Origin of the sequence: Curtobacterium sp. PhB128 (assembly GCF_004340725.1) — a bacterium.
GTDB lineage: Bacteria > Actinomycetota > Actinomycetes > Actinomycetales > Microbacteriaceae > Curtobacterium.
In genome coordinates this window covers 1-55,982 of record NZ_SLUR01000013.1, presented here as the reverse complement: position 1 = coordinate 55,982, position 55,982 = coordinate 1, and the positions used below count along the sequence as shown (strand labels likewise).

59 protein-coding genes and 1 tRNA gene (1 of these 60 running past the window's edge) are annotated in these 55,982 nt (G+C 69.4%); 34 read left to right on the top strand and 26 right to left on the bottom strand.

The features are described from left to right. The 3 genes from der to EDF23_RS17845 form a co-directional block, all read left to right on the top strand. On the top strand, positions 1–195 hold the 3' portion of the coding sequence (der, locus tag EDF23_RS17855) for a ribosome biogenesis GTPase Der (RefSeq protein ID WP_111084613.1). Its footprint begins 1,326 nt before the window's first position; the window shows 195 of its 1,521 coding nt (coding positions 1,327–1,521); its start codon lies beyond the left edge, outside the window; the stop codon is at positions 193–195. Between the two features lie 128 nt (positions 196–323). Then, positions 324–959 (top strand): hypothetical protein, encoded by a 636-nt coding sequence (locus tag EDF23_RS19380; RefSeq protein ID WP_165901193.1) that lies wholly within the window; start codon positions 324–326, stop codon positions 957–959. A 149-nt stretch (positions 960–1,108) separates the two neighbouring features. Further along, positions 1,109–1,630 (top strand): hypothetical protein, encoded by a 522-nt coding sequence (locus tag EDF23_RS17845; RefSeq protein ID WP_131878655.1) that lies wholly within the window; start codon positions 1,109–1,111, stop codon positions 1,628–1,630. A 102-nt stretch (positions 1,631–1,732) separates the two neighbouring features. On the opposite strand, the gene EDF23_RS17840 is transcribed toward EDF23_RS17845, so the two are convergent. Both EDF23_RS17840 and EDF23_RS17835 read right to left on the bottom strand, forming a co-directional pair. Beyond that, the gene (locus tag EDF23_RS17840; RefSeq protein WP_165901192.1) at positions 1,733–3,862 is read right to left on the bottom strand and encodes a RecQ family ATP-dependent DNA helicase; all 2,130 of its coding nucleotides are present in this window, start codon (positions 3,860–3,862) and stop codon (positions 1,733–1,735) included. 77 nt (positions 3,863–3,939) lie between these two features. Continuing rightward, positions 3,940–5,421: a hypothetical protein gene (locus EDF23_RS17835; RefSeq protein ID WP_131922644.1), complete on the bottom strand. Its 1,482-nt coding sequence runs from the start codon at positions 5,419–5,421 to the stop codon at positions 3,940–3,942. 70 nt (positions 5,422–5,491) lie between these two features. Here EDF23_RS17835 and EDF23_RS17830 point away from each other — a divergent pair, with 70 nt between their 5' ends. From EDF23_RS17830 to EDF23_RS17810, 5 genes are all read left to right on the top strand, one after another. Next, positions 5,492–6,322: an endonuclease/exonuclease/phosphatase family protein gene (locus EDF23_RS17830; protein ID WP_131922643.1), complete on the top strand. Its 831-nt coding sequence runs from the start codon at positions 5,492–5,494 to the stop codon at positions 6,320–6,322. Next, positions 6,319–6,915 carry a hypothetical protein gene (locus EDF23_RS17825; RefSeq protein ID WP_131922642.1) on the top strand — a complete coding sequence of 199 codons (597 nt, stop codon included), beginning with the start codon at positions 6,319–6,321 and terminating at the stop codon, positions 6,913–6,915. Before EDF23_RS17830 ends, EDF23_RS17825 begins: the two co-directional genes overlap by 4 nt. 153 nt (positions 6,916–7,068) lie before the next feature. After that, a tRNA-Pro gene (locus tag EDF23_RS17820) sits at positions 7,069–7,142 on the top strand. Between the two features lie 125 nt (positions 7,143–7,267). Then, positions 7,268–8,560 (top strand): serine/threonine-protein kinase, encoded by a 1,293-nt coding sequence (locus EDF23_RS17815; RefSeq protein ID WP_165901191.1) that lies wholly within the window; start codon positions 7,268–7,270, stop codon positions 8,558–8,560. A 91-nt stretch (positions 8,561–8,651) separates the two neighbouring features. Beyond that, the gene (locus tag EDF23_RS17810; RefSeq protein WP_131922640.1) at positions 8,652–9,491 is read left to right on the top strand and encodes a hypothetical protein; all 840 of its coding nucleotides are present in this window, start codon (positions 8,652–8,654) and stop codon (positions 9,489–9,491) included. Between the two features lie 318 nt (positions 9,492–9,809). On the opposite strand, the gene EDF23_RS19765 is transcribed toward EDF23_RS17810, so the two are convergent. Further along, entirely contained in the window at positions 9,810–10,067 is a 258-nt protein-coding gene (locus EDF23_RS19765; protein WP_279388216.1) for an integrase core domain-containing protein, read from the bottom strand. 39 nt (positions 10,068–10,106) lie between these two features. After that, positions 10,107–10,724, bottom strand: coding sequence for an IS3 family transposase (locus tag EDF23_RS17800; protein WP_131922638.1), 618 nt, complete (start codon positions 10,722–10,724; stop codon positions 10,107–10,109). A 397-nt stretch (positions 10,725–11,121) separates the two neighbouring features. On the opposite strand from EDF23_RS17800, the gene EDF23_RS17795 reads away from it, so the two are divergent. The 4 genes from EDF23_RS17795 (at position 11,122) to EDF23_RS17780 (ending at position 13,480) form a co-directional block, all read left to right on the top strand. Next, positions 11,122–11,325, top strand: a complete 204-nt coding sequence (locus EDF23_RS17795) for a hypothetical protein (protein WP_131922637.1) — start codon at positions 11,122–11,124, stop codon at positions 11,323–11,325. Between the two features lie 33 nt (positions 11,326–11,358). Then, complete coding sequence (locus EDF23_RS17790) at positions 11,359–12,090, top strand: DUF2511 domain-containing protein (RefSeq protein WP_243648977.1); 732 nt, start codon at positions 11,359–11,361, stop codon at positions 12,088–12,090. A 40-nt stretch (positions 12,091–12,130) separates the two neighbouring features. Then, positions 12,131–12,943, top strand: a complete 813-nt coding sequence (locus EDF23_RS17785; RefSeq protein WP_131922636.1) for a restriction endonuclease — start codon at positions 12,131–12,133, stop codon at positions 12,941–12,943. A 153-nt stretch (positions 12,944–13,096) separates the two neighbouring features. After that, positions 13,097–13,480, top strand: a complete 384-nt coding sequence (locus tag EDF23_RS17780) for a hypothetical protein (RefSeq protein ID WP_131922635.1) — start codon at positions 13,097–13,099, stop codon at positions 13,478–13,480. 147 nt (positions 13,481–13,627) lie between these two features. Here the strand turns inward: EDF23_RS17780 and EDF23_RS17775 are convergent, their stop codons facing one another. The 10 genes from EDF23_RS17775 to EDF23_RS17730 all read right to left on the bottom strand — a co-directional run bounded on the left by EDF23_RS17775 (position 13,628) and on the right by EDF23_RS17730 (position 22,738). Beyond that, positions 13,628–14,290 (bottom strand): ATP-binding cassette domain-containing protein, encoded by a 663-nt coding sequence (locus EDF23_RS17775; protein ID WP_131922634.1) that lies wholly within the window; start codon positions 14,288–14,290, stop codon positions 13,628–13,630. Next, positions 14,287–15,570, bottom strand: coding sequence for a hypothetical protein (locus tag EDF23_RS17770; RefSeq protein WP_131922633.1), 1,284 nt, complete (start codon positions 15,568–15,570; stop codon positions 14,287–14,289). Before EDF23_RS17770 ends, EDF23_RS17775 begins: the two co-directional genes overlap by 4 nt. Then, positions 15,567–16,472 carry a hypothetical protein gene (locus EDF23_RS17765; protein ID WP_131922632.1) on the bottom strand — a complete coding sequence of 302 codons (906 nt, stop codon included), beginning with the start codon at positions 16,470–16,472 and terminating at the stop codon, positions 15,567–15,569. The genes EDF23_RS17770 and EDF23_RS17765 overlap by 4 nt, the downstream gene beginning before the upstream one ends. A 57-nt stretch (positions 16,473–16,529) precedes the next feature. Further along, the gene (locus EDF23_RS17760; protein WP_131922631.1) at positions 16,530–16,973 is read right to left on the bottom strand and encodes a hypothetical protein; all 444 of its coding nucleotides are present in this window, start codon (positions 16,971–16,973) and stop codon (positions 16,530–16,532) included. 111 nt (positions 16,974–17,084) lie between these two features. Then, on the bottom strand, positions 17,085–17,711 hold the full coding sequence (locus EDF23_RS17755; RefSeq protein WP_123338447.1) for a response regulator transcription factor: 627 nt from the start codon (positions 17,709–17,711) through the stop codon (positions 17,085–17,087). Next, positions 17,708–18,925: a histidine kinase gene (locus EDF23_RS17750; protein WP_123338446.1), complete on the bottom strand. Its 1,218-nt coding sequence runs from the start codon at positions 18,923–18,925 to the stop codon at positions 17,708–17,710. Before EDF23_RS17750 ends, EDF23_RS17755 begins: the two co-directional genes overlap by 4 nt. Before the next feature lie 23 nt (positions 18,926–18,948). After that, positions 18,949–19,719, bottom strand: a complete 771-nt coding sequence (locus EDF23_RS17745) for an ABC transporter permease (RefSeq protein WP_207895548.1) — start codon at positions 19,717–19,719, stop codon at positions 18,949–18,951. Beyond that, positions 19,716–20,651, bottom strand: a complete 936-nt coding sequence (locus tag EDF23_RS17740) for an ABC transporter ATP-binding protein (RefSeq protein ID WP_131922630.1) — start codon at positions 20,649–20,651, stop codon at positions 19,716–19,718. Before EDF23_RS17740 ends, EDF23_RS17745 begins: the two co-directional genes overlap by 4 nt. A 94-nt stretch (positions 20,652–20,745) precedes the next feature. Then, positions 20,746–21,966, bottom strand: a complete 1,221-nt coding sequence (locus EDF23_RS17735; protein ID WP_131881795.1) for a DUF2254 domain-containing protein — start codon at positions 21,964–21,966, stop codon at positions 20,746–20,748. A 40-nt stretch (positions 21,967–22,006) separates the two neighbouring features. Continuing rightward, positions 22,007–22,738 (bottom strand): GAF and ANTAR domain-containing protein, encoded by a 732-nt coding sequence (locus EDF23_RS17730; RefSeq protein WP_131881793.1) that lies wholly within the window; start codon positions 22,736–22,738, stop codon positions 22,007–22,009. A gap of 163 nt (positions 22,739–22,901) precedes the next feature. Between EDF23_RS17730 and EDF23_RS17725 the strand changes: the two genes are divergently transcribed. Continuing rightward, positions 22,902–23,366, top strand: coding sequence for a hypothetical protein (locus EDF23_RS17725; protein WP_131922629.1), 465 nt, complete (start codon positions 22,902–22,904; stop codon positions 23,364–23,366). A gap of 124 nt (positions 23,367–23,490) precedes the next feature. Beyond that, on the top strand, positions 23,491–24,528 hold the full coding sequence (locus tag EDF23_RS17720) for an alpha/beta hydrolase (protein WP_131922628.1): 1,038 nt from the start codon (positions 23,491–23,493) through the stop codon (positions 24,526–24,528). Between the two features lie 99 nt (positions 24,529–24,627). On the opposite strand, the gene EDF23_RS17715 is transcribed toward EDF23_RS17720, so the two are convergent. Further along, positions 24,628–25,134, bottom strand: coding sequence for a hypothetical protein (locus EDF23_RS17715; RefSeq protein WP_131922627.1), 507 nt, complete (start codon positions 25,132–25,134; stop codon positions 24,628–24,630). A gap of 2 nt (positions 25,135–25,136) precedes the next feature. After that, entirely contained in the window at positions 25,137–27,095 is a 1,959-nt protein-coding gene (locus tag EDF23_RS17710; RefSeq protein ID WP_165901190.1) for an alpha/beta hydrolase, read from the bottom strand. A gap of 171 nt (positions 27,096–27,266) precedes the next feature. On the opposite strand from EDF23_RS17710, the gene EDF23_RS17705 reads away from it, so the two are divergent. Both EDF23_RS17705 and EDF23_RS17700 read left to right on the top strand, forming a co-directional pair. Then, positions 27,267–28,115, top strand: a complete 849-nt coding sequence (locus EDF23_RS17705; RefSeq protein WP_131922625.1) for an HAD-IIB family hydrolase — start codon at positions 27,267–27,269, stop codon at positions 28,113–28,115. Then, positions 28,112–29,326, top strand: coding sequence for a glycosyl transferase (locus EDF23_RS17700; RefSeq protein WP_123338439.1), 1,215 nt, complete (start codon positions 28,112–28,114; stop codon positions 29,324–29,326). Before EDF23_RS17705 ends, EDF23_RS17700 begins: the two co-directional genes overlap by 4 nt. A gap of 27 nt (positions 29,327–29,353) precedes the next feature. On the opposite strand, the gene EDF23_RS17695 is transcribed toward EDF23_RS17700, so the two are convergent. Further along, positions 29,354–29,971, bottom strand: coding sequence for a TetR family transcriptional regulator (locus tag EDF23_RS17695; protein WP_131922624.1), 618 nt, complete (start codon positions 29,969–29,971; stop codon positions 29,354–29,356). A 135-nt stretch (positions 29,972–30,106) separates the two neighbouring features. Between EDF23_RS17695 and EDF23_RS17690 the strand changes: the two genes are divergently transcribed. Then, positions 30,107–31,189, top strand: a complete 1,083-nt coding sequence (locus EDF23_RS17690; protein WP_131922623.1) for a hypothetical protein — start codon at positions 30,107–30,109, stop codon at positions 31,187–31,189. A 129-nt stretch (positions 31,190–31,318) separates the two neighbouring features. Here the strand turns inward: EDF23_RS17690 and EDF23_RS17685 are convergent, their stop codons facing one another. Further along, a complete protein-coding gene (locus EDF23_RS17685; RefSeq protein WP_131922622.1) occupies positions 31,319–32,362 on the bottom strand; it encodes an LLM class flavin-dependent oxidoreductase in 1,044 nt (347 codons plus the stop codon). 57 nt (positions 32,363–32,419) lie between these two features. Between EDF23_RS17685 and EDF23_RS17680 the strand changes: the two genes are divergently transcribed. Both EDF23_RS17680 and EDF23_RS17675 read left to right on the top strand, forming a co-directional pair. Beyond that, the gene (locus EDF23_RS17680) at positions 32,420–33,283 is read left to right on the top strand and encodes an SMP-30/gluconolactonase/LRE family protein (protein WP_165901189.1); all 864 of its coding nucleotides are present in this window, start codon (positions 32,420–32,422) and stop codon (positions 33,281–33,283) included. 164 nt (positions 33,284–33,447) lie between these two features. After that, positions 33,448–34,449, top strand: a complete 1,002-nt coding sequence (locus EDF23_RS17675; protein ID WP_165901188.1) for an SPFH domain-containing protein — start codon at positions 33,448–33,450, stop codon at positions 34,447–34,449. 22 nt (positions 34,450–34,471) lie between these two features. Here the strand turns inward: EDF23_RS17675 and EDF23_RS17670 are convergent, their stop codons facing one another. Beyond that, entirely contained in the window at positions 34,472–34,717 is a 246-nt protein-coding gene (locus EDF23_RS17670) for a hypothetical protein (protein WP_131922619.1), read from the bottom strand. Positions 34,718–34,824: 107 nt separating this feature from the next. Here EDF23_RS17670 and EDF23_RS17665 point away from each other — a divergent pair, with 107 nt between their 5' ends. The 4 genes from EDF23_RS17665 to EDF23_RS17650 are packed head-to-tail and all read left to right on the top strand — an operon-like array spanning position 34,825 to position 36,918. After that, on the top strand, positions 34,825–35,373 hold the full coding sequence (locus EDF23_RS17665) for a hypothetical protein (protein WP_131922618.1): 549 nt from the start codon (positions 34,825–34,827) through the stop codon (positions 35,371–35,373). 2 nt (positions 35,374–35,375) lie between these two features. Beyond that, a complete protein-coding gene (locus EDF23_RS17660) occupies positions 35,376–35,801 on the top strand; it encodes a VOC family protein (protein ID WP_131922617.1) in 426 nt (141 codons plus the stop codon). Positions 35,802–35,817: 16 nt separating this feature from the next. After that, on the top strand, positions 35,818–36,270 hold the full coding sequence (locus tag EDF23_RS17655; protein ID WP_131922616.1) for a GNAT family N-acetyltransferase: 453 nt from the start codon (positions 35,818–35,820) through the stop codon (positions 36,268–36,270). Positions 36,271–36,288: 18 nt separating this feature from the next. Continuing rightward, positions 36,289–36,918 carry a hypothetical protein gene (locus tag EDF23_RS17650; RefSeq protein WP_131922615.1) on the top strand — a complete coding sequence of 210 codons (630 nt, stop codon included), beginning with the start codon at positions 36,289–36,291 and terminating at the stop codon, positions 36,916–36,918. A 44-nt stretch (positions 36,919–36,962) separates the two neighbouring features. Here the strand turns inward: EDF23_RS17650 and EDF23_RS17645 are convergent, their stop codons facing one another. Then, positions 36,963–38,780 carry a BCCT family transporter gene (locus EDF23_RS17645; RefSeq protein ID WP_243648976.1) on the bottom strand — a complete coding sequence of 606 codons (1,818 nt, stop codon included), beginning with the start codon at positions 38,778–38,780 and terminating at the stop codon, positions 36,963–36,965. Between the two features lie 53 nt (positions 38,781–38,833). Continuing rightward, the gene (locus EDF23_RS17640) at positions 38,834–39,118 is read right to left on the bottom strand and encodes a YrhK family protein (RefSeq protein WP_131922614.1); all 285 of its coding nucleotides are present in this window, start codon (positions 39,116–39,118) and stop codon (positions 38,834–38,836) included. Between the two features lie 257 nt (positions 39,119–39,375). Here EDF23_RS17640 and EDF23_RS17635 point away from each other — a divergent pair, with 257 nt between their 5' ends. Genes EDF23_RS17635 through EDF23_RS17620 form a run of 4 tightly spaced genes read left to right on the top strand, consistent with a single transcriptional unit; the run spans position 39,376 to position 44,969 of the window. Beyond that, on the top strand, positions 39,376–40,647 hold the full coding sequence (locus tag EDF23_RS17635) for an extracellular solute-binding protein (protein ID WP_131922613.1): 1,272 nt from the start codon (positions 39,376–39,378) through the stop codon (positions 40,645–40,647). Between the two features lie 26 nt (positions 40,648–40,673). After that, entirely contained in the window at positions 40,674–41,645 is a 972-nt protein-coding gene (locus EDF23_RS17630) for a sugar ABC transporter permease (protein WP_131922612.1), read from the top strand. Then, a complete protein-coding gene (locus EDF23_RS17625; protein WP_131922611.1) occupies positions 41,642–42,553 on the top strand; it encodes a carbohydrate ABC transporter permease in 912 nt (303 codons plus the stop codon). The genes EDF23_RS17630 and EDF23_RS17625 overlap by 4 nt, the downstream gene beginning before the upstream one ends. A 16-nt stretch (positions 42,554–42,569) precedes the next feature. Then, positions 42,570–44,969 carry a TIM-barrel domain-containing protein gene (locus EDF23_RS17620; protein WP_131922610.1) on the top strand — a complete coding sequence of 800 codons (2,400 nt, stop codon included), beginning with the start codon at positions 42,570–42,572 and terminating at the stop codon, positions 44,967–44,969. Positions 44,970–45,030: 61 nt separating this feature from the next. Here EDF23_RS17620 and EDF23_RS17615 read toward each other — a convergent pair whose 3' ends face one another. Continuing rightward, positions 45,031–46,092 carry a LacI family DNA-binding transcriptional regulator gene (locus EDF23_RS17615; RefSeq protein ID WP_131922609.1) on the bottom strand — a complete coding sequence of 354 codons (1,062 nt, stop codon included), beginning with the start codon at positions 46,090–46,092 and terminating at the stop codon, positions 45,031–45,033. Between the two features lie 133 nt (positions 46,093–46,225). Here EDF23_RS17615 and EDF23_RS17610 point away from each other — a divergent pair, with 133 nt between their 5' ends. Beyond that, a complete protein-coding gene (locus EDF23_RS17610) occupies positions 46,226–47,335 on the top strand; it encodes an acyl-CoA desaturase (RefSeq protein ID WP_123293869.1) in 1,110 nt (369 codons plus the stop codon). A gap of 16 nt (positions 47,336–47,351) precedes the next feature. Next, positions 47,352–47,561 (top strand): cold-shock protein, encoded by a 210-nt coding sequence (locus EDF23_RS17605; protein ID WP_111086735.1) that lies wholly within the window; start codon positions 47,352–47,354, stop codon positions 47,559–47,561. Positions 47,562–47,734: 173 nt separating this feature from the next. On the opposite strand, the gene EDF23_RS17600 is transcribed toward EDF23_RS17605, so the two are convergent. The 4 genes from EDF23_RS17600 to melA form a co-directional block, all read right to left on the bottom strand. After that, positions 47,735–48,610 carry a carbohydrate ABC transporter permease gene (locus EDF23_RS17600; RefSeq protein WP_071252441.1) on the bottom strand — a complete coding sequence of 292 codons (876 nt, stop codon included), beginning with the start codon at positions 48,608–48,610 and terminating at the stop codon, positions 47,735–47,737. Next, positions 48,610–49,569 (bottom strand): sugar ABC transporter permease, encoded by a 960-nt coding sequence (locus EDF23_RS17595; protein WP_131922608.1) that lies wholly within the window; start codon positions 49,567–49,569, stop codon positions 48,610–48,612. The genes EDF23_RS17600 and EDF23_RS17595 overlap by 1 nt, the downstream gene beginning before the upstream one ends. Beyond that, positions 49,553–50,857: a sugar ABC transporter substrate-binding protein gene (locus EDF23_RS17590; RefSeq protein WP_243648975.1), complete on the bottom strand. Its 1,305-nt coding sequence runs from the start codon at positions 50,855–50,857 to the stop codon at positions 49,553–49,555. The genes EDF23_RS17595 and EDF23_RS17590 overlap by 17 nt, the downstream gene beginning before the upstream one ends. Positions 50,858–50,982: 125 nt before the next feature. Then, the gene (gene melA / locus EDF23_RS17585) at positions 50,983–52,407 is read right to left on the bottom strand and encodes an alpha-galactosidase (RefSeq protein WP_123293867.1); all 1,425 of its coding nucleotides are present in this window, start codon (positions 52,405–52,407) and stop codon (positions 50,983–50,985) included. Between the two features lie 119 nt (positions 52,408–52,526). On the opposite strand from melA, the gene EDF23_RS19375 reads away from it, so the two are divergent. From EDF23_RS19375 to EDF23_RS17565, 5 genes are read left to right on the top strand one after another with little or no spacing between them, the layout of a single operon-like run. Then, positions 52,527–52,805, top strand: coding sequence for a hypothetical protein (locus tag EDF23_RS19375; RefSeq protein ID WP_132100898.1), 279 nt, complete (start codon positions 52,527–52,529; stop codon positions 52,803–52,805). A 32-nt stretch (positions 52,806–52,837) separates the two neighbouring features. Continuing rightward, positions 52,838–53,884 carry a GrpB family protein gene (locus EDF23_RS17580; protein WP_165901187.1) on the top strand — a complete coding sequence of 349 codons (1,047 nt, stop codon included), beginning with the start codon at positions 52,838–52,840 and terminating at the stop codon, positions 53,882–53,884. 12 nt (positions 53,885–53,896) lie between these two features. After that, positions 53,897–54,559, top strand: a complete 663-nt coding sequence (locus EDF23_RS17575; RefSeq protein WP_132084029.1) for a hypothetical protein — start codon at positions 53,897–53,899, stop codon at positions 54,557–54,559. Between the two features lie 43 nt (positions 54,560–54,602). Next, on the top strand, positions 54,603–54,998 hold the full coding sequence (locus tag EDF23_RS17570) for a hypothetical protein (RefSeq protein ID WP_131922605.1): 396 nt from the start codon (positions 54,603–54,605) through the stop codon (positions 54,996–54,998). Between the two features lie 46 nt (positions 54,999–55,044). Then, positions 55,045–55,869 (top strand): helix-turn-helix domain-containing protein, encoded by an 825-nt coding sequence (locus tag EDF23_RS17565; RefSeq protein ID WP_131922604.1) that lies wholly within the window; start codon positions 55,045–55,047, stop codon positions 55,867–55,869. Positions 55,870–55,982: the final 113 nt, after the last annotated feature.

The window sequence follows — 55,982 nt, the reverse complement described above, 5'->3', positions numbered from 1 at the left end:
CGCGGCGGCAAGCAGCCCCGCATCCTGTTCGGGACCCAGGCGTCGAGCCAGCCGCCGACCTTCGTGCTCTTCACGTCGGCGTTCCTCGACCCGCAGTACCGACGGTTCATCACCCGTCGACTCCGCGAGGTCTGGGGCTTCTCCGGCACCCCGATCAACGTCAACATGCGCGTGCGCGAGCGCCGGAAGCGCTGAGTCGCAGCTCCGTCACACACAACGCGTCCCGTCTGCACGGGGCGCGTTGTGCGTTCGTCGCGCTGTCCGGCGCGTTCGGCCGGGAGGCCCGGAGCGCGTCCGCAGCGTCGGCGCGGCATCATGGGAGCGTGCGCATCGGGCGGTGGGGAACGGATCGACGTCGGCTCGCCCTGGTGGGTGCCCTCGTCGCCGTGGTCGTCGTCGGCTCGGTGTCACTCTGGGCGGTCTCGCACGCACCGTCCGGGGACGACGCAGTCACCCGCTCCGAACGCGCTGCGCCCGAACCAGCGCAGTCGCCGACGGAGGGGCTGCGACCCTCGAACGGCCTCGGCGTCCCCCTGCCCGAGGCGTCCCCGGCCGCGCAACCCGTCGATTCGTCGCCGATCGAGCCGTGGTGGCGCCGTGTCCCGCCGGTCTCCGGGGACATCGTCGGCATCGACGGCGCCGCCGCCTCTGGACACGTCCACATCGCAGGGAACACGGGTGACGCCACCCTCGCGGTGGACATCTCGCACCTGAAGACGGGCACGAGTGGCCCGGTCGACGTCGTGTTGTCCGGTGGGACCGTCACCGGTGGGAAGGACCCGGAGTGGACGCCGGCGGGGGAGTCCTTCGACGTGTTCCAGGCCGCCGGCGTCGAACAGGGGCTGACCGTCGTGCTGAGCGACCCGTGGACCCTGCCCGACGCGGTCCGCTCCCTCGTCCTGCTCGATGCGGCGACCGGCACCGTGCTGGGTGGCGCGGCGCTGGTGCCGAGCGACTGAGCCGGCTGGGGAGCCCTGCGCCGACCCGGAACGACCTCGTCGACGTCGTGCGACCTCGAGGACGTCGTTCGGGGTCGGGGTCGGGGTCGGGGTTGGGGTCGGCGACGGCGCGGTACGCCGGCGGTCGCTCGATGCGGCACGATGTACTGGTGACGCAGCGCAACGACGGACTCGGTGGCCTCGCCGACCGTCTGTGGTGCCGGCTGCGGCTCGACCGGCTGGCCGGAGGTCGCCAGGGCGGGTACGTCATCCGCCAGGACATGCTCGAGCACCCCGACACCGTGCGCTCCTTCCGGTGGATCCGGTGGCTGCTCGTCGCGGAGACGATCGTCGGACTCGCGGCCATCGTCGTGGCCGTGCTGCTGACGCGCGCGGGGGAGACCGTGCCGTGGGCGGTGTGGTTCCGGGCGACGGTCGTGCTGCTCATCACCCTGACGCTCTACGTGTTCGCGTGGCGGGCGCAGCTCGGGTACTACTGGGCGTACCAGCGGGTGCGGTTGTTCAGCCGGATCTTCCCGATCGTGACGCTCATCGTGGCGGCGATCCCCGGGCTGTACCCGTTCTGGATGGTGATCGAGCAGATCCTCTTCTCGCTGCTCATGATCGGCATCGGAGACGTGCTCACCACCGACCACATGCGCGCCACGTTCCCCAAGCCCGCCCGCCGCTAGCGCCCCCGCGCCGCGCCGCACCACTCTTGCGACAGGCCACGCGTCGATCGACTCGTGAACTGTCGCGGAACGGGTGCGGGTGCGGCGGCGGGCGGCGCAGCGCTACGCGACGGTGGCCAGCGCGAAGGGCAGCACGGCGGCGGCCCCGGCACGCCGGAGTTCGCGGCCCGCGACGGTCATCGTCCACCGGCTGTCGACCAGGTCGTCGACGAGCAGCACCGGGCCCTCGTGGGACTGCAGGGCAGCGGCGAGCGACGAATCCACCACGAAGGTGTCCCACACGCCGGACAACCGGTAGGCGCTGTTCGTCGCACCGTCGCCGCGGGGCGTGCCGCCGTTCCGGTCGAGCGTGCCGAGGAACTGCAGCCGCCCGATCGTGGACAGCGCCTGGGCGAGCGACCCCACGAGCTGCGGCCGCGACCGCGAGGACATCGCCACGACCCCGGTCGGCCGGGTCTCCCACGGCCAGTCCTTGAGCGCACGGACACAGCCGTCGACGAGCTCCCGGGAGATCGGAGCATCGGGCGTCGACGGCGAGAACAGTGCACGGAGCGGCCCGCCCCAGCCGAGGTCGGTCAGACGAGCCACCGCGCGGCCGGGCTGCACGAGCTCGTCGGCGCCGATCTTGCCCCGCACCGAGACGCCGAGCGACGACATGCCCGACGGCCACTGGGCCCGCGGGGCGATCTCGACGCCGACCTTGTCGAGCGCGGCAGCCGCACCGGACGAGTCCGAGTCGGAGACCGCGGTCGGGAACCACGCCCCGGCGCAGTTGTCGCACCGACCGCAGGGCTCCGCGGACGGGTCGTCGAGGTCCTGCTGCAACAGCTGCATGCGGCACGCCGAGGTGGACTCGTAGTCGAGCATCGAGGCGGCCTCGGCGGAACGTGCCGCGGCGACCCGCTCGTAGCGCGGGGCGTCGTACTGCCACGGCTGCCCGGTGGAGACCCAGCCGCCGGTGACGCGTCGGACCGCCCCGTCGACGTCGAGCACCTTGAGCAGGAGTTCGAGGGTGGAGCGCTTGATGTCGACCAGACCCTCGAGCGCGACCGTCGACATCGCGGCGTCGGTGGACAGGGCGCCGAGCACGGCGGAGGCCCGGGCCTCGGTCGGCATCGACGCGCTCGCGAAGTACTGCCAGATCTCACGGTCCTCACGACCGGGCAGCAGCAGCACGTCGGCGTTGTCGGTGGCACGACCCGCACGACCGATCTGCTGGTAGTAGGCGACGGGGGACGACGGAGCGCCCACGTGCACGACGAACCCGAGATCCGGCTTGTCGAACCCCATGCCGAGCGCGCTCGTGGCGACCAGGGCCTTCAGCTCGTTGCCCTTGAGCTGCTGCTCGAGCTGCTCCCGCTCGTCGGTGTCGGTGCGCCCCGTGTAGGCCCGGACGGCGTACCCGTTGTCGCGGAGCAGGCGGGCGATGTCCTCGGCAGCCGAGACCGTGAGCGTGTAGATGATGCCGCTGCCGGGCAGGTCGCCGAGGTGCGCGAGCAGCCAGCCGAGCCGCTGCCGGGCGTCAGGCAGCGTCAGCACCCCGAGCCGCAGCGATGCCCGGGCGAGCGACCCGCGGATCGTGAACACCGGGTCGGCCGGGCCGGCGGTCAGCTGTTCGGCGACGTCCTCGACCACGCGCTCGTTCGCCGTCGCGGTGGTCGCCAGGACGGGGACCCCGTGGGGGAGGGACCGGATGAGTTCGGCCAACCGCCGGTAGTCCGGTCGGAAGTCGTGGCCCCAGTCCGAGATGCAGTGCGCCTCGTCGACCACGAGCATGCCCATCCGGGCGATCAGGGTCGGCATCTGCTCGTCGCGGAACTTCGGGTTGTTCAGGCGCTCGGGGGAGACGAGGAGCACGTCGACCTCGTCACGGGCGAGCGCCGCCTGGGTCTCACCCCACTCGTGTGCGTTCGCCGAGTTGATCGACACCGCACGAACCCCCGCGCGGGCAGCCGCAGCCACCTGGTCACGCATCAGGGCGAGCAGCGGCGAGACCAGGACGGTCGGGCCACCACCACGGCGCCGGAGCAGCAGCGTCGCGAGGAAGTACACCGCGGACTTGCCCCACCCGGTGCGCTGCACGACGAGGGCGCGCTGCCGGTGCTCGACCAGGGCGGAGATCGCCTCGAGCTGTCCGGGGTGGAAGACCGCGTCGGGGCGCCCCGTGAGCGCAGCGAGCGCCTGCTGTGCCTCGGCGGCGATGTCTGCAGAAGGCGGGGCGGTGGTTTCCATACCCCCATGCTGTCAGGAGCATCCGACGAAACGGAGGCACCGCCTCCCGTCTGTGGACAACGCTGACAGGCGAGCCGCTACTGGTAGGTGACCAACGACGGCGTCGGGTGCACGTCCTGCATGGTCTGCGACGGCGTCAGCATGGGCGTGTCCTCGTCATAGAAGTTCTTCCAGCCCCAGTGCAGGCCCTCCGGAGCGCCCTGGTGCAGCGCCTTCCACGTCGCCTGCTTGTCCGGCTGCGACCCCTGCCCGTCGACGTGCACGAGCATGTCGAGCTCCGGATGGGTCGTCAGCGCCGACCGGTCCTGGATCATCGAGAGCCGGAACTGGTGCAGCACGAGCGCCTTCGGCGGCAGCCCTTCCTTCTTGACGAGCGATGCGAGCCACGAGGACACCTCGTTCACCTCGGACGCCGACACGCTGCCGATCTGCTCGAGCGGCACCTGGTCCTTCGTCAGCCGCCACTCCGGGTCGAGCGCGAGCCACACCCCGGGCTTCTTCAGCAGCGACTCGTACTGCTTCGCCTGCGACAGGAAGTCCGAGCGGCCCGGCTGCAGGTCGATGATCACGGGCATGTCGGCGTCGTGCGCGGCGTCGACGTAGGGTTCGAGCGTCGACACGGGCAGCTCGGTCGAGTAGTCGCCGTCCGCCCCGGCGTCCCCCGCGGCGACGGTCGCGATGACCTCCATCGCAGGCGTCACCAGCTCGTCGGACTCGGCCCGGTACGGCTTCGCGACCTGCTCGGCACGCTGAACGGTGGCCTCCGGCCCCTGCTCGCCGAGCACACCGAGCGCCGGCGCCCCGGGAGCCCCGTACAGCGCCACGTAGCGGTGCCCGTCGAACGGCCGCTGGCCGCCGTTCCGCAGCTGGAAGCCGCCCTCGGCCGCCCGCACCGTCCACTCCGGGTCCTGCAGCGCGTCGAACGCTGCACCGACCAGGACCGTCTGGTGCTGCTTCCGCTCGTGCAGCGCCGTCACCACGTCGGGCGCGGCAGCCGGGTCGGTCACGCCCTTCGGCATGGTCACCACCTTGGCACCGGCGGCCTTCGCGGTCGCCACGGCCGCAGCGTCCGCGCTCGCGTCCGCCACCACCACCGTGGCCTGCCGGGAGGCCCGGGTCGACTCCGGCGCGTCGCCATCCTCGGGCGCCTTCCGCTGTTCGACGTCCGTGTCGACCGACACGTCGCCCTCGGCCTGGTACCAATCGGCCCCGAGCCGATCGAGCTCGCCGGCGACGGCAGCGCTGCCCTTCGCACCCTTCGCGGTCAGCAGCACCGGGACGTGGGCGCTCGCCGCGGCCTTCGCTGCTTCGGAGATCGCGTCGGCATCACCGGCCGTCGCCACGATCGCGCCGGGAGCACTCGCGAACAGGGCCGAGCTCACCCGCACCGACCGAGCCGCAGCGTCGGAGGCGTCGGCGACCGTGACCGTCCCCGCCGTGGCCTTCGCGAGGGTCGGGCGGCTCGTGTCCGGTCCGCTCGACGTGCATCCGGCGGCTCCGAGCAGCAGTCCGGAGACGGCGATCGCGACGAGAACACGAGGGGTGGAACGAGAACGCATCGGGCCACCCTACGAGCCACGCGGAGAGGTCCCTGGGAATCCGACGGGTGTCGTCTCGTAGAAGGGAGGTATGCCCCACCACCCCGACGACCACCCGCTCATCGGAGCCGTCCGGTCGCCCGAGGTCCACTGCATGACCCTCAACGTGCGGCGCCGCGTGCCGCGGCCGGCGACGCACCCGGACGCCTGGGAGCGTCGCCGCGACGCCATCACCGCGCTCGTCACGTCCGAAGCGCCCACCGTCCTCGCCGTCCAGGAGGCCCTCCCCACGCAGGCAGACGACCTCACGGCCGGCCTCGGGCCGGATTGGGAGCCCGTCCTGGTCGGACGCGGCGCGCGCGGCGGTGGGGAGCAGGTCGGGCTGTTCCTGGACCGCTCCCGACTCGACGTCGTCGAGCACCGCACGTGGGCTCTTTCCCGCACGCCGAACCGTCCGGGATCCCGCTCGTGGGCCACGTCCTTCCCCCGGCACGCCGTCGGCGCCGTCGTCGACGACCGCGCCACCGGCGTCCGGTTCCTGGCCGTCGCCACCCACCTCGACGTCGCCTCGCCGTGGGCTCGGCTGCGGTCCGCCGAACTCCTCGGCCGGATCGTGCGACAACGCGGCCTGCCCGCCGTCGTGATGGCCGACTGGAACAGCCAGGCAGGGTCCGCACCATGGCGAGCACTGGCGGACGCTGGTGTCGTCGACAGCTGGGGGCGGGCCTCCAGGCAGACGGGCGAGCCGTACGGGACGTACCCGCACTACGGGAGCCCGCGTGTCGGTGGCCGGCGCATCGACGGCGTGCTGGTGACGCCGGACGCGACCGTCGACCGGGTGGCCGTGTCGAACCGGCGGCCGGGCGGCGTGTGGCCCTCCGACCACGCGGCCGTCCACGCAGTCGTGCGGTGGGCCTCGTGATCCGGACGCTCGGACCGACGTTCCTGCGCCCGAGGTTCCTGGTGGCCGACGTGGTGCGTGCCCTGACACTCGTGAGCCTGGTCGTCGCGAGCATCGGATGGGGCGGGACCGCGCTGCCGGTGATGGCACTGTCGCTGCTCGGGGTCGTGGTGCCGCGGATGCTCGGACTGCGGCCGGCGTTCGACCTGGCGGTGTGCGTGCTCGTGCTCCTCGCCGGGTGGTCGAGCGTGCTCGAGTGGTACACGAGTGTGTTCCTGTGGGACAAGTTCATGCACGTCGTGCTCACCGGGCTGCTCGCTGCGGTGCTGTACGTCATCGGCGCCGACCTGCGCGCGGTGCCGGCGCCGGACGGGGAGCGCCGGGTGGTCGTCGCGGTCCTCGGGCTGTGCGCGGGGCTCGCGATCGGGGCGGCGTGGGAGATGGGGGAGTGGCTCGGGCACAACTTCGTCGACTCGGCGATCTACGTCGGGTACGACGACACGATCGGGGACCTGGCGGCGGACGGGGCCGGTGGGTTGCTCGTCGGGCTCGGGTTGCCGTGGTTGGCGGCGCGGCGCGAGGTGGTGCGGCGCGAGGCGGTGCGGCCGGGGTGACCGTGCGTGCTCGTTCCGGTGGCTCTCGTTGCTGGTCGCTCCGACTCGCCGTGGCGCGGAGGGGGTCTGGCGTCCGCTATGCTGGACGGGTCGCTCGCGCTCCGGTCGGACGCGGGCGAGGGTCCTCAGGGATCCTGAGTTCTCCGGAACTCGCGGGCTGTGGCGCAGCTTGGTAGCGCACTTGACTGGGGGTCAAGGGGTCGCAGGTTCAAATCCTGTCAGCCCGACCGAAAAGCCCCGATAGAACGCGAGTTCTGTCGGGGCTTTCTTTGCGGGGCGCTTGTGAACCCCTCCGGAACCCCTCGGTTCTCGGTCGGAAGTGCTGACGCCTCAATCGCATCAAGGGGGATCTTTGTCGAGGTACACACGCGCGACGCGTATCGACGGCGGCGGCCAGGGTGAGGTTTGGCTCGGGCGCGACGAAGTTGGTAACCCAGTAGCCATCAAGTACCTGAACCTGGTCGGCAACGACTCCCAGCAGGCCGAAGAGCGTCGCCGCTTCCAGCGAGAAGTTACGTGTCAGGCGTCGCTGGATCACCCCCAGGTGCTCCCGATCCTGGGGTCCGAACTCGGAGGTGCGCAGCCCCACTTCGCGATGCCGCTTGCGGAGGGGTCGCTGCGAGGACGACTCGCGCCGGGAGCAGGCATCGGGATCCCGGAACCTGAGGCGTTGAGGATGTTCCAGCTGATTCTGGAGGGCGTCGAGCACGCCCACTTGGCGGGCGTCATCCACCGTGACTTGAAGCCCGAAAACATCTTGATCCTCGAGGGGCGGCCGGTCCTCTCGGACTTCGGGCTCGGCCGCCGCCTCTACTCCGACAGCACCACGCTCACGATGACCAATGTCGGCATGGGCACCTTCGCCTACTCGGCGCCGGAGCAGTTCAACAATGCGAAGGAAGCTGATCAGCGGTCTGACGTCTTCGCGCTCGGACGGATCTTCTACGAGATGCTGTCCGGGCAGATGTCGATAACGGGTCAAGACCTGGAGAGAGTACCCGGGCAGTACCGATTCATCATCAACAAAGCGACTCAGATTGATCCCGAACGACGCTTCGCGACGGTGGGAGAGATGCTGAGAGAGGTGGCACTCCTTGGCCGCGAGCCAGGCTCCCTGTTGTCCCCCGCGGAGCAGGCGATCTCGTTGGTCGAAGCAATCGCATCCGGCGACATTGAGTTGGTGGATGAGTTCGCGCGGCTCGTCTTGGAGAAGAGCGACGACCTCCAGCTATTCATTCAGGTAGTTCCGAAGGTCCCGGAGTCTGTGCTCGCTCAGCTCGCTACTCGTGACGCTGAGCTGTTCCACCAGGTGATGCTCGCGTTCGATGGCTTCGCAGATGGCAGCTTCGGATTCGACTTCACGGACAACATCGCCGTCTTCTTGCTGGCGGCTTACCGCGCGTCGGCGGACATGCGTGTCCACGGTCTTGTCATCAACCGACTCCTGGTGCTCGGGGCCAGCCACAATCGTTGGTTTGTCCGTGATCGCTTCATCGACGCTGTTCGCTTGGCCCTGCGCGACGCAGCCCACGCACCCGTGGTTGCTGCTGTACTGCGCGACAATGCCTGGGCTCTTGACTTCGTACGGGAGCCTCTACGTCAGCTCTCGCTTCCTCGAGTTGTGGAAGAGGTTCTCGCTGCCTAGGCGAGAACAGCTCCCCTTCCGCACGCATCGACCGGGCTTGGGCATCGATGATGCCGCCGTGTGTGTCGGTTCTGCTCGCTAGATTTTGACCATGATGGATGAGTGGCTGCCGTTGGGAACGCGACAATTGGATGTAGCGGACTTGCACGAGGGCGTACCGGCGTGGATGGCGACCCGCTTCTGGACCTGGCTCGACCGCTCGTTCGACTCTCTGTCCCGTGAAAAGGGGCACAAGGTAGTCATGGCCGAGTACGACGAGCGACGGCGAATGCGGGAGCCGCTAGCTCCAGAGTGCGGCGCCTACCACTTGAGTAACGTCCTACAACGGCGTGGGGATGACAACCTGACCTGGAGCGTGACTGACTTCGTCGTCGCTCGAGCGGGCGAGCTGGGCTATTCGCACTGGCTCGATGACCTCGAGGGTATCCTGGAACAGTCCGGGTCAGCTTGGCGGATTGGGACCAGAAGCGGCGCGGCCGGTGTGGAGCGGCGAGTGGCGTCTGGTGTCGGCGAAGCTGCAAACGTGGTGATGGGGAGGACCGGCTCGGCGGGCGAGCTGCTGTCGGCAGCCTGGCAGGCCACATTCGGTATCCATCCGGACCCGGAGAAGGCCTACTCCAAGGCGATCAAGGCTGTCGAGGAGGCTGCGAAGCCCCGCGTCTCGCCCAAGGACTCAGTCGCAACGCTCGGCAAGATGGTGTCGGCGATGCGGGACCAGAAAGACTGGGCGCTTCCACTGCAAGACGACGAGACAAATCCCTCCAGCGACACCGTCGTGAAGATGATGCGTTCCTTGCACTCGGGCCAGCAGCAGCGGCACGGCGGAAACGGTGATCGGGCCGCGACGCAAGAAGAAGCCGAAGCGGCACTGTTCCTTGCAGTGCCGCTAGTCCAGTTCTTCCACGGCGGACTGGTCGCTCGGCGAAGCTGACTGGGCGGGAGACAACGGACCATCTTCACCGTCAATCTGCCCGGTCATCACGCCGGTGAGCCGCTCCGTGTAGCGCTGGTGAGCGAGGTCTACTTCGTCGCGCTGGCCAACGGTTGGCCCTCCCTGAGGTCGGCGGGCGGTGTGCTGGCCCCGTGACGAACGCCGAGAACCGAGCCCGCTGCGTGGCATAGTCCTTCTTCCGCAGGTGAGCGTAGACCTTGTCGGTGATGGCGACGGACGCGTGGCCCATCAGCCGCGACAGCTCAAACATGTCGAATGCGCCGGAGGGACTGCTGCTGGTTCGGTTGACTCGTTGGTTTAGGCCGCGAGTGCTGCCTGTGGGTTGATGATTGCTTCGTACTCGATGGGCGTCAACTTCCCGAGACCGCGCTGTCGGCGTTTTCGGTGGTAGATGCCCTCGCTCCAGTGCACGATCGCGAGCCGCAGTTGCTCACGAGAAGTCCGTCGGTGCCGGTTGAGGACGTTCTTCTGCAGCAGCGCGAAGAACGACTCCATTGCCGCGTCGTCCGCGCGCTCCCCGACCTGCCCATCGACCCCAGCAGCCCGGCATCCCACAGCGCTCGAACGAACTTCTTGGACCGGAACTGGCCGTATTCAACCGGTCGTCGCAACACCTGATACCGGAGGTGTTCGATGCGGGTTGAATACGGCCTGGCTGCCGCGATCCGAATGAACCACGGTGTGGAGCGGGCCGCGGCGAGAGATTGCCATCTGCAGTGCCGCGACGGCGAGCGAGGATCGCATCCGAGAGCCGATGGAGTAGCCGACGATCGGGCGGGAGCACGCGTCCTTCACGGCGCAGAGGTAGAGCGTGCCCTCGCCCGTGTTGTGCTCGGTGATGTCGGTCAACCACAGCTTGTCCAGATCCGGCGCGGTGAACGCCCTCCGCACCAGATCGTCATGCACTGGTGGTCCGGCCTTCCGGGTCAGGCCCCGTTTCTTCGCGTGCAGTGACCAGAGCCGCTGCCGCGAGCACAGTCGCCAGACGCGCCGTTCCGAGACGAGCAGGCCGGCGCGGAGGTCGTCGGTGATGAACCGGTACCCGAATGTCGGGTCGTCGCGGTGCGCATCGACGGCGGCATTGGTCAGGTGCGCGTTCTCCCAATCGCGGCGGCTCACCGGGTTCTTCCGCCAGGCATAGAACGCCTGCTTCGTGAAGCCCAACACCCGGCAGGTCACCGCGACCGGGATCCGGTCGGCGGCGAGTCTCAATGTTGGTCATCGTTCCTTCTCCTCGTCGATTCGCGGACGCCCGGCCGGAGCGGTGGGGTGCAGCGCTTCCGCTACTTCCGGGAAGAGGACTCCTGCGTGCGTCAGCAGGTAGGTGATCGCGACACGCACGAGGTGCGCTCTCGAAATTCCTCCGACGGGCACGAGAACTTCGAGCGCCTCTTTGACCTCCCGCGGCACGCTGGTGCGTAGCTCTTCGGCGTAGTCGAGGGGCTCTTGGCCACGTTTTCCCATAATCGCCTCCGGTTTATTTCGGACGCCTATTACTTTACGCCCAAAGTTGCTTACGCCGCTGCTGACAGAACTCGGGATACGTTTGTGGGGACTGCATGAAGGCGGTGCGCTCGGGAGCGTGGAGTTTAATAGCATGAGTGAAGACATGAGTGAAGACATGAGTGAAGACATGAGTGAAGACATGAGTGAAGACATGAGTGAAGACATGAGTGAAGACACCGGATCTGACGAGGAGCGCGATCGGCGCCCGGTCAGAAGACAAGAGCGCGCGCGTCAGCTGCGTAAGCTAGGGATCCGCAACCAGGTCGGCGACCCGCCTCGGGCGATTGGTCGCCAGCGGCTCCGGTAGCGCCGACCCGCCTTCGCGGGGTAGCCCGCAGCCGTGAGTGAGAGATACTCTCCTACGGTGTGTAAGACTCTCATTCTCACCGTGACCGTCGGCCTCGCCGCGGCTGTGCTGACCGGCTGTTCGTCGTCTTCAGTAACACCCGAAGTCACGCTTTCGCCTTCGGTAAAGCAGTCAGCCAAGAGCGCGATGAGCGAAGGGGAACGCACCGCGAAAGCGGAGAAGCTCGTGCTCGCGGAGCTCCCGGATGTTCCAGCCTGGGACGGGGTTACTACAAAGGGGAGCGCCGTCGGTGCATCTGAGGTCTGCGTAGACCGAACGTACGGGCCAACGGGAGGCCTGAACGGAACGGGCGGCAACGCTGGGTACGTCGTGGTTACCTTCCCGTCGTTGGACCTTGGTGAGCCTCAGAGTGGCTCATGCGCCGACTACGCGCCAGCCAGTGACCCGACTCCGAGTGCGGTCGATGTGCCCGCGTCGGTGGCGGACGACCCGGGTTTGCTCGTGAGCACCGACTTCGGCGACGAGTGGCCCCTGACTGTGCCGTACGTGGTGGCTCACTGCGACAACATCGTTGCGGGCGGTCGTGCGCTGGAAGTACTGACTGTTGACGCACCCGATGGCGCCACGTACGCGGCGAACGGGACAGCGAAGGACCACACGACTGCCCCGGCTATCGACCCGATTTGGGCAGCTGACCCTGATGTCAGTGGACTGAAGATTGACATCTCGCCTGTTATCGATGCAGGGCTGGAGCTGTGCGGTTGATGATTAAGCAGGCCGTCGCCGGACCCTTCGGCGTGGCCATATGACGGACGATCGGAATCGACTGACACCCGCCGAGCTTGGCGACGGTCTGCCTTCGGCCGCATCGCTTGACGTCTCGTTCGCTAACCTTAATGACGCCGAATTTGAGGAGTTTGTCTACGACCTGTTGGTCACGTTGGGTTTCGTGAATGTGGATTGGCGAAAAGGTACTCCGAAGAACGCTAGCCCGTCCGACCGTGGCAGGGACATCGTCGCGCAATGGGTTGTGAAGGACGTCGACGGTCATACTCGATTCGAGACGTGGTTCGTGGACGCCAAGCACTACGCCAGGGGTGTTCCGCCTGAGGCACTGCAGGGGTTGATGACTTGGTCGGAGGTTGAGCGCCCCGATGTAGCGCTTGTGGCCGCTTCTGGTTTCTTGTCTAACCCCGCGAAGGACTGGGTTTCGGCCTACGTCAGCAATCGTTCTCCAGGGTTTCGGATCCGGTACTGGGAGAAGCCGGATCTAAGCCGCATGCTTTCCCGCTTTCCGGACCTGATGCATCGCCACGGGATCATCGAAGCGGAGTCGATGCGTACGGTTGCAGACATCCGTGCCGCCGAGCACGAGTTCTTCGACAAGGTCTGGTACGTGCGGAGCCTCATCCACGACGAGAACATCGCAGCGGGTGAGAGCGATGATCTTTCCGCCGACTTGCGTGAGCGAGTGCTCGCTGCGCGTACGGCGGTCGTCGAGCGTTACGGCGCGAGCGACGTGGGTCCCTGGGACGACTGGACGTGGGGCTTTGTGAACGGGAAGCTCTCCGCGCTGCGGTGGGTCCTCGGGGACGAGTGGGACTTTCTTGACACGTGACGAGTGTCATCGCGGCAGACTGCCCCCTCCGAGACCCCTCCAACCGCGCTCCGCTGCCGCAGCCCGATGCGGACCGAGTTGCGACGAGCGCCCTGGTCGGCTCCCGTGAGCTGGTCCTCTTGCGCACGCTCGGTTCGCAGCGAGAATGAGTTCGTGCAGATCGAAGAAGTGGACGAGCGGCTCTACGGCGCCGAAGGCGAGCGCGACACGTTCGTCGTGCACTTCTTCCATGCACCCAGCGGCGAGATGGTCGCGCCCGACTGGGACGCCACGAGTTGCTCGGTCAGTGTGATCCGCGTCACCGACGCGACGTACCGCGCGGCGTTCGCAGAAGCTCGGCGGATTGCTGCTGGCGAGACGTCGCCGACGCTGTTCTCGGTGTCCCTCGAGACCGTGGATCCGAATGGCTCGGGAATCCTGCGACTGTTCGGGACCGACCTCAACATGGAAGGACTGGAGCTCGACCTCGATTCGCACGCGGCGAAACGGGAGATGTTCGCTGAGCTCTTCAGTCGCGACCGCAATGCGCACGCGTGATCTGGGATCTAGAGCGCAACCGCTGGCGGGCTGGGAGCCCGGTGCCAGCTGGCTCCGTCCCTCCAGGCTCGGCCGTCACCCCGCTGGCACGGTGCGCCGGTACCGGCTAGTGGGGCCCACCTCCAGTCCCGTTCGGTACTGGGTCCGTCAACGACTCCACTCGATGAGCTGTTCGTGGTGCAGGTGGAGTCGCCGTCCACATCGCTGTGCAACGCGCTCACTGTGGGTGACGATCACGAACGTGGTCCCAGCCCGTTGCAGCTGATCGAAGAGGGCGAGCACGTCGTCTTCGGTCGTCTCGTCGAGTGCCCCGGTGGGCTCATCGGCGAGGACGACGGCGGGGCGCTTCGCGATGGCCCGAGCGATCGCGACGCGCTGCGCTTCTCCTCCCGACAGTCGTCGTGGGCGCTTGCCGGCAAGGTGACTGATCCCGACCGCCTCGAGGGCGTCGTGTGCTCGGTCGGCCGAGCCGTCACGAGCAGGAACTCCGAGCCGGACGTTGTCGAGCACGCTGCGGTCCCCGAGCAGGCTGTGGTCCTGGGTGACGATGCCGATGTGTCGGAGCCGGTGGGCCGCCATCCTGGACGCGGTGCGCTCGAGCACGTGCCCGTCGTGCTCGTAGGTCCCGCCGAAGTCGGTGTCGAGGCCGGCGAGGATCCGGAGCAGCGTGCTCTTGCCAGATCCGCTCCGACCGGTGATGGCTACTGACCGATCGTCGTCGCGAAGGTCGAAGTGCAGTCGGTCGAACAGTGCTCGGGTCGATCCGTCGGGCTCGGTGATGGTCTTCGAGACGTCGCGCAGCACGATCATCGTGGGGTACCTCTTCGGCTTTGGGTGGTCAGTTCGATGCGGACGGCTCGTCGACTGAGTGCGCCGTCCGCCACGCACCAGAGCAGGACGGCGGCACCCGCGCCGAGTCGAGCCAGCGCACTGTCGTTGGGGAGCACCGCGCTCGTCGCGAGGAACAGCCCGAACGCGGCGGCGTACTCGGTGAGGCGGCTTGCGCGGAACAGCCGGTTCGTGCGGTTCGGGCTCTTCCCGAGAAGATGGTGCACCCGCGCGACTGGCGCTCGACGGTGATTGAGAAGTCGGTCGAGGAACGCCGTGATGATGCCCACGCCCGCGGTGAGGACGACGAGCAGCGCGGTGACGAGCACCATGTTGTCCTGGATGAGCTGGCGGACGAGGGAGAGCTGCACGAGGTAGGTCGGCACTCCGAGCAACGTGTACGACCCGAAGCCGGTGTCGTCTCCGATCTCGTCGAGTCGCGCGACGACGCCACCGAAATCGAGGCCGCGATCGACGGCGAGGTCGGCGTTCAGTACCTGGAACACCAGGCGTCCGAACAGCTCGGGATCCAACCGGTCGAGTGATGCTCGGTCGAGTCCGGCGAGTGTCGGCGGGTAGGGCACGATCACGGTGTCATCGAGGTAGTGGTTGGCCTCACCGCGGAAGTACATGGCGCTGTCCGGTTCGAGGAAACCGACGACTTCGAGTTCCTGCTCCTGCAGGATGACCGCTCCGGTGAGGTGTTGTCCGAGTTCGTACACGCCGCGGTACTCGTTGCCGAGCAGTACCGGGATCCGGCCGGAACCCCAATCGACGGTGTCCCACTCGATCGGCTTGCCGTCCTGCACGGAGAGTCCTGCGAACTCGTACGCGGTTTCGTTGAGCTGGATGGACTTGATGTCCTGCACGCTCCGTCCGGACTCGTCCTGGTACTTCCCGTTGAGCGTGTACTCCGTGCCGTAGCCGACGTCGAAACGATCGTTGCCGCGGAAGTCCTGGACGGTGACGGGTTGGTCGTACGAGGAGATGAGCTTGAATCCGGGCTCGTCGTCGATGCGATCGACGAACGAGGCGACTCCATCGAGCGCGTGCTGGTCTCGTCGGATCGCTTCGAACGCGTCCGGGTCGAGATCGTCGATCACCGTGTAGAGGTCGACGTCGGCATCAGCGGACAAGCCTTGGGCCACGGCCTGCGACGTGGACTGGGTGAACGACGCCACGTTGTACCAGCAGAGTGCGAGCAGCACGAGCAGGACGATCTTGGCGATGAGGATCGTCCAGTTGGACCGGAGGTCGTTCACCAGTTCCATCGTCGGCTTCCGTGCCAGAAGGAAGTGGCGGAGACGGCAAGCGCGACCGTCCCGACCGCCGCGACTGCGGCGGTGACGTCGAGGTCGAGGTTGGTGGCGTGCCGTGCAGCTGCCGCGCCCACGAGTGCGGTTGCACAGGCGGCGGTACTGATCACACCGACTCTGATGGCAGCGCTGCGAAGGGTGGTCAGTGGTCGAACCCCCGTCATGAAGCGGACTGCGGCAGCGCGGAGTTCCCATCGTCCGGCTTGCAGACCACCGATCAGGGCGATGAGCGCGACGACGAGCGCGCCGAGCGTGACCAGAACCGGCGACACAGCGTCGACGTTCGTCCTGCGGTTGGTGCCGTCGTCGATGATCTCGACGCTCCGGCCGGGGAACTGTGCGTTGTAGTGGCGGACACTGCTCGGGCCGTCCAGGAGCAGCCGCTGTGGTGACGCCGAGAACTGCGACGGATCGGCGAGGACCACGTCATCGGACAGCAGACTGTCCGTCCTGACGCCGAGACGACCCACCACGGTGTACGTCGTGCCGTCGATGACGAGGTCGTCGCCGCGGACGGCGACGTCAGCGCCGACGAGAGCCTCGCCGGGACGCCCGGTCAGCGCGTGCCCGTCGTGCAATGGAACGTCTGTCCACCGTCCCGACAGGATCGCAACGGCGCGGACCCGATCCTCGAGGCCCACGAACACCTTCGTTCCCGGTTCGAACGCGCCCCGGGCGCGCCTGAGTTCGTCGAGTGTCGCGGTCACCCAGGCGCTCTGGCCGGTGCGGAGATCGTTGCCCTCCGCGGCGATGACACGTCGACGAGCGTCGAACACTCCGATCAGCACGGTCAGGAGCATGGCCAGCAGGAGCAGGCCGGCTGTCGCCGTGAGCTGTCGCTTCGTCACGTCTTCTCCTCACGCCGCAGCGGGCGCGAGCTACTGGCTCGCACCCGCTGCGATGTGTCACTTGCCGTAGTAGGTCTTCGCGGAGCCGACACCGCTGCCGGGCTGGTTCGGCCGGTACGGCTTCCACGCGGTCACTGCTTCAGTGCCGGACTTGCCCCACTTCCGGCCAGAGTCAGCGATGATGCTGCTGCCGTGCTCGAGCCGCGCTCGCGTGTAGTGCTGCACGCCTGCCCAGGTCGTCCAACCGTGCGAGCGCTTGTGTGTCGTCCCGCTGATCGTCTTCTTCTCGGCTGCACCACGGTGGTTCACCGCGAACACCGACATCCCGGTCCCTGCGCCATTGATGGTCCCGGCGCCCTCCGACCATCCGCCGACGACCCCCTGCTCCTCGGCATCGCCCTGCGCATGTGCAGGGACTGCGCCGAGGAACACCGTCCCGCCGACGGCTACTGCGGCGAAGCCGGCAGCAATCCGCCGAGCCTGCTGACCGATTCTGTTCATCACATGCTCCTCTCCTGAACGCTGAAATCCAGACGTTCAGTGGTTAACATGCCAGAAGCAGAACGTTTTGTCCACGGGTGCCGCCTCGGTCGAGGGGGTATCCCTCCGTGCCTAGCCCGCGCCGAGCAGCCATCCGTTGTCCGCCGCGATCCGCAGCGCCTCGGTCGCGTTGCGCGCCGCGGTCTTCCCGATCGCGGACGACAAATGGTTCCGCACGGTGCCCTCGGACAGGTGCAGTGTGCCGGCGACCCCGGCCACGGTCGGCGACGTCCGGAAGGCGATGAGCACGTCGGTCTCCCGCGGGCTGAGCGGGGACGGCCCCGCGGCGAGGGACTCGGCGGCGAGCACGGGGTCGACGACGCGGAAGCCCCCGGCCACCCGGCGGACGGCGTCGGCGAGCTGTTCAGCCGGGGTGTCCTTCACCACGAACCCGACGGCCCCGGCCTCGAGTGCTCGCCGGAGGTAGCCGGGGCGCCCGAACGTCGTGACGATGAGGGATCGGCACGCCGGCAGCTCGCGGGCCAGCGTCGCCGCCGCCGTCAGGCCGTCCGCGCCCGGCATCTCGACGTCGAGCAGGGCCACGGTGGCGCCTGACGTTCGCGCGGCGTCGAGCACCTCGTCGCCGCGGGCGACCTGGGCGACGACCTCGATGTCCCGTTCGAGCGAGAGCAGCGAGGCGAGTGCGCCACGGACGAGCGCCTGGTCGTCGGCGACGAGCACCCGGATCGGATCGGTCATCGTGGACTCCTCTCGACTCGGAGCAGGAACCCACCGAGGTCGCTCGTGCCGGTGGTGAGGGCCGCCCCGACGGCGTCCGCGCGCTCCCGGAGTCCGCGGAGGCCGTTCCCACCGAGCCCGGGCGCGGTCGACGGTGGAGCGAGCACCCCGGTGCCGTCGTCCTCGACGGTCAGCGCCGTCCGGGTCAGCGTCACCCGGACCCGACTCGCGGCAGCGTGCCGGAGGACGTTCGTGATGCCCTCGCGGAGCACCCAGGCGAACAGGCTGCGAACGTCGTCCCCGGCGGCGTCACCGTCCTCGGGGAGCGCCGCCGTGATCGAGGCAGCGGCCAGCGCGGCGCGGGCGGAGACCAGTTCGGCGTCGAGGTCGGCCTCGCGGTAGCCGCTGACCGCTCGCCGGAGCTCGTGCAGCGCCTCGCGCGAGAGCCGTTCGACGTCCTGCATCTCGGTCTTCGCGCGTGCCGGGTCGACGTCCACCAGCCGGACGGCGAGCTCGGACTTCATCGCGACGACGGTCAGGGAGTGGCCGAGCACGTCGTGCAGGTCGCGGGAGAACCGCGCGCGTTCCTCGACGACCGCGAGGCGGGTGATCTCGTCCTGCGCGGCCCCGAGCCGTTGCTCCGCCTCGCGTTGCCGGCCGAAGAACAGCATCGACGCCCCGACGGACACGGTGATGACCGGTGCGAACAGGATGCCGCTGTTCACCGCGGTGTCCCACCCCGTGCTCGCCGCGACGAGGAACTGTGCGCCGACGATGCCGAGCACCACCACCGCGGCCACCCAGAACCGCTCGGCGACGAATCCGGAGAGCGCAGCGACGAGCAGCCAGGTCCAGACCGCGAGGGGTCCGACCACGAAGAGCAGGAGCCCGGCGAGCAGTGCGACTCCGGCGAGCACGAGCACCCGGCCGCGCAGGCTCCGCCGCCACATCAGCTCCGGCGCGAACAGGTACGCCGCGTAGACGACGGCGAGGGCGATGGAGGAGACGACGTGTGCGCGCAGGCTCCGGCCGTCGGTCCACACGGCGATGATCTCGAGCACCTGCCAGAGGAGCGCGAAGACCGCGCCGGCGTACCAGCGGCGGCGTCCGACGCGGATGTCGTCGTCGCTCGCGCCCGGTGGGACGGCCCACGGGAACGAACGGGGTGACGGCCTGGAGGCGTGTGGTGCGTTCTCCGCGCCACGCGCCTCGGCCGTTCTGGTCGCCTCGGACATCGGTGCCAGCGTAGGTCCGTCGGTCACTGTCGTGCGGCGTCGCGTCGGTACCGCCACACGATCACTGCGGCCAGGACGATCGCCCAGCCCGCCAGGACGATGGCCGGCTCGGTCATGCCCGCGGACCCGGTCGCGCCGGCACCCATCTGTCCGATCCGGTTGAGCCAGTAGGAGGGCAGCAGATGTGCGACGGTGCCCATCCAGTCGGGCATCACGCTCAGCGGGACCCACAGCCCGCCGAGGATCGCCAGGCCCATGAACACCACCATGAAGAGCGGCTGCGCGAAGGACGGCTTCGCGAACTGCCCGATCAGGATCGCGATGAGCGCGAACGGGATCACTCCGCACCAGATGCCGAACCCGGCGGCGAACCAGTGCAGCGGGTCGAGCGAGGCGTGCAGGCCGACGGTCGCGACGAGCACCGTGATGACGATGGACACCGCGGCGAAGGCCATCGCGGCGATCGCCTTCGACACCATGAACCCCCACCCGGACAACGGCGTCACGCGGAGCTGCCGGTTCCAGCCGATCGACCGCTCGTTGACGATGGCGAACGCCTGGCTGAGCGCGGCCGTCATCGCGCCGTACGAGGCCATCTGCAGCGTCGTGACGACGAGGTACGGCAGACGCGTCGTCGGGTCGGTCTGGGATCCGAAGGCCGAACCGAACACGAGCAGCATGATCACCGGGACGGCGAAGGTGAACACCATCGCGCGGACGTTGCGGAGCTGCCGCTTCGTCTCGACGTACAGGTAGCGGATCGGCAGCCGGCCGGACGCGGTCACGGTGGTCATGTGAGGACTCCTTCGGGAGCGGTGTCGGTGGGGGCGGAGGCGGGGTCGGCGGTGAGCGCGAGGAAGGCGTCGTCCATGGTCGAGGCGACCACCTGGATGTCGTGCGCCTGCGGGAACGCGGTGAGGAGTGCCCTGAGCGTGTCGTCGCTGCGGTCGGAACGGAGCGTGACGGAGTCGTGCCGAGCCTCCAGGGAGACCACTGCCGGCAGACCGCGCAACGCGACGTGCGCGTCGGCACCCACCCCGGAGAACCGGACCGCACGCGTGGCGGTGATCGCCTTGATCTCGGCAGGTGTGCCGTCGGCCACGATCCGGCCGGCGCGCATGATGACGATGCGGTCGGCGAAGGTGTCGGCCTCGTCGAGGTAGTGGGTCGCGAACACGACCGTGCGCCCCGCGTCGGTGAACTCGCGCATCGACGACCAGAACGTGTGCCGGGCCTCGACGTCCATCGCCGCGGTCGGTTCGTCGAGGACCAGCAGGTCCGGGTCCGAGACCACGGCGACCGCGAACCGGGCCCGCTGCAGCTGCCCGCCGGAGAGCTTGTTCACCCGGCGTCCGGCGATCTCGCTGCAGCGCGCACGGCGGAGGGCCTCGTCGACCGGCATCGGCCGGCGGTGCGCGGCGGCGACGAGGGCGACCGCCTCCCGGACCGTCATGTCCGGCAGGAGTGCGCCGCCCTGCAGCATCGCGCCGACTCGACCGGTGACGACCGCGGCACGGGGCTCCTCGCCGAAGAGCAGGGCCTCGCCGGTCGTCGGCGTGGACAGCCCGAGCGCGAGGTCGACCGTCGTGGTCTTGCCCGCGCCGTTCGGGCCGAGGAGGGCGACGACCTCGCCCGGACGGATCGTCAGGTCGACGCCGTCGACCGCGGCCACGGCGCCGAAGCGCTTGCGGAGGTCGCGGAGCTGGATGACCGGTGTGTCGTTCATACAGCCCACCCTCGTGCACCTCGGCGTGGCACGCCTCGGCCGGACGTCACGATCCCGGCATGACATCTGTCACCCCGCGCACCGCGCACCGCGCTCACACGGCGCGGAGTGCCCGCACGGTCGACTCGAGGTGGCGCCGGCGACCTTCGGGAGCGCGCTCGTCCAGCCGCTCGGCCAGGCGGAGTGCGGCGGAGACCACGATCGGCTGGTCGGCACCGTACGTCCTGACGCCGTCGAACACCGAGTCGACGAGTGTCTCCGCGGTGGGCCAGTGCGGGATGACCCGGACCCGACCGTCGTCGTCGAGGTACCCGGTGATCGCCGACCGACCGCGCCACACGGGGACGAGTGGCGTCGCGGCGAGGTCGAGTGCGCTGACCGCGGTGTAGGGGTCGTTGGAGCCGCTGGCGAGTCCGCGGACGGCGATCTCGACCAGCTGCTGCAGTGCGAAGCCGACGTCCTGGTACGGGGTCCGTGACGAACCGAGGGTCACGAGCGTCAGGAGTCGGCGCCCAGCGCTGTCGAGATCGATCTCCGCGTCCATCGCGACGCCGACCCGGAGCAGGACGTCGCCCTCGATGACGTGGTCACCCGGCATCGCGACGGCCTCGATCACGCAGTCGTGTCCCGTTGCCCAGCCCACCAGCCGCTCCCACTGCACGGACTGCACGTAGCCGTCACCGGCTGCGGTGACGTCTGCCCAGCGAGCCGCACCCGCGTGCACCGGACCGACGGTGATCCCGTCGCCGTCCCCGTTGCGGAAGACCTGGCCCACCGCTGCGGCGAGGTCGGTCTGCACCTGCTTCTGCAGCGCGGTGATCTGCACGCTCGACGCGATGTGGTGGATGAAGAAGACCAGGACGGCGACGTCGAGGATGCCGAGGAGCACCGCGACGTGGACGGCGATGACCGGCACGAACGCGGTGCCGTCGTCGACGTCTGTGTGCACGGAGCGGAGCACGACGATCGAGTAGAGGAACGTCGACGTGAACGCGGCGAGGACGAACTGGTTGGCGCGGTCCGCCATGAAGTTGCGGACCAGACGGGGGCCGTACGTCGACGAGGTGGTGGCGAGGACGGAGATCGTGATGGAGAACGACGTGCCCGCCACCGTCAACATCGACGTGCCGATCGTGGTCAGGATGGATCGCCCGCCGCTCGCACTGAGGGCGTCGAGGAACCCGATCCGGGTGGCGCTGTGCACCAGGGCGTGGTCCAGCGTGACCAGGAGCTCCGCAACGACCATCGCGGCGATCCCGAGGAGGGCGGGAAGGAACCAGAACGACTCTCGGACACGGAGGGCGAGGGTGTGCATGATCCATCATCTCCCGCACAGAGCGGTGCCGGACGGTGGCTCAGCGGTCCGGTGTCGGGGAGCCGAGTGTGATCCGTCCGGCGGTGACGGCCAGCGCGACTTCGGCGAGGGGGAGGCCGTTGGCCCGTGCGTGGTCCCGGAGCAAGGCGAACGCGGCGTCGGCGTCGACTCGGTTCCGGCTCGCGATCCAGCCCTTGGCCTGCTCGACGGCCACACGGCTGTCGAGTGCGGCCTGGAGCTGCGCCTGCGTGGTGGCGGCATCGTCGAGCGTGCGCTGCCGGGTGATGGTGATCGTCGCGATGTCGGCCAACGCCCGTGCCGCTGCCACGTCGTCGAGGTCGAACGGGCCGGCGGCGCACCGGAACAGGTTGAGGGACCCGATGACGGACCGTTGTACCCGCAGCGGGATCGAGTGGACCGCGGAGTATCCGACGTCCACGGCGGCCCGAGCGAAGTGTGGCCATCTGGCCTCTGACAGCTCGATGTCGGGGACCGAGACGGCCGTGCCCGTGCGTGCTGCTTCGATGCAAGGGCCCTCGCCGGTCTCGAGTTGCAGGAGTTCGAGGAGGCCGCTGTGGTGACCAGCCGAGGCCGCGATCCGCAAGCGCGACGACGGATCGAACACCAACAGTCCGGCCGCATCGGCATCGAACAACGCCACCGACTCGTCAACGAGCACCTGCACGCCGGCCTCGTGATCCGGCGCGGTGGTGACGTTGCCGACGAGCGTGACGATGGCACGCAACAATCGACCTTCACGGTTCACGGCCATGTGGCGCACTCCTGAATCGATGATCCGAAGTGGCCAGTCGTGCCCTGCTCCAGCAGTCGACGACCGCTTGGCCCTCACTGTACGCGCTTGATCCGACCGGGCGTGGAGAGCCTTCCGCTCCGGTGCAGCCGGCGTCGAGAACGCTCCGGTAGCGTGCCACCACATGCACTCCGCGCAAGCCCCACTCCCGCGCCTGATCGTCGCGCTCGTGGCACTGGTCGCACTGTTGTTCGCAGTCGTCGCCGCTGCTGTGATCGCCCTCCAGACCTACGTCGGCCACACCGGACGGCTCGGCGACTGCATGCGCATCGGACTCTGCACGGGGACACCCTTGGCGACCGTCGAGAGCAGGACCGGCGTCACTCTGCCGGAGGGATCGACCCTGATCGAGTCCAAGGCTTCCTGCGACCGCGACTTCATGTCGGCACTGGTGCGCCTTCCCGACGGCACCGAGCCGCCGACCCTTCGGGAGAGCGACCCCGCTGAGCTCACCCAGCGTGCGTCCGCGGCGCTCACGAGCCAGGGGGCCGACACCCCCGGCGGGCAGATCAGCGGCAACGTCGCGCTGTTCACCGGAACCTCGAGCGGTCACACGATCGTCTACCTCAGGTACGACGCGCACGACTGAGCTGCGCCGTGCTCGGATGCACTACTGTCGTCCGCAGAGGGAAAAAATCCCGCGCTGCTCCGGCAGACGGGACCGCACACGCGTCTCACAGGAGTCGTCACTTCTTCATCGAAGGAGTGTGCCCGTGTCCGACACCATCGTCCGCCCGCCGTTCGACCCCGAACTCGCGACCTTTCTGACGGCGCTCGAGGCCCGCGGTCCGTTCACCCTCACCGCGGAGAGGCTGCCCCGTATGCGGCAGCTCGACGTGCCCGAGGACGTCCTCGACGAACGCCTGCGTTCCCGCGGATACCAACGGCGGAACGTCACCGTGCCGGGGCACCTCGGTGACCCCATCGACCTCGCGATCATCGACCGTGTCGAGCGCACCGGTGCGACCGGTGCGACTGCGGCCGTCTACTCGATCCACGGCGGGGGCATGATGTTCGGCCACCACCTCGGGAACCTCGACTCGTTCGACGACTGGCTGCTCGACCACGACGTGGTCCTCGTCAGCGTCGACTACCGCCTCGCACCCGAGTACCCCGATCCGTACCCGGTGGAGGACTGCTACGCCGGTCTCGTCTGGGTGGCGGCGCACGCGGACGAGCTCGGCATCGACCCGGCACGGATCGTCATCGCGGGCCAGAGCGCCGGCGGCGGACTCGCCGTGGGGACAGCCCTGCTCGCCCGTGACCGGCAGGGTCCCGACCTGATGGCAGAGATCCTCGTCTCACCCATGCTCGACGACCGTGACGACACCGTCTCGACCCGGCAGATCGACGGCGTCGGGGTCGCCGACCGCCAGATGAACCGATTCGCGTGGGACGCGTACCTCGGACCGCGCCGTGCCACGGCTGACGTCTCCGAGTACGCCGCTCCGGCTCGTGCTGCAGACCTGTCCGCGCTGCCGAAGACCTACATCGACTGCGGCAGTGCTGAGGTCTTCCGCGACGAGGACGTCGCCTTCGCGAGCCGCCTCTGGGCAGCGGGGGTCGACGCGGAGCTCCACGTCTGGCCCGGTGCCTTCCACGGGTTCACGAGCATGATGCCCGATGCCGCGATCTCGAGGACCGCGACCGCGGCTCTTGCGGACTGGACCCGCCGACTGCTCGGTGATCCTTCGCCGATCGAGCGCGCAGACGGGTGCCAGGACGGATCTCTGGACGGCGTGTCTCGGTAGACATCCCCACGAGCGGGACGGGAGGCCCGGTGCCAGCTGGCACCGGGCCTCCCGTCAGGGCGGGTGTCACGGCGCGATCAGCGGACCATGTCGCCCGCCTCACTCGGCGCTGCGCAGGTCCTTCACGTCGCCGTCCGAGCACTTCGAGACCCCGGTGATGCTGTACCGCTGCGGGTACGCGTTGAATCCGATGGAGGTGACGGGCCCGTCCGCGCCCCGGATGCCGGTGAGCGGGTCCGAACCGCCGCTCTCGAACCGCTCCGTCGTGATCCCCTTCGACTTCCAGAGCTCCTCGACCGTCCGGATGTCGGCGGCGGGGTCGGTGCCGTCGGTGTCGCTCCGCTCCAGGATGTACACGAAACGGGCGCCATCCCCACCGCCCGACTGGGTGCAGACCTCGGCAGCCGGGCCGCGGTACACGGTCCACTCGCCGCCGACTGCGTCGGTGGACTCCTTGAGGGCGTCGACGATCGACTTCTTCGCTTCGGACGGGTCCACTGTCTTGCCTCCGGGGGTGTTGCTGCAGCCGGCCACGGTCAGTGCCGCCGTCAGGATGAGGGCGACGCCGACGCTGGTGCGGGCGGTGCCACGGATTCGTTGGTTCACGTTCACAGTGTCCACTGCGGGTTCTCCAGGAGCGACTTCTGGAAGTCGGTCAGCCCCTTCGGCTGGGGATCGGTCATGAGCTCGGGGTGCCCGGTGGTGGCGAACCCGATGTTGGTGAGGGACTCGGTGTTGGGGTCGAGGTAGCCGCGTTCGTCCTCGGTGTGGGTCGCGTGGTCCTCGACGGGGTTGAGCGGGCCGGACCCGTCTGCGCCGAAGGCCGTGGCGCCGAAGTCGGGTGCCGTGGGGTCCTGTCCGTGTTCGGGGCTGAGGCGCCCGGTCCACGCCCACTGGTCGCCCTTCACCGGGTCGATCGCCCACACGTCCCGCGCCTGGCCGGCGTAGACGTGGTCGGCGTTGAGGTCACCGGCGTCGTCGACCGAGTTCGGGAGTCCGGCGGAGCCGATGGTCGTGAACGTGTCGACCTGGACGTCGTCCTGCGTCAGGGCGTAGGCCGAGGTCGTCGATCCGTACGAGTGGGCGACGATGTTCGTGGTGGGCGCATCGCCGTTGCGGACCGCGTCGAACCCGCGGATGGACGCGGCGAGGTTGTCCCCACCGGCTTCGGCGTAGTCGCTTCCGAGGACCCCGAAGTCCAGCTTGCCGGAGATGACGGGCTGCGGTGGCGTCTTGTAGCCCATCCAGGAGATCACCGCCCGGTCCTCGGGCCCGGTGTCCGCCTGCTGGTCGTAGATGTGCTGGGCGGAGTCGGTCCAGCCGATCATGCCGGTCGTGTCCGAGCCCATGCCGGGAACGGCCCAGGTGACGTTGTCGGCGGTGTCGAGGTCGCCGATGGACACCGCTGCCAGCGGCGGGACGTCGTCGGTCAACGAGAGGATGAACCGCTCGCCGGCCTTGCTGCCCTTCTCGAACTGGCTGGCGGTGTCGATCTGCTGCAGCGCTTCGAGGTTCTCCGAGGCACGCGCCCAACCCGCCCCGTTGTCGTAGGGGATGGTGGACTCCAGGTCTTCGACTTCCTGCTTCGCGGCCCGGATGCGGGCATCGAGGACGGTCCGGTTGGCGGTGTCCCGTGCCCAGTAGTCGACGCCCTCGAGGTTGCCGAGCACGCTGAGGACCGGCAACGGCAGTGCCTGCAGGTCGTTCGCGTCGGCCTTCGAGTAGCCGAGCGTTGCCCAGAGCGCGGCGACCTGGTCGGCGGAGAGGTCCGGGTTCAGCATCTCCCGGAACGTCGGCGGCAGTTCCGCGGCGGCGGACACGTCGAGCGTCGTGTTCGAGATCGCTCCGCCGCCGCCGCCGCCGGCGCGCTCGAAGGCGTCCGCGATGCGGTCCACCCAGGCTGCGTCCTCGCCGTTCTCCTCGAGCAGGCGGTCGAAGCCGTGCAGGAACGTCGAGCTGTCGATCGTCGCCCACCCGCAGCTGCTCGTGAAGCCGGACCAGGCGTTCTGCAGGGTCGTCCGGTCCGCCCCCGCCGAGCGGTCGAAGGCGCGAGCGGTGCTCGTGAAGGACCGGAGGTGCTCGGGATCGGCCGAGCTCTTCCCGCCCGACGTGCCGCCGCCGGTCCGGGTCCGGGTGCGTGCGGAGAACGCGGCGGAGATGCTCGGCGGCGCGATCGGGATCTCCGAGGGCTTGAAGTCGAAGGTCTGGACGCCCGGGAGTCGGAGGAAGTCGGTCGGAGCATCTGCGGCCGCCCGGTCGCGTTCGTCCTGGCGTACCTGCCACGCGGCGAGGGCGTCCTGTCGCGCCCGTTCGTCCGCGGCGGCGGCCGTCGTCGCGTTCACCTGCGTGCTGAGGTCGTCGAGCACGGTGGCGAGCTTCGGTCGGTCGTCCGCTTCGATCTGCGCCGATTCCTCGAACCGCTTCGCGTACGCGCCGTCGAAGCCGTCGAGCGCGCTCTCGGCGGCGGTGCGCCGTCCGGCTCCCTGGCCGCGCAGTGTCTCGGCAGCGTTGGACGCTGCCTGCGCGAGCAGATCGGCTGCCGCGTCGTCGTACTGGACTTCCCCCACGGTGTTCCCCCTTGCGCCTGGCCCCCGGCGCCCCACCACGACTGTAGCGACCGGGCGCGCAGTGCGCACCACGGAACCGAGCCGCCCCTGTTCACCAACCGGACTCCCACGCATGGCAGGGTGGTCCGGGGCACCGTCGCCCGCAGCCCACCCAGCCGCGAGCGGAGCACGATGCCACCACAGGACCTGATGGTCGTCACGGACCTCGACGGGACGTTCCTCGACCACCACGACTACTCCTTCGACGCTGCCCTGCCGATGCTCGAGCAGCTTCGCGCGGACGACGTGCCGGTGGTGTTCTGCAGCAGCAAGACCCGAGCCGAGATCACCGCCCTGCAGCGGCGGACTGGTCTGCACGGGCAGGCGTTCGTCGCGGAGAACGGCGCGATCGTCGTCGGACCGGACGGCAACGTGACCACCGGCGCTGGCGCGGGCCCCGCGGACGCCGACCTCGCGCGTCTCCGCACGGCCCTCGACCGCACCCGAGCGGACCTGGACCTCCACTTCGCGACCTTCGGCGGCGAGACCGACGAGGCCGTCGCCGCCTGGACCGGCCTCGACCTCGAAGCAGCCGGTGATGCCCGACAACGCGAAGCCTCCGAGGTCCTGCTCTGGCACGCCGAGGACGACGACCGCGCCGACGCGTTCCGCGCGGCGCTCGCCGCGGCCGGCCTCGACCTCGTGCGCGGCGGCCGCTTCTGGCACGTCCTGCCCGCCGGGCGCGACAAGGGCACCGCGGTCCGCCTGCTCGTCGCCGACCACGAACGCCGCACCGGCACCGCTCCGTGCACCATCGGGCTCGGCGACGGCCCGAACGACACGGCGCTGCTCGACGCCGTCGACCTGGCGGTCGTCGTCCGCGGCCACGGCCCGGAACCCGGTCCCCTCGCCGACGACCGACCCGAGCGCGTGTACCGCACGACGCACCTCGGCCCGCTCGGCTGGAGCGAAGGCCTCGGACACCACCTCGGACACCACCGCGAACAGCACCGCGAACAGCACCTCAGGAGCCACCGATGAGCGACTTCCACCAGAACGGCGTCATCACGACGTTCCACGACCTCGGCCGCCGCAGCACCGCGAGCATCGAGGACGACCTGCGGGGCTTCGCCGAGAAGCGGCCGATGAGCCTGATCCTGCCGGCGCTGTACTCGGAGCTCGAACGCCCGGCGCTCTCGCGGATCGTCGACGAGCTGGCCGAGGCCGACTGGCTCAGCGAGATCGTGATCGGGCTGGACCGTGCCGACCGCTCGCAGTTCGAACACGCGCGGGAGTTCTTCGCCCGGCTGCCGCAGCGGCACCGCATCCTGTGGAACGACGGGCCGCGTCTGCGGGAGCTCGACGCCGAGCTCGAGCGCGAGGGGCTGGCTCCCGGCGAGCCGGGCAAGGGCCGGAACGTCTGGTACTGCACGGGCTACGCGCTCGCGTCGGAGCGCGCGGAGTGCATCGCGCTGCACGACTGCGACATCACCACGTACGAGCGGGGCATGCTCGCGCGGCTGTTCTACCCGGTCGCGAATCCGGCGTTCGACTACGAGTTCTCGAAGGGCTTCTACGCCCGCGTCGCCGACGGCCGGATCAACGGTCGCGTGGGACGGCTGCTCGTCGGCCCGCTGCTCCGGTCGCTCCGCCAGGTCTACGGGGAGTCCGAGTACCTCGAGTACCTCAGCAGCTTCCGGTACCCGCTGTCCGGCGAGTTCGCGATGCGCGCGCACGTGCTGAACGGGTTGAAGATCCCGGGGGACTGGGGCCTCGAGATCGGCATGCTGTCCGAGGTCTACCGCGACTACGCGACCCGGCAGGTGTGCCAGGTGGAGATCGCCGACGCGTACGACCACAAGCACCAGCCCCTCGCCGAGGCCGACGGCACCGGCGGACTCGCCCGCATGGGGAACGACATCGTGCAGTCGCTGCTGCGGAAGCTCGCGACGATGGGCGTCCCGCTCACCTCGGACTCGTTCCGGGTGCTCAAGGCGACGTACTACCGGAACGCCCTCGACATCGTCGAGGTCTACCGGCACGAAGCGGAGATGAGCGGCCTCGGCTTCGACCAGCACGCCGAGGAAGCCGCGGTCGAGCTCTTCACCAAGGCGATCCTCGACGCCGGCGGCGCCTTCAGCGCGCGCCCGGACGACAAGCCGTTCATCCCGAGCTGGAGCCGGGTGCGTTCGGCGGTGCCGGACGTGCTCGAGCGGTTGCAGGATGCGGTGGAGGCGGACCAGCAGGACTGACCAGAGCCCGGCGGAGAGCGCTGCCGGTCAGTGCGTCGGGACGAGGATCGACTGCACCACCGGTGCGAGCATCGTGACGATGTCGTCGGGCTCGGCGTCGACGAGGGCGTCGATGCCGACGACCTGCCGTCCGACCACGACACCGATGAGCATCGACGACACCAGCGTCGCGCGCAGCGCAGCATCCGGGACGTCCGGGAAGTGCGGGGCGTACGCCTCGAGGACCCGTCCCCTGACGAACGCGCGCAGGTGGGTCGCTGCCTGTTCGTTCGTCACGGCCGATCGGAACGTGGCGAGCAGGGGGCCGGATGTCGCGGGCGCGGTCCAGAGGCCGAGGAAGGCGCTGACGAAGCGTTCTCCGATGCCGTTGGCGGGGCCGTCCAGGGCGCTGCTCAACACTGCGGCGGCTTCCGACGGCATCGCCATCGATGCGGCGAACAGCTCGTCCTTCGAGCCGTAGGCGCGCATCACCAGCGCGGCATCGACCCCGGCGTCTGCGGCGATCTTGCGGATCGACGCAGCGGCGTAGCCGTCGGTGGCGAACCGCGCCCGCGCTGCGTCCAGTACGGCCTGGCGTGTGTCGTTGACGCCGGGTCGGCGCCCGCGGGGACGACCCGCCGTTGCGTTCGGTTCGGCTTCGACCATGAGACGACCATACCGGGCAGTGGCGAGGGATATCAACGGGCGTTGCTTTTCCCGCTGAGTGAACTTATGCTCACTGACGATCCTCTGCCTTGCCATCGGTGCCAGGGCCAGTCCGACCGCGAATCGAGTAGCCGAATGAGCACCTCTCCAGCAGTTCCCACCGTCACGCCGTGGCGCCGTGCCCTCGCGATCGGGGTGCTCGTCGCGGCCGTCGTCTCCCTCGTGGTGATCGCGTTCACCTGGCCCGCGAGGACGTCGTCCGCGCACGACATCCCGATCGCGATCGCCGCCTCTGCCCAGCAGGCCCAGCAGGCCCAGCAGCTCGGCTCATCGCTGACCAAGGGCAACGACACGTTCGACGTCACCCGCGCCGATGACCGCGCCGAGGCCGTCCGGATGCTCGAGGAGCGTGACGTCTACGGAGCGGTCGTGCTCTCCGCCGGTGCGGCGCCCGAGGTGCTCACCGCTTCCGCCGCGAGTCCCGCCGTCGCGCAGGTGATGAACGGCGTCGCGACGAAGCTGGGCGCACAGGCCGCCGCGCAGACCGCCCAGGGCGCTGGTGGCGGGGCTGCTGCCCCGACCGTCTCCGTGACGGACGTGGTCCCGCTGTCGGACGATGACCCGACGGGTGCCGGCCTGGTGGCGGCGGCGTTCCCGCTCGTGATGGGCGGCATGCTCGGCGGCATCCTCCTCACGTTCCTCGTGCACGGCACCGGTCGTCGTGTGATGGGGCTGGCCGTCTTCGTGGTGGTCGGCGGGTTCGCCGTCGCCGGGATCCTGCAGGGGTGGCTGGGCATCCTCCAGGGGCCCTACGTCCAGAACGTGGCAGCGTTCGTGCTCGCACTCGGATCCGTCGCCGCGACGATCCTCGGCGCTTCGACACTGATCGGTCGACTCGGCGTGAGTGTGGGGCCCGTGCTCTTCCTGCTGTTCGCGAACCCGATCGCGTCCTCCGCGACCCCGTCGTCGTTCCTGCCCGCTCCGTGGGGCACGATCGGCCAGTGGTTCCCACCGGGAGCCGGCTCGCGACTGCTCCGCGACATCTCGTACTTCCCGGATGCGAACGCCGCACCCCAGTGGCTGATCTTGGCCGGTTGGACCGCCTTCGGCCTCGCGCTGATGGGCGTCGGAGCCCTCCTGCACCTGCGCCGTCGTCACGCGCACCACGGTGAGCACGTCGCCGTGCGCGAGCACGCACCGGATCCGCTCACCGTCTGAGCCGGACCCGACTGACCGGCTTCCGAGCCGCGTCTGCCAGGCGCGAACGGCGTTGGACGGTGAACGGACGGACGGGAGGCACGGTGCGAGCTGGCACCGTGCCTCCCGTCTCGCGGTCTGGCGCCGTTCTCAGGACGCCGGTCCCGGCGCCCAGCCGAGTTGCGGACCCAGGTGCTCGGCGATGTCCGTGGTGATCTGCGCGTAGTCGTCCGGTTCGAACGAGAACGGCAGCGCGAAGGCGACCTCGGTGACCGCTTGGTAGCCGGCGTCGGCGCGCAGCCGGTCCGCGATCTCGGCCGAGGTCCCGACGAGGTCGGCGGCGAAGAGCATCCCCGCGGGCCCCATCGGCACGCCGACGCGGCCCGAGCGGCTCTCGACGTAGGCGCGGTAGCGGGCCTCCTGCTCGCGTGTCGCCGTGTCGGTCGGGATGACGACCAGTCCCTGGGAGACCCGAGCGGTGCTGGGATCGGGGTGGACGTCGAGGTAGGCGTCGATCTGCGCGCGCTGGTTGGCGGCGAAGTCCGTGCCGACCTCGCTGCGCGTGACGCTCGAGGTGAGCAGGTGGAAGCCGTTCTCGCCGGCCCAGACCGCCGACTTCGTGCTGCCGGTGCCGTACCAGATGCGGTCGGCGAGGCCGGTGCTGTGGGGTTGGACGGTGCTCGCGAACTCCTCGATCCCTCGGCGTTCGACGGTGCCGGTCGCGGTTCCGGTTCCGGTCACCGCTTCTCCGCGCACGAGGGCACGGAAGCGCAGGAGCCGGTCGTTGCCGAGGTTCTCGTGCTCGGCGGTGTCGGGGTAGATCGCGTCCTTGTAGAGGTCGAAGTTCATCGGGGTGCCGGCCGAGAAGCCGGGGTTCAGCCGCCCGCCCAGCAGCACGTCGACGGTGCCGAGGTCCTCGGCGAGTCGGAACGGGTTCTCGGCGCCGATCGGCGTGACGGCGGTGCCGAGCTCGATCCGCGAGGTCCGCTGTGACGCCGCGGCCAGCACCGCGACGGGGGAGGAGATGCCGTGCTGCAGGTGCCGGTGGCGCAGCCACGCGCTGTCGAAGCCGAGCGCTTCCGCACGCTCGATGACCCGGAGCGTGTCCTCGTGGCCCTCGGACGGTCGGGCGGGGTCGAACGACCCGATCGTCAGGAAGCCGAGCCGTTCCAGGGGAGTTCCGTCGAGGGGCATGTCTCGATCGTGCCAGACCACCGGGTGGCGCGGGGGTCCGGCTGGCAGGGTGGATCGGTGCACATCACTCTGGACTCCGCGACCGACGTCGTCACCGACATCCGCTTCCCCGAGGGCAACCGCTGGCACGACGGGCGGCTCTGGTACTCGGACATGCACACCGGCGAGGTCTTCTCGATGGACCCGACCTCGACCGCGGCTCCGCGCCTGGAGGCCACGGTGGAGGGCCAGTCGTCCGGACTTGGATGGCTCGCCGACGGGCGACTCGTCGTCAGCTCGATGGAGTCCCGCACGGTCGTCGCCGTCGACGACCGTGGAGAGGCGTCGGTGTTCGCCGACCTGTCCGGCGAGGAGTCGTCGCTCCTGAACGACCTGGTCGTCGACGAGGCGACCGGCCGGACCTACATCGGGGCCTTCGGCTACGACCTGTACGGCGGCGAGGAGCTCCGCCCCGGCCCGCTGTACGTGATCGAGCAGGACGGCTCGTTCCGCCTCGCCGCCGAGGGGCTGGTGTTCCCGAACAGCGCGAACGTCCTGCCCGGCACCCGCACCCTCGTGGTGAGCGAGACGTGGGGCGGCCGGCTCACCGCGTTCGACATCGAGCCCGACGGGTCGCTGACCGGCCGACGCGAGTGGGCAGCGCTTCCCGGTGGCGTCACGCCGGACGGCAGCACGGTCGACCGCGACGGCGCCGTCTGGGTCTGCTCCGTCGACACGGGGGAGTTCCTCCGGGTCCTCGAGGGCGGCGAGATCACGGACCGGATCGACGCACCCGGGCTGTGCGCGATCGACTGCGCGCTCGGGGGCGAGGACGGCCGCACGCTCTACCTGGCGACGGCGGACAGCTACGACCCGGCGACCACGGCGGAGACCCGTGCGGGGCGGATCAGCGCGGTGCGGGTGGCCGTGCCGGGTTGGTGACCGGAGGCCTGGCTGCCCGCTGATCGCGGTGGGAGCCCGCTCGGTGCGAGGTTGACCGCATGGTGCGAGGCATCAGGGCCGCACCATGCGTGCAACCTCGCACCAGGCTGTTCGGGCCTCCGAATACGGCAGACTGCACGGACAACCATCCAGGAGTGTTCGTCATGTTCGTTGCCGCCATCGTCTTCCTCGTCATCGCGCTCGTCGCGCTCCCGTTCCGGAAACGGACCTACACCACCGCGGAGCGACCGGCCACCCCCGGTCGCGAGGCCCGGCCAGCCGTTCCCACCCGCCGCCCGAACCGCATCGCCACGTGGACAGCAGCCGGAGCCGGCCTGGTCTTCGTCGGCTTGGCACTCGGGAGCACCCTGTACGCGCAGGACACGGGCGAGTCGAAAGTGCAGGTGGACATCTCCGGCAACATCGTCGGGCAGACCACGGACTCCGGGTTCCACTTCAAAGCGCCGTGGGCCACGCTCCACACGTTCAACATCCGGAACCAGACCGTCACCTACATCAACGCGGTGAACGGCTCCGACTCCGACAACAACGGGAACGTGCGATCCGGCCCCTACGTCACCGTCCAGGACCAGGACGGCGTCTCGTCGAACGTCAGCCTGAACCTGCAGTACAGCATCGACGCCAAGTCGGTCACCGACATCTACCGGTCCTACAAGACCGAGGAGAACTTCAAGACGCAGTTCATCGGCAACTCGGTGCGCAGCGTCGTCCGGCAGGTCCCGAACGACTTCACCACCATCGAGCTGATCACCAAGCGCGGCACGGTGGAGAAGTCGATGATCCAGGCCCTCGAGACCCGGTGGAAGGGGTCCGGCGTGCACGTCGACAACTTCGCACTGCAGGAGATCACCCCGCCGAAGTCCGTCACCGAGGCCTACGCCACGGCCCAGCAGGCACAGATCCAGGTCACGAAGGAGCGCGCGCTGCTCGACGCGAAGAAGGTGCAGGCGCAGCAGCAGGTCGCCGAGGCGCAGGGGCAGGCGGACGCGAACGAGGTCCTCAACGAGCACCCGCTCTCGGCGGCGGCGCTCAAGCAGCGTGAGATCGAGGCCCTCAAGAGCGCCGGCGACAACGGCTCGCTCATCGTCGTGCCGCAGGGCACCGACAACATCCTCAGCCTGCCCGGTACCGGGGCGTCGAAGTGAGCGGACGGCTCACGACCCTCTGTTACCGGACGGGCTGGCGCGAACGTGCGGCGCGGCCGGCCGACCACGTCATCACGAGGGCCGCGATCCCCATCGCGATGCCGACCACGCCGGAGCCGAGGCACAGTGGCATCACGAGCCCGAGGCCGATGTTGGCACCCCCACCCTCCGGTCCGTAGTAGACGTCGGCCATCAGCGCGCCGACCCCGAGGAACCCGACGGCCAGCAGCGGCGTGCTGATCAGGTGGAACGTGCGCGCGGTGGTCATGATCGAGCCCTTCGTCGATGTGGTCGACGAATCCTCGCACGACGCCGCATCGTCGTATTCCTGTCCCGGCATCTGACGGCGGCGGTGGGCGTGCGTAGAGTGCAATGGTGAGCATCAGACAACTCGACGCCATCGGGTGGGCACAGCTCCTCGGCGTCCCCGCCCTCTTCGTGGGGCTGTGGCTCATGCTGGTCGGCCTCGACTTTCCGGAGATGTCCCAGACGGTCGTCCTCGTTGTCGTGGCCGTCCTCGCCGCAGGTGGCTTCGCGCTCATCCTGGGCAGCTGGTCGCGCTTCGGCGGCTACGGCTCGTACCGAGCGATGCGCCGGTGGCTGCGCGGTGGAGCCGACCCGACCGGTGTCCCGGTCGCGATCCGGATGCGCTTCCTGCGCCGCCAGACCTCGCAGGGCGCGGTCACCGGGTGGGTCTGGATCAGCCTGGGCGTCCTGTGGGCCGCGCTCGCCGTGCCGGAGGTCTTGCAGGGAGACCCGGCGGGCATCGGGCGCGGGGTCGTCGCAGCGTTGTGGGCCGTCATCGGCATCGTCCGCGTGGTCTTCATGCGCAAGTGGGGAGCTCGCGTCGACGAGTTGGTGCGCGAGACCGAAGCGCAGATGGCCGATCCCGGCGCGACACCGCACCTCGACCTGTTCCGGTGAGCATGACCACTGAGCCCGGACTCGTCCCCGAACTCCTCGTCGCCGACCTGGACCGGAGCCTCGCGTTCTGGCGCGACCTGTGCGGCTTCGAGACCCGCTACTCCCGGCCGGAGGAGCGCTTCGCGTACGTCGCCCTCGACACCGCACACCTGATGCTCGAACAGGCCGGCGTCGGTCGGAACTGGATCACCGGCCCGCTCGATCGCCCGCTCGGCCGAGGCGTGAACTTCCAGATCACCGTGCCCGACAGCCGCGCGCTCGCCGCCACCCTGATCCGTGCCGGCACCGAACTCTTCATGCAGCCCGAGACGAAGTGGTACGACGTCGGGAGTGAGCAGGCCGGCGTGGACCAGTTCCTCGTGCAGGACCCGGACGGGTACCTGGTGCGGTTCCAGTCCTCGGCGGGACGACGTTCACTGGCCGACTGAACTCGTACAATCGGCCGTGCCTTCCATCCAGATCGAGAGCCCTCGCAGCGACGACGTCCTCAACCTGCTCCGCCAGGGGGACGCGTTCGCCCTGGCTCTGTACCCGGCCGAGAACTACTACGGCCTCGACGTCGACGCCCTGGAAGCCGACGGGGTCTCGCTGTTCGTCGCTCGCGAGGGTGACGTGGCCGTCGGTACGGCGGCGCTCGTCGATCGGCGCGACGGATCCGGCGAGGTCAAGCGGATGTTCGTCACCGACGAGGCTCGAGGACTCGGGGTCGGCCGTGCCCTGCTCCAGGCGCTCGAAGCGCATGCGCTGGCCGGGGGCATCTCGACGATGCAACTGGAGACGGGCTTGCCGCAGGTCGCGGCGATCGCCCTGTACGAGAAGCTCGGGTACCGCCAGGTCCCGCGGTTCGGGCCGTACACCGACGACCCGACGAGCTACTGCATGGAGAAGCAGCTCTGACTCGGGTTGGATGAAGTCATGCTCGACGTGACGACATCCGCTGCACGCTCGTCAGCCGAGTGGGAGCTCGCGATGCCACTCGAGGAAGCGCACCAACGGGTTCTGCGTGCTGTCGCCGGGATGCCGCGCGTGCGGGTCCGCTCGGTCGCCGAGGACAGGATCGAGCTGTCCGTGCTCGGGAACTTCTCCTCGTGGGGTGAGGTGATCTCGATCGAGTTGACTCCTGCCGCAGGCGGAACTGCCTTGCGCGTCCGGACGCGTCCGATCGTCCCCTTCACGTTGCTCGACTGGGGTGAGGGTGCGCGCGACATCCGCGCGCTCCACGCTGCGGTGGCGTACGACGATGGCGGAGGCGGCGGCGCAGCCGGCCTTGCCGGAGGATCCACCGGCGAGCCCTCGCCACAGCTTGGCCGCTTAGCCCCCTGGCCGGAACCGTTCGCGTGGTTCGCGGTGGTCACCGCGTCCGTGCTGCTCCTGCTCGCGTTGGTGAACCTCGTGCTGAACTCCAGCCACATCGGGTCGTCGCTCCCGCTGCTGGTCCTCATGCCGTTCTCGCTCGTCTTCGGCATCCGGAGCCTCCGAGCCAGCCGCCGCACCGACGTCAGCGAGCACGACGGGCGTCGGCGACGCCCTGGTCGCGACCGCTGACGGACGGGAGGCCCGTGGCGGCCCCGCCAAGGGCCTCCCGTCCGTCATCCGTCCGTCGGGCGCGGCGCGCTCTCCACAGCCGGCCCGTCGTCCAGGCTCGCGTCGACCGCCGGGTCGGGTGACACCGTCTGCGTCCGGATCGGGAAGTCGTCGAGGGCGGTGGCGGCCGGGTGCGCCACTGACCCGCCGCGCACGCGCTTCTTCACGGCTGCCCACGGCCGACCGAACGCCGATCGCGGCGCGCGCTCCGACGGCCCCTCGACCTCGAGCCCGTAGTACGCGCCGACGTGCTCGAGCAGGACCTCGCGCTCGGCCTTGTCGTATGCCCGCCGCTCGCGGGTGAAGGCGATGATCGTCGACCAACAGGTGAGCAGCAGCACGACGCTGAAGGGCAGCGCCGTGGTGATCGCCGCCGTCTTGAGAGCGTTCAGCCCGCCACTCAGCAGCAGGGCAACGGCGAGCAGTGCCGAGACGGTGGCGAAGAAGACGCGTAGCCAGTTCTTCGGCTCGATGTCGCCGCCGGACGCGATCATCGCCATCACGAGCGACCCGGAGTCCGACGAGGTCACGAAGAACACGCCGATGAGCAGGATCGCGCCGAAGGTCAGCACCGCTCCGGCGGGCAGGTCGCCGAGCAGGGCGAAGAGCGAGCCTTCGAGGTCCACCGAGCCGTCCGAGCCGACCAGGCCGCCGGCGCCGTCGGTCTCGCGGTGGATCGCCGCACCGCCGAGGACCGCGAACCACAGGAACGTGAGCACGGTCGGCACGAGCAGGACACCGAACACGAACTGGCGGACCGTGCGGCCCTTGGAGATGCGCGCGATGAAGACACCGACGAACGGCGCCCACGACATCCACCAGCCCCAGTAGAAGGTGGTCCACGCGCCCTGCCAGGCGACGCCCTCGGCGCCCTGCTGTGCAGTGACGTTGAACGACAGACCGACGATGTTCTGCAGGTACGCGCCGATGGACTGCACGAAGTCGCGGAGCAGGAACTGGGTCGGCCCGACGATGAGCACGAACAGCAGCAGTGCGGCGGCGAGCAGCAGGTTGAAGTTCGACAGGATCTTCATGCCCTTGGTGACACCGGTCACGAGCGACACGATGGTGACCGCGGTGATCACGGCGATGATGGCGATCTGGCTGACGATGCTGCTGTCGGCGATGCCAGCGCTCTCGAGCCCGGCGCCGATCTGGATGACCCCGAGGCCGAGCGAGGTCGCGACACCGAACAGGGTGCCGACGAGCGCGATGACGTCGATGAGGTTGCCCCACCCGCCGCGCACCCGGTTGCCGAGCAGCGGCTCGAGCGCCCACCGGATCGACACGGGGCGGCCGCGGCGGTGGATGGCGTAGGCCAGGGCGAGGCCGAGCACGACGTAGATCGCCCACGCGTGGAGTCCCCAGTGCAGGAACGTCTGGGTGAGGGCCTGCTGCGCGAGCTCGTTCTCGGTGCCGGTGACGCCGGGGCGCGGTGAGGCGAAGTGGCTGAGCGGTTCCGAGACGCCGTAGAACACGAGGCCGATGCCCATGCCGGCGGCGAAGAGCAGCGCGAACCACGACCCGGTCGAGAACTCGGGCTCGTCCTGGTCCTTCCCGAGCTTGATGTCGCCGAACTTGCTGAAGCCGACGAACAGCGAGAAGCCGACGAAGAACGCGGCGACGAGGACGTAGTACCAGCTGAAGTTCTTGACGATGCCGTCCTGCAGTCCGACGAACATCGCCTCGGCGGTCGACGGTGAGATCAACGTGAACGCCACGAACCCGAGCACGAGGACGGCGGCGGGCCAGAACACCCACCGCCGCACCTTCGACGTCGTCTCGACGGGGCCGGGCGGGGGAGCGGAGGTGGTGCTTGCCATGCTCTCCATGGTGCCTGCTCGCGTTCCTGTGTGTTCGCCCAGGCGTGTCGCCGTCAGAAATCGCGCGCGGACTCCGTGGGGTTCCCTCGGCCGATCCGTCCGAGGTGGAGTCTCCGCGACAGCCGGATGACGGGGCGGATGAGCAGCTGGATGCTCCCGATCAGGAACAGCCACGTGCCGGCCGTCGTGGTGCTCTCGGAGAAGAAGAGGATGCTGCCGACGATGAACCAGAGCGCCACCATCACGTCGTTGATGATGCTGATGGTCTCGTAGACCCCGCGGATGCGGAGCTCTTCGTGCCCCACTCGGAGTGCGATGTCCCGTTCGTCCTGCGCCATCGGACGATCCTGTCAGCTCCGTGCGGTGTCCGTCCGGCGGGCGGCGGCGCGCGGCCGTGGACGCGCTGCGCGGCGGCCGGGAGGCGCGGGGCGGGGGCGACCCGCGCCTCCCGTCCGCTTGTGGGCGCGCCTACCCCGTCAGGTGCGATTACAACGTTGACTTCCCGTTTACAGCGCTGTAAACAAGACGTGCGCGACGACGCGCACGAGGGAGTTGCCCGATGGTGGGAAGCAGGACCGGAACGATCAGCGCGGCCGTGAGCCGGCGGGGGTTCCTCGCCGGAGCAGCCGGCGGGATCGCGCTCGGCACGATGGCGCTCGCGGGGTGCGCGGCACCGCGCGCAGCGGCAGGGGGTGCGACCACGCTGCGCTTCTACGAGCAGAAGCAGGAGGTCATCGCCTACTTCGACGCGCTCCTGCGGCGCTTCGAGAAGGGGCACCCCGGGCTGTCCGTGGTGCACGACAGCACGGCGGCGATCGCGCCACAGTTCGTCCGCGGTGAGCCGGCCGACGTCGGCTGCTTCAACGACAACCTCGAACTCGCGCGCTACATCTCCCGCGGCGTGCTGAGCGACCTCGGAGACCTGCCGTCGGCGGCACGGGTCCGACCGGACATCGACACCCTGACGAACCAGTACGCGACGTTCGAGGACCGCACGAGCGTGCTGCCGTACTCGCTCGCCGCCGCCGGGGTCATCTACAACAAGCGGATCTTCGCCGACCACGGCCTGCCCGTGCCGACGACGTGGGACGAGTTCGTCGAGGTGTGCCGGACGCTCCAGAAGGCCGACATCACCCCGATCTACGCGACGGACCGCGACACCTGGACACTGTGGCAGGGGCTGTTCGACTACTCGGTGGGCAGCCTGGTCGACACCGGGTCGTTCTTCACGAAGATGAAGGCACTCGGCACCGACGTCGGCCCGGACTCCGCGGTGTCGTTCGAGAAGGACTTCGCGGTGCCGATGGAGCGTGCGAAGACCATCTCGACGTTCTTCAACCCCGACCACGCCACGCGTGCCTACGCCGACGGCAACCTGGCGTTCGGCAAAGGCGAGGCCGCGATGTACCTGCAGGGGCCGTGGGCGCTCGGACAGATCGCGCTGGTCGACAAGGACCTCGAGGTCGGCACGTTCGCGCTGCCCGTGTCGAACGACCCCGGCGACCGGCGGGCCCGGGTGAACATCGACCTCGGCCTGTGGATCCCGACCGCGTCGCAGCACCCGGACGAGGCGAAGGAGCTCGTCGAGTTCCTCATGCAGCCCGAGGTCATCGACGCCTACAACCGCGACAACTTGGCCTACTCGCCGACGAAGGACGCGCCGCCGCAGCAGGACGAGCGGCTCGCCGGCCTGCAGCAGTACGTCGACGACGCCGCGTTCTACCAGGGCGCCGGCACCTTCATCCCCACCTCGATCCCGCTCGGCAACTACCTGCAGTCGGCGATCCGGAGCGGGGACTTCACCTCGATGCTGCAGCGGCTCGACTCGGACTGGCGGCGTCTCGCCGGCCGTTCGGCGACGGTCTGAGCCGGACCAGGACTCCAGGAGCCACCATGACCATGCAGACCCCGCTCTCCCACGACACCGACCCGGCGACGTCCGGGCCGGCCACCGCGGCCGCCCGCACGCACCGCGCCGCCGGTTCGCGTCGCCCGGGCTCCCTCCGCCGGACGGAGGGCATGTACTACCTGTTCCTCGTGCCCGCCCTCATCGCGTTCACCGCCTTCGTCGTCGCACCCGCCTGCGTCGGCATCTTCTACAGCTTCACCGACTACCTCGGCTTCGGGCAGTGGGACTTCCTCGGGCTCGAGAACTACCGGGCGCTCGTGTCCGACCCGGCGATCCTCGCGTCGTACGGCTTCACCCTCGGGTTCGCCGTCGTCACCGTGATCGTCACGCAGGTCATCGCGCTGGCACTGGCGATCGCACTGGCGAAGAAGATCCGGTTCGCCGCGGGCCTCCGGTCGATCTTCGTGATCCCGATGGTGATCTCCGGGATCATCGTCGCCTACGTGTTCAACTTCCTGTTCTCGAACACCGTGCCGGCCCTGGCCACGAGCGTCGGGTTCGGACCGCTGGAGCAGAGCATCCTCGGCGACCCGAACCTGGCGTGGGTCGCGATCGTGATCGTGTCCGCCTGGCAGACCGTGCCCGGCGCCCTCCTCATCTACACCGCCGGGCTCACCTCGATCCCCGAGGAGCTGTACGAAGCGAGCTCGCTCGACGGCGCCACCGGCTGGAAGCAGCTGCGCGCGATCACGCTCCCGCTGCTCGGCGGCTTCATCGTCATCAACACCGTGCTCGGCGTGAAGGGCTACCTCGGCGCCTACGACGTCATCGTCGGCCTGACGAACGGCGGCCCGGGCAGCGCGACGAGCAGCGTCGCCATGACCATCTTCGGCGGCTTCACCGGCGGCGACTACGCCTACCAGATGGCGAACGCGACCGTGTTCTTCATCATCACCGTCCTCATCTCCGTGCTGCAGCTCGCGGCGACCCGCGGAAGGAACCTGCGACTCGCATGACCGCCACCGACACCCGCCCACCCACCGACACCCGCGCGGTGACCACCGGCGACGCACGACGACCGGGCCGCGGGCACCGCCGGCGCCTCAGCGGCACGAACTGGACCCTGACCGTCGTGCTCGGACTCGCGGCGCTGACGGTCCTCGTCCCGCTGTACGTCACCGTCGCGATGGCGTTCAAGACGAGCGAACAGTCCGTCGACGGCAACGCCCTGTCGCTGCCGTTCCCGTTCAACCCCGGCTCGTTCGCGTCGGCCTGGGAGCTCACGCGCTTCCCCGTCTCGTTCTCGGTGTCGCTCGGCGTCGCAGCGCTCACCGTCGTCGCGACCCTGCTGCTCAGTTCGTTCGCCTCGTACGCGATCGTCCGGAACTGGCACAAGCGGTTCTTCCGGTGGTCGTTCGTCTACCTGCTGGCGGCGATGTTCCTGCCGTTCCCGGTCGTCGCACTGCCGCAGATCAAGCTGACCGCCCAGATGGGCCTCGACAACCCGATCGGCGTCGGCATCCTGCACGCCATGTTCCAACTGTCGTTCAGCGTGCTGCTCTACTCGGCGTACCTGCGGTCGATCCCGGTCGAGCTCGAGGAGAGCGCCCGCATCGACGGCGCCTCGACGTGGCAGATCTTCTGGCGGATCATCCTGCCGCTGCTCGGACCGATGAACGCCACCGTCGGGATCTTCGCGTTCCTGGCGTCGTGGAACGACTTCATGATGCCGTCGCTCATCACCGCCGACCCGACCCTGCAGACCCTGCCCGTGGTGCAGAACATCTTCCAGAGCCAGTTCGGCACGAACTACAACGTCGCCTTCGCCTCGTACCTGATGGCCATGGCGCCGACGATCATCGTCTACCTGTTCGCGCAGCGCTGGGTCATCAGCGGCGTGACGCAGGGCGCGGTCAAGAGCTGAGGGGTACGACGTGACCATGACCACGACCGCACTTCCGACCATCCGGCCGTTCCCCGGATCCGACCCGGTCGCCGACCCGGCCGCCGTCGTCACGGGCGAGCACTGGCGGATCACGGTGCTGGACGCCGGCACGTTCCGCATCGAGTGGAGCGACGACGGCGGGTTCGAGGACCGCGCCTCGACGTTCGCGATCCGGCGGCGGTTGCCGGTGCCGGCGTTCACCGTGGAGCGCGTCGGCGAAGGTGACGACAGGGTCGGCGCTGGCGGCGCCGTCGCTGGTGGCGTCGTCGTCACCACCGAACGCGCCCGGCTCCGCTACGACGGCCGTCCGTTCAGCCCGAGCGGCCTGGTCGTCGAGACCATCGGCCCGGACGCGAACCGCTGGCGCTGGGGGCAGGAGCCCCGTGACCTCGGCGGCACCGGCCGCACCCTCGACGACGTCGACGGCCGGATGCCGCTCGAACCCGGCATCCTGGCCCGCGACGGGATCACCGCCCTGGACGACAGCGAGTCGTTCCTGTTCGAGGACGACGGCTGGATCGGCACGCGCGTGCCCGGTCGCCGCGACGTCACGGTGTTCGCCCACGGCCGCGACTTCACGGCAGCCCTCCGCGCCTTCCACCAGGTGTCCGGCGCCCCCACGCGCCTGCCCCGGTGGGCCCTCGGCAACTGGTGGAGCCGCTACCACCCGTACAGCGACACCTCGTACCTGGAGCTCGTGGACCGGTTCGCCGCGGAACGCCTGCCGTTCTCGGTCGCGGTCATCGACATGGACTGGCACCGCGTCGACTCCGTCCCGCCGCAGTTCGGTGACGGCTGGACCGGCTACTCGTGGGAGCCGTCGCTCTTCCCCGACCCGCAGGCCTTCCTGGCGGAGCTGCACCGGCGGGGGATGCGCACGACGCTCAACCTGCACCCCGCCGACGGCGTCCGGGCGTTCGAGGACGCCTACCCCGCGGTGGCCGAGGCGATGGGGATCGACCCGGCGACCGAGCAGCCGATCCCGTTCGACCCGACCGACCGGCGGTTCCTGCAGGCGTACTTCGACCAGCTGCACCGACCGCTCGAAGCGCAGGGCGTCGACTTCTGGTGGATCGACTGGCAGCAGGGCAGCGAGAGCGGGCTGCCCGGCGTCGACCCGCTCTGGCTGCTCAACCACTTCCACCTGCTCGACTCGGCGCGCTCGGGGGACCAGGGCATGACCTTCTCGCGCTACGCCGGCCCCGGCAGCCAGCGGTACGCCGTCGGCTTCTCCGGCGACGCCGTCGTGTCCTGGGCGTCGCTGGCGTTCCAACCCGAGTTCACCGCCAGCGCCGCGAACATCGGCTACCCCTGGTGGAGTCACGACATCGGTGGCCACACCCGCGGGGTCCGCGACGACGAGCTCGCCACGCGCTGGGTGCAGTTCGGGGTGTTCTCACCGATCATGCGCCTGCACTCCGCCAACAACCCGTTCATCCGCAAGGAACCGTGGGTGTTCCCCGCCGAGGCGCGCACCGCGATGGGGGAGGCCTTGCGCTTCCGGCACCGCCTGGTGCCGTACCTGCACACCATGAACCACCGGACCGCCGAGGGCACCGCGCTCGTCCGCCCGCTGTACCACCTGGAGCCACGGCGCGACGAGGCGTACCGGGTGCCGAACACGTACGCCTTCGGGTCCGAACTGCTCGTCGCCCCGATCGTCCAATCGTGTGACCCCGTCACCCTGCACGGGACCGCACGAGCCTGGTTGCCGCCGGGGACCTGGACCGACGTGTTCACCGGCACCGTGTACGCCGGCGACCGGTTCGTCGACCTGCACCGCACCCTCGACACCGTGCCCGTGCTGCTGCGCGAGGGCGGGTTGCTGCCCCTCGCCGCCGAGGACCAACTCGACGCCACCGCGAACCCGACCGCGTTCGAGGTCCTCGTCGCCCCCGGTGCCTCCGGCTCGTTCACCCTGGTCGAGGACCAGGAGGACCCCGCCGGCGACACCGGCCGCGGTGCCGAGACCCGTCTGACGTGGGACGCGGCGCTCGCCGAGTTCCGCGTGCACGCCACCACGGGCGCGGTCGATGTCGTCCCGGTCCGTCGCGACTGGCGGATCACGTTCCTCGCCGCCCCCGCGGACGGGCAGATCGTGTCCGCCCGTGGCGAGGACCGGTTCTCGGTCGACCTGACCGTGGACTCGACTGCGGGCGGAGCAGTCACATTGGCCGGGTCGCCGGTGGTCGGGGTCGATGCCCGCGAGGCTGTCCGGCACGCCCTCGAACGCGCGCAGGCCAGCAACGCGGAGAAGCTCACCGCGTGGGAGATCGTGTCGAAGGACCTGCCGCGTGCCGACCGGATCGTCGAACTCGGGACCGTCGACCTGCCCGAGGCGCTGCGTGCCGTCGTCGTCGAGCTGCTGGGGAGTGTGCACCCGGGCGAGCGCTGATGCTGCGTCGAGACTCGCGCTGGGCGACACTCCTCGGGCGGATCGCCACGAGGAGTGTCGCTCAGGCCGAGACTCGGCCCTGGCCCGGCACCGGCCCGCGGTCGACCGAGCCGTCCGGGAACGGCGCGCTCTCGCCCACCAGCAGCCGGTGCCCGACCGTGACCAGCCTGCCGGGTACCTCAGAGCCGTCCATCCGCTCGAGCAGCAGGTCGAGGGCGGTGTCCGCCAGCGCGACGGTGTCCGGCGCGACCGACGTCAGGCTCGGTACCAGGCTCGACCCGAGTCCCATCGCGTCCCACCCCACGACCGCGATGTCCCGCGGAGCGTCGAGCCCGCGCAACCGCATCGCGCGCAGGACCCCGAGGGCGGCGAGGTCGTCGCGACAGAGCAGCGCGTCGACCCGGAGCCCGGCGTCGAGCGCCCGACCGAACGCGGTCTCGGCACCTGCGGCGTCACCGACCTCGCGGGGGACCAGGAGCGCGTCGTCGACGGGCAGGCCGGCGGCTGCGAGCCCGGCCCGGTAGCCGTCGAGCCGCAGGCCGGAGGTGCTGGACTCCGGCCCGGTCTCGTGCCCGAAGAAGCCGATGCGCCGGCGACCGAGCGCGACCAGGTGGGCGACGGCCTGTGCCGCCGCGGCCGCGTTGTCGATGACCACCTGGTCGGAGTACTGGGGGCGGACGTCCTCGCCGAGGAACACCACGGCGGTGTCTCCGCGGATCCGGTCGATCGCCTCGGGGGTCAGGACCTGGGGGTGGATGACGACGCCGTCGACCACCCCGGCCTCGCGACCGCGGACGGCGGAGCGCTCGCCATCGGCCTCGCCGAGGGTCTCCTCGAGCAGCAGTTGGTATCCGCGTTGCGCGCAGACGCGGGAGAACACGTGCGCGAGCTCGGCGAAGTACGGCCGCCGGAGGTCGGGGAACGCGAACGCGAGCATGTTCGACCGGCCGGTGGCGAGCGACCGTCCGGAGACGTTCGGGCGGTACCCGAGCTCGTCGATCGCGGCCTGCACCCGGTCGCGCATCGGCGGACTGACGTGCTGGTAGCCACGCACGACGTTGGACACGGTCTTCATCGAGACGCCGGCGTGCACGGCGACGTCCTGCAGCGTGACCTTGCCCATCCGATCACCGTAGTGGGGCAGGCGGATTGTCAGGTGGAATCGCACCTTCAGGCCCTAGGGTCGCACCAAGCGCAATCGCGTGAACTCTCTCGAACCGGCCGAAGGGCCGGTCCGCACCGGAAGGTCGGTCCACTTGACCACCACTCCGCTCGCTCCGGGCTACACCCGCACTCGACCTGGAACAGGAAGCCCCAAGGGCACCTCGACCTACTCAGCCCTGCTCGCGCAGGTGAAGGAGAACGGACTCCTCCGCCGCCGCACCGGGTTCTACTGGTCGCTGTTCGGCACACTCATCGTCACCTTCGCCCTCGCGTGGGTCGCGTTCGCATTCCTCGGCGACACCTGGTTCCAGCTCATCGTGGCCGGCGCGCTCGGCGTGATCTTCACGCAGTTCGCGTTCCTGTCGCACGAAGCCGCGCACCGCCAGGTCTTCGCCTCGCAGAAGTGGAACGACCACGCCGGCCGCTGGCTCGGCACGTTCCTGGTCGGCCTCAGCTACTCGTGGTGGATGAACAAGCACACCCGCCACCACGGCAACCCGAACACCGTCGGCAAGGACCCCGACATCGCGCCCGACGGCATCCGGTTCCTGCCGGAGGACGCCGCGGCGGTCAAGGGTCCGCTCATGACGACGTTCATGCGGTTCCAGGGCTGGCTGTTCTTCCCCCTGCTGACGCTCGAGGGCCTGAACCTGCACCGGTACGCCGTGCAGAGCATCGTCACCGGCAACGGCACCAAGGCCGACGTCAAGCACCGCTGGCTCGAGGCCGCGCTGCTCGTCGCCCGCTTCGGCATCTACCTGACGGTCGTGTTCTGGTTCTTGCCGTTCGGCATGGCCTGCGCGTTCCTCGGTGTGCAGCTCGCCGTGTTCGGCGTGATGATGGGCGCCTCGTTCGCCCCGAACCACAAGGGCATGCCGACCATCGCGCACGACGCCAAGGTCGACTTCTTCTCGCGCCAGGTCCGCACGTCGCGCAACATCCGCGGCGGCTGGTGGGTCTCGTTCCTGATGGGCGGCCTGAACTACCAGGTCGAGCACCACCTGTTCCCGTCGATGCCCCGACCGGCGCTGAAGCAGGCCCGCCTGCTCGTCCGCGACCACTGCGACACGCTCGAGGTGCCCTACACCGAGACCACCTTGCTGCGCTCCTACGGCATCGTCGTCCGGTACCTGAACCGGGTCGGGCTCGCTGCTCGTGACCCGTTCGCCTGCCCGATGGTCGCGCAACTGCGCATCCACTGACGCCGTGCTGTCGACCATGCCGACCGGCACCGTGAAGTGGTTCGACCACGCCAAGGGGTACGGCTTCATCCACCCCGACGACGGGTCCGAGGACCTGTTCGCCCACTTCTCCAGCATCATCGCGACGACCGGCTACCGGTCGCTCGAGGAGAACGACCACGTGCAGTACGACGTGGGCCCCGGCAAGAAGGGCCCGCAGGCGGACAACATCTCGATCATCCGCTGACGCGGACGACGGACGGGAGGCACGGTGCCAGCTGGCACCGTGCCTCCCGTCGTTTCTTTCCCATGTCCACTGCGCTGGTATGCGGAATCGGGCGTACCTGGTCGAAAGAATCGACCAGGTACGCCCGATTCGGGCAGGTACGCCGCCCGCCGCGCCGGCGCGCGCCCGCCGCGCTACTTGATGCCGGTCGAGGCGATGCCCTGCACGAACTGGCGCTGGAACGCCAGGAACACCACGAGCAGCGGCAGCACGGTCACGGTCGCGATGGCCATCACGGCACCCCACGGCGAACTGAACGCCGGGTTGTTCGTCAGCGTCGACAGGGCCACCGGCACGGTCAGGTTCTCGTTGCCCTGCAGCACGACGAGCGGCCAGAGGAAGTCGTTCCACCGGGTCATGAAGCCGAGGATCACGAGCACCCCGACCAGGGGGCCGCACGAGGGCAGCACCACCCGGAAGAACGTCTGGAACTCGCCGGCGCCGTCGAGCCGAGCGGCTTCCATCAGGGCGTCCGGCACCCCGAGCATGAACTGCCGGGCGATGAAGATCCCGACGACGTCGAACACGGTCGGCAGGATCACCGCCCAGGGGGAGTCGACCAGGCCGATCTTCGCGACGACCAGGAAGCTCGGCACCAGGGTGACCTGGATCGGGATCATGATCGTGACGAGGAACGCCGAGTACAGCAGCCCCCGGCCCATGAACCGGAACTTGGCGAGGGCGTACCCGGCCATCAGCGACACGACGACGCTCAACGCGGTGCCGACGCTGGTGATGAGCGCCGAGTTGCCGAGCCACCGCCAGACCGGCTGCGTGCTGAACACCTGCGTGTAGTTCTCGAACGTCGGCCGGGTCGGGAACAGCGAGAACGTGCCGCTCTGCGACTGCCCGCCGGGGGTGAGCGCCGAGACGACCATCCAGTACAGCGGGAACACCATCAGGATCGCCAGGGCGGTGAGCCCGGCGACGAGCACCCAGCGACCAGGCCGGCGCCGGGAGCGGGCTCCAGCCGGACGGCGGCGGGGACCGCGGACATCGAGTACGGCCATCAGAGCATCTCCTCCGCCTTGCGGTTGGCGCGCTGCCGGAGCAGCGTGAACACGAGCAGGATCGCGACGAGCACCAGTCCGAGCGCCGCGGCGTAGCCCATCCGGGCATCGATGAACGCGGACCGGAACACGTACTGGATCAGCACGGTCGTCGAGAAGCCGGGGCCACCGCCGGTCATCACGTAGATGACGTCGAAGGCCTGCAACGAGAACACGACGTTCAGGATGAGCAGGATCGACGTCGTCGGGCGGAGCAGCGGCCACGTGATGGTCCGGAACCGGACCCATCGCGAGGCGCCGTCGATCGCGGCGGCCTCCTTGAGCTCGGCGGGCACGGACTGCAGCGCGCCGAGGTAGATCACCATGCAGAAGCCGATCCGGGTCCAGACCACGACGACCACCAGGGTCGCCATCGCCCAGCCCGGAGCGGTCAGCCAGGGCACGCGCCCCATCCCGAGCGCTTCGAGCAGGTTGTTCACGACGCCGTAGTCGCCGTTGAAGATCCACGACATGATGACGCCCACCACGACGCCCGCCGCGACCATCGGCACGAAGAACAGGGCACGGAACACCGAGCGCCCGGGCAGCGGCCGGTTCAGGGCGACCGCCAGGGCGAGCCCGATCGCCATCGAGGTGGGCACGGTGCCGAGCGTGAACACGAGCGTGTTCCGCAGCGCCGTGCCGATGAGCGGGTCGGAACCCATGTCGACGAAGTTCTTCCCGCCGACCCAGGTGCCGTCGCCGAGCGAGGTGCTGGAGTCCTGGAAGCTCAGCGCGATCGCCGTGATGATCGGGATGAGCGAGAAGCCGAGGAACAGCAGCGCCGCGGGGCCGATGAACACGTACGGGACGAAGCGGCCCCGGCTTCGGCGGGCACCGCCGCCAGCGGGGACTCCGCCGGTCGGTGGGGCGGTGGACGCCGTCGTGCGGACCGGCGCGGTCTCAGTTCGCAGTGACACTGCGCATCGCCTCCATCATCTGGTTCGAGGCCTCTTTCGGGCTCAGCTGCCCGAGCAGGCAGAGGTCGAGGTAGTCGGCGAACACCGCGTTGAGCGAGCTGAAGTACTCGCCGCTCTCGGCCTTCACCATCGAGAGCGGGATCGTCGTCCCCTGGTCGATGAACCGCTGCATCGTGTCGGTGTTCGCGGCGTACCCGATGTCCTTCGCGTCGAGGGACTTCCGGGCGGGCAGCCAGTTGCCGTCGTGACAGAACTGCTGCATCTTCGACCGGGACGTGATCATCGCCACGAGCTCGGCCGCGAGCTCCGGGTGCTTGCTCGACTTCGTGACGGCCAGGGCGTTGCCGCCCAGGTCGCTCGCCTCGCCGACGTTCCGGATCATCGGGGCCGTGCCCCAGTTGTCCGGCATGTCGGTGTCGAGTTGCGCGATCGACTCCGGGTTGTTGAGCATCATGCCGATCTGCCCCGTCAGGAACAGGTTCCGCGAGACGTCGCCGCCGCCGCTCTTGCTGAGGTTGCCCGTGGTCGCGAGTCCGTCGGCGTACCACTTCCGGCCGAAGGCCAGGGCGTCGATCGCCTCCGGGGTGTCCATCGACGGGGTGGCACCGTCCTCGCCGAGGAACGCGCCGCCGTTCTGGTGGACCAGCGGCAGCCACCGGTACGCCGTCTCGGGCGACGACCACCCGTACCCGAACGCGTACTTGCCGGTGACCTGCTTGACCTCCTGCGCGACGTCGAGGAACTCGTCCCACGTCCACGCGTCGGCCAGGGCCTGTGGTGGCGTGACGCCGATCTGCTCCATGACGTCGCGGTTGTAGTAGGTGATGAAGTTGTCGGTGTGCTGGAAGACGCCGTACACGCCGTCGTCCCGCGCGCCGATCGCCCAGAACGGGTCGCTGTAGTCCTGCCGGTAGTCCGCCGGGATGGACCCCGATATGTCGACCAGGCTGCCGTTCGCGGCGTACCGGCCGATCTGCTGCGGGGTGATCCGGATGACGTCCGGCGCCAGGTCGGCGGCGAGCCGGGTGATGAACCACTGGTGGAACTGCCCGGTGGTCACCTCGACGGCGACGCTCGTGCCGGGGTGCGCCGCGACGAACTCGTCGGCGATCGCCTGGTAGCTCGTGATGTCCGTCGGGATGTTCCAGGTGGACAGGCGGATGTGCTTCGTCCCGCCGCGGCCGGTCGTGCCGCCGCCGGCGCACGCTGCCAGCGCGCCGGTCAGCGAGATGCCGGCGAGGGCGAGGAACCCCCGTCTGGCGAGCTGGGGGGATGGTCGGGTCGGCATGGTCCTCTCCTTTGAGGTCGTGGTGCCGTTCAGGTCGGCCGGGAGGCGCGGGGTGCGCACACGGGGCGCCGCGCGTCCGACGTGGGGTCGCGTCCTGGACCCGACCCCACGTCGGGCGCGACGGTTCAGACGAGCGCGGGGCGGGCCTCCCGGTCGGCCACCGGTGCCGCGGTGACCGCGTCCGCCGGACGCAACGACTCGGGGAGCAGCGCCGCGTGGGCGTGCAGGAGCTCGTCGGTCATCTCGGCGATGCGGTCGAGCGTCAGGTGCGCCGCGGTCAGCGGGTCGAGCGCCACCGCGTGGTGGACGTGCTCCACGTTGCCCGTGAGTGCAGCACGCACCGCGAGGGTCTGCACGTTCGTGTTCGTGCGGTTGATCGCGGCGAGCTGCGGCGGGAGCTCACCGAACGACGTCGGCTGCACCCCCTTGCCGTCGACCAGGCACGCGACCTCGACGCAGGCGTCGGACGGCAGGTTCTGGATGACGCCCGTGGCGTTCGGCACGTTGCCGTAGACGACCGCCGGCACACCCGTCACGATCGCGTTCACGATGCTCGCGCCGTACTCGACGCTCGGAGTCAGGTCGGCCTTGAGCTTCTCGAGCTGCGTGTCCACGTCGCCCTGCTCGTCGTGCGCCAGGCAGATCTCGTAGTAGTCCCAGCGCTCCGGGATGTACTCGAGCACCGTCTCCGGGTCCTTGCGGAAGTACGGCACGTACTCGCTGGCGTGGTGGCTCGACTCGGTCTCGAAGTACCCGAACGAGCGCATCAGCTGGGTGCGGACCTGCTCGTTGCCGCCCTCGTAGTTGCTCGCCGCGGCAGCCGCCTCGCTGTGGTCGCCGTCGTCGTCGTGCAGGTCGGACGCCGCGACGCCCCGCTGGTGCTTCGCCGTCATCACCTCGCGCAGACGCGGGTACAGGTCCTCGCCGTTGCGACGCGTGAACTCGAGGATCCACGCCTGGTGGTTGATGCCGGCGCTGACGAACTCGACCTCGTCGTACGGCACGCCGAGCGTGCGCGCCAGCATGCGGGTCGTGCCCTGCACGCTGTGGCAGAGCCCCACCGTCCGGAGCCCCTTCGCGTTGAGGAACGCCGTGGCCATCGCCATCGGGTTCGCGTAGTTGATGAACTGGGCGTCCGGGCAGAGCTCGAGGGCGTCGCGGGCGATGTCCTCGTACGCGCGGACCGACCGCAGGAAGCGGAAGACGCCGCCCGGGCCGACGGTGTCGCCGACCGCCTGGTCGATGCCGTACTTGCGCGGGATCTCGACGTCCCACTTGTAGGACTCGACGCCGCCGACTTGGAACGTGATGATGACGACGTCCGCACCCGCCAGGGCCGCACGGCGGTCCGTGGTCTCGAGGACCTCGACACCGAGGCCGTGGTGGGCGACGAGCTCGCGGGCTGCGGTCGCGGTGCGGGCGACCCGGCCCGCGTCGAGGTCCATGAGGTGCAACGTCGCGTCCTGCAGGGCGGGGAAGGAGACGAGGTCGCCGATGAGGCGGAAGGGGAAGACGAAGCCGCCGGCGCCGATGATGGTGATCTTGGTCATGTGTCGACGGTAGGAAGCGCGGGGGTGTGCGGTCCTCCGGCTTCGGACGGTGGGGTTCCAGGATCCTCGGATCGGTCCGTGGCCCGCTGTGCGAGTGTTGTCCGGTGCGCTACCGACTGATGAACGAGTACAGCGTCGACTGGCCGCTCTGGGACGAGGACGGCCTGTGCCCCGAGGGGAGACCGGCGTTGTCGGAGACGGTCCGCGACGAAGTACTGCGGTGGGCCGCCGAGTTCAACGAGGACTACTCGGTGGAGGCGGGATGGCCGACCGAGGCCGCGGCGCGCTCGTCCGAGCGCCAGGCGCGGCGACTCTTCCGGCTCGTCGAACGCGAACTGCCGCCGGGCGACGAGCTGGTGCTGGGGTACTGGGAGACGAACAGACGGAAGGGGCTCTGACGGGTCGCGACGGTCGTCGTACGCTGGCGGACGTGGACGAGTGGTGGGACGTGGTCGATGCGGGCGGTGGAGCGACGGGCACGACGTTCCGGCGAGGCGACAGCGGCTGGCCCGACGGGTCCTTCCACCTCGTGGTCACGGTCTGCGTCCACCGCGCCGACGGGACCGTCCTCGTCACGCAACGAGCTCCGACGAAGGAGTTCGCGTACGGGTGGGAGTTCCCCGGAGGAAGCGCGCTCGCCGGCGAGTCGGGGCCAGCGGCGGCCTGCCGTGAACTGCGCGAGGAGACCGCCCTCGAGGTCGCTCCCGACGCGCTGCAGTGGGTCGGTCGCTTCACCGAGGACTCTGCGCTGGTGGATCTCTTCACCGTCCGGGAACCTGCCGGCTCGACCGTGCGGCCAGCTCCGGCCGAGGTGATGGCCTGGAAGTGGCTCCCCGCGTCCGAGGTGGTCGAACTCCGTCAGAGCGGCGTGATGGCGGATCCGTGGGGACCGCGGTTGGACGCGCTGTGGCCAGCGGCGATGGCCACGATCCGGTCCGTGGACGAGCCTCCCGCGGTGCAGCTGGAAGCACACCGCGACTCCTGGAAGACGGACTACCAGCGTGAGGCGTCGCGGCTCGTCGCCGCGCTCGGAGACCGCGTGCTCGCGGTCGAACACATCGGCAGCACGGCCATCCCGGGTCTCGAAGCGAAGCCGGTCATCGACATCGCGGTCCGGGCCGCAGTCGACACGGATCCGTTGGCGCTCGGCCCGTTGCTCGCGGCGACGGGCTACACGCAGCACCGTTCCGGTCCGAAGAACCACGGGGTGTACACCCGAGAGCGAGACGGGGCGAGGACCCACATCCTCCACGTCTTCGCCTCGGACCAGTGGGACGAATGCAACCAACGGCTCTTCCGGGACAAACTGCTCAGCGACCCGACCGCCGTTGCGCGGTACCGGGAGGTCAAGACCCGAGCAGCGCGATCGTCGGACGGTCGTACCTACACGGCAGCGAAGAGCCAGGTGGTGCAGCAGCTCCTCGATGAGGAACGTGCCGCCCGAGGTCTCGCGTCCGTGACGGCGTGGGAGAAGTAGACGGCGGCGCCTGTGGCAACTCGTGAGGAGTACGACGTGCTCTGGGAACGTGCCCGTCAGCGGCTGCGTGTCGGTGACCTGCAGCTCGACCGGGAACCGGTGGACGGTGATCCGCGCTGGGGTCTGAGCCTGGTGCTGCTCCCTCCGAGGCCACTCGCTCAGCGGATCGCTGGCGTGGCGGATGAACTGGCCGCCGCGTACGACGGCACGCAACACGTGTACGGAGTCGAGGACGTGCACCTCACGATCACGAGCCTCGAACCGTACCGCGATCGGATCGACCGTGCGACGCTCGAGCACTACATCGACGTCGTCGAGAATTCGCGCGGCGCGCTCGACCACCGAGTCCGGCTCGACGGCCTTGGAGGATCGGCGGCCGGCGTCTTCGTGCAGGGGTTCGACGACGACACCCTGCGGCCGATCCGTGTCCGGATGCGTGAGGCTGCCTCGGCGCTCCACGGCGGTGCCGCGCCTCCGATGGCCTTCATCAGGAACACGGCCCACCTCTCGATCAGTGTGCACCGCGAGGCCTCACGCGAGGCAGCGGTCGTGCGTCACGTGGACCGATCGCGCCACCAGGAGCTCGGAGAGATGCACGGGGCACGAGTCGCGCTCGTCCGGTACCGACCGTGCGTCGGCTCCATGGGCATCGAAGTACTCCACACCGTCGGGTGAGTACCAGGACAGGCTGCTGCGCCAAGGCCGTAGGGTGGCGCTCGTGACGGCCACAGGGAGACGGAAGCGATCGGTCGTGGTGATGGTCGTGGTGACGCTTGCGCTCGTCACGTTGCTCGCCGGAGTTCGCCTCGTGTCCCTGTTCGCATTCGCGACCGAGGGGGATGTGCCACCCGCTTCCTCGGTCTCACTGCCCGCGGGCAGCGAGCTGATCACGGAAGAGAAGGAGTGCGCTTCTGGTGGGTGCTGGGCCGTGCTCTCGGTCCGACCGCCCGAGGGAGTGAGCCCGCAGGACCTCGCGACGAGCTTGGGGATGACTCCGCAAGCTCGTCAGCGCGGGACACTGTGGGACCCGCGCACCGTCAACCTGAGTTCGGAAGCGGACGGGGAACTCCTGGTCATCAGAGCCGACTACTGGTCTCGTCAGGCGACCCCCTGACGGAGGTCCTGTGTGGGGAAAGGCTCACTGACGTAGGCTCAGCATCGTGCTCGACGTGGAGACGATGGAAGCGGCGTACTGGAGCCACCGCGGCCCGGCTCCGCTCATGGCGTCGTCCCATCGGCACGACGACCTCGAGATGAACCTGGTGCTCGACGGGCACCTGGACTACCGGTTCGGCGGGGCGCCGGTAAGCGTGCACGCGGGCGAGATCGCACTGTTCTGGGGCTGGACCCCGCACCAGCTCGTGGGTGACGGCACCGGTACGGGCGAGTTCCGCTGGGTGCACATCCCGCTGGCCGAGGTGCTGGCGTGGGGACTGCCCGACCACGACCTCGGAGCGATGCTCCTGAACCGCCCGGTCGTCGTGCCGACCGCAGCTGCCGGGCGTGACGTCGAGTCGATGCTCGGGTCGTGGCAGCAGGACTTCGAGGACGACGGTGCGGAGATCATCGCCAACCTCGAGGCGCAGGCGCTCGTGCGTCGCCTGCTCCGGCACCACCGCGATGCCGTTCACCTGCGGCCCGGCGGCGGGCACGGCACCGTGGATGCCATGCACCGCGTGATCGACATGGTGCGGTTCGTGGTCGACCGGTTCCGCGAACCGATCGAGGTCGCTGACGTCGCAGCGGCCGCACACCTGCACCCGCACTACGCGATGTCGGTGTTCCGACAGGACGTCGGCACCACGATCGTCGAGTACCTGACACGGTGCCGGGTGGCCGAGGCGCAGCGGTTGCTCGCGACGACGTCCATGACGACGTCGGAGATCGCGCACGCTGCAGGATTCGGGTCGCAGTCGAGTTTCTACGTGCACTTCACCCGCGCCTGTGGAACTGCGCCAGGTGCGTACCGAGCGCGGGTTCGCTGACCCGGTGTCCCCACGCACGAGCAACGCCCCGTCGCGAGCGACGGGGCGTTGGCCGTTCCGGTCTGCCATGCACAGCCGGAGTACGTGGGGTGTTACTTGATCTGTGCGGTGAT

Bases quoted from the DNA above. Each gene is read 5' to 3' on its own strand.
- melA (WP_123293867.1), bottom strand. From the start codon at position 52,407: ATGACCAAGATCACCATCATCGGCGCCGGCGGCTTCGTCTTCCCCTTC.
- EDF23_RS17640 (WP_131922614.1), bottom strand. From the start codon at position 39,118: ATGGCGCAGGACGAACGGGACATCGCACTCCGAGTGGGGCACGAAGAG.
- EDF23_RS17645 (WP_243648976.1), bottom strand. From the start codon at position 38,780: ATGGCAAGCACCACCTCCGCTCCCCCGCCCGGCCCCGTCGAGACGACG.
- EDF23_RS17590 (WP_243648975.1), bottom strand. From the start codon at position 50,857: ATGCCGACCCGACCATCCCCCCAGCTCGCCAGACGGGGGTTCCTCGCC.
- EDF23_RS17740 (WP_131922630.1), bottom strand. From the start codon at position 20,651: ATGAACGACACACCGGTCATCCAGCTCCGCGACCTCCGCAAGCGCTTC.
- EDF23_RS17670 (WP_131922619.1), bottom strand. From the start codon at position 34,717: ATGACCACCGCGCGCACGTTCCACCTGATCAGCACGCCGCTGCTGGCC.
- EDF23_RS17615 (WP_131922609.1), bottom strand. From the start codon at position 46,092: ATGGGCAAGGTCACGCTGCAGGACGTCGCCGTGCACGCCGGCGTCTCG.
- EDF23_RS17650 (WP_131922615.1), top strand. From the start codon at position 36,289: ATGCTCGACGTGACGACATCCGCTGCACGCTCGTCAGCCGAGTGGGAG.
- EDF23_RS17735 (WP_131881795.1), bottom strand. From the start codon at position 21,966: ATGCACACCCTCGCCCTCCGTGTCCGAGAGTCGTTCTGGTTCCTTCCC.
- EDF23_RS17810 (WP_131922640.1), top strand. From the start codon at position 8,652: ATGATGGATGAGTGGCTGCCGTTGGGAACGCGACAATTGGATGTAGCG.
- EDF23_RS17605 (WP_111086735.1), top strand. From the start codon at position 47,352: ATGCCGACCGGCACCGTGAAGTGGTTCGACCACGCCAAGGGGTACGGC.
- EDF23_RS17690 (WP_131922623.1), top strand. From the start codon at position 30,107: ATGAGCACCTCTCCAGCAGTTCCCACCGTCACGCCGTGGCGCCGTGCC.
- EDF23_RS17750 (WP_123338446.1), bottom strand. From the start codon at position 18,925: ATGTCCGAGGCGACCAGAACGGCCGAGGCGCGTGGCGCGGAGAACGCA.
- EDF23_RS17725 (WP_131922629.1), top strand. From the start codon at position 22,902: ATGCACTCCGCGCAAGCCCCACTCCCGCGCCTGATCGTCGCGCTCGTG.
- EDF23_RS17840 (WP_165901192.1), bottom strand. From the start codon at position 3,862: ATGGAAACCACCGCCCCGCCTTCTGCAGACATCGCCGCCGAGGCACAG.
- EDF23_RS17630 (WP_131922612.1), top strand. From the start codon at position 40,674: ATGACCATGCAGACCCCGCTCTCCCACGACACCGACCCGGCGACGTCC.
- EDF23_RS17835 (WP_131922644.1), bottom strand. From the start codon at position 5,421: ATGCGTTCTCGTTCCACCCCTCGTGTTCTCGTCGCGATCGCCGTCTCC.
- EDF23_RS17830 (WP_131922643.1), top strand. From the start codon at position 5,492: ATGCCCCACCACCCCGACGACCACCCGCTCATCGGAGCCGTCCGGTCG.
- EDF23_RS17695 (WP_131922624.1), bottom strand. From the start codon at position 29,971: ATGGTCGAAGCCGAACCGAACGCAACGGCGGGTCGTCCCCGCGGGCGC.
- EDF23_RS17685 (WP_131922622.1), bottom strand. From the start codon at position 32,362: ATGCCCCTCGACGGAACTCCCCTGGAACGGCTCGGCTTCCTGACGATC.
- EDF23_RS17775 (WP_131922634.1), bottom strand. From the start codon at position 14,290: ATGATCGTGCTGCGCGACGTCTCGAAGACCATCACCGAGCCCGACGGA.
- EDF23_RS17660 (WP_131922617.1), top strand. From the start codon at position 35,376: ATGACCACTGAGCCCGGACTCGTCCCCGAACTCCTCGTCGCCGACCTG.
- EDF23_RS17700 (WP_123338439.1), top strand. From the start codon at position 28,112: ATGAGCGACTTCCACCAGAACGGCGTCATCACGACGTTCCACGACCTC.
- EDF23_RS17600 (WP_071252441.1), bottom strand. From the start codon at position 48,610: ATGGCCGTACTCGATGTCCGCGGTCCCCGCCGCCGTCCGGCTGGAGCC.
- EDF23_RS17745 (WP_207895548.1), bottom strand. From the start codon at position 19,719: ATGACCACCGTGACCGCGTCCGGCCGGCTGCCGATCCGCTACCTGTAC.
- EDF23_RS19375 (WP_132100898.1), top strand. From the start codon at position 52,527: ATGAACGAGTACAGCGTCGACTGGCCGCTCTGGGACGAGGACGGCCTG.
- EDF23_RS17760 (WP_131922631.1), bottom strand. From the start codon at position 16,973: ATGAACAGAATCGGTCAGCAGGCTCGGCGGATTGCTGCCGGCTTCGCC.
- EDF23_RS17785 (WP_131922636.1), top strand. From the start codon at position 12,131: ATGACGGACGATCGGAATCGACTGACACCCGCCGAGCTTGGCGACGGT.
- EDF23_RS17730 (WP_131881793.1), bottom strand. From the start codon at position 22,738: ATGGCCGTGAACCGTGAAGGTCGATTGTTGCGTGCCATCGTCACGCTC.
- EDF23_RS17705 (WP_131922625.1), top strand. From the start codon at position 27,267: ATGCCACCACAGGACCTGATGGTCGTCACGGACCTCGACGGGACGTTC.
- EDF23_RS17625 (WP_131922611.1), top strand. From the start codon at position 41,642: ATGACCGCCACCGACACCCGCCCACCCACCGACACCCGCGCGGTGACC.
- EDF23_RS17795 (WP_131922637.1), top strand. From the start codon at position 11,122: ATGAGTGAAGACATGAGTGAAGACATGAGTGAAGACATGAGTGAAGAC.
- EDF23_RS17755 (WP_123338447.1), bottom strand. From the start codon at position 17,711: ATGACCGATCCGATCCGGGTGCTCGTCGCCGACGACCAGGCGCTCGTC.
- EDF23_RS17675 (WP_165901188.1), top strand. From the start codon at position 33,448: ATGTTCGTTGCCGCCATCGTCTTCCTCGTCATCGCGCTCGTCGCGCTC.
- EDF23_RS17620 (WP_131922610.1), top strand. From the start codon at position 42,570: ATGACCACGACCGCACTTCCGACCATCCGGCCGTTCCCCGGATCCGAC.